Source organism: Paenibacillus kribbensis (assembly GCF_001705305.1).
Classification (GTDB): Bacteria; Bacillota; Bacilli; order Paenibacillales; family Paenibacillaceae; genus Paenibacillus; species Paenibacillus kribbensis_B.
Genome location: NZ_MCBP01000001.1, coordinates 461,371 through 519,041 on the forward strand (window position 1 = coordinate 461,371; position 57,671 = coordinate 519,041).

Here is a 57,671-nt window from a genome sequence, read left to right on the forward strand (position 1 = left end):
TCAATTCCCTTCCGTTTCAGCACATCCACCGCTTGTGCAGCAGTCACATCATTCGCGCACACAAACACCTCTGGCAGCTCGCTCTCGGTCAGCTTGTCCAATTCCTCATCCAGCGCTTGCACTCCCCCGTGAAGAAAGGCCTTGTTCTGCTGTAATTGTACGCCGCTCATTTCCAGTGTGGAGCGAAAAGCTTCCCAACGTTCATAGAAGCTGTGAGCATCGTCAATTTGACCGACAAATTGAAAACGTGTATAGCCCCTGCACAGCAAATCCTTCATTAATTCACTCATGCATGTGCGGTTATCCGTAAACACCGTATCACTTAAAAATGCAGAATCCCAATGATCTACCATGACGACTGGAATCCCCATTCGATAAATATTCAGCAGCATCGGCGTTGAAACCGACCCTACCGTAATAATGCCCTTGATCGCCTCCGGATTCAGCAACGAAAACATATCTTCAGTCGAGGGCTCCGTTAACGTGACCATATCCATTCCCTTGCGCTTCAGACGCTCGGAGATTCCTTCAAACACAGGTCCCCAGTATCTGGATTCCCTGTTCTGGTGTCGTATATTTGGAAATAACACCAGCACAGTGCCCGACCATTCCCTGGCATCTGTATCACGCGGCTCTAACCCGGTCACTTTTGGATGGTTGCGAAAATAGCCCATCTGGGCGGCCAGCTTGACCAGCACCGTCCTTGTCTCTTCACTTACGCCGGGCTTGCCTGACAATGCACGAGAAACAGCGAATTTTGAAACGCCCGCCGCATCCGCAATTTCCTGCAATGTTACTTTTCCACGCATCTTCTCACCCAACCCTATTCGGAATCTAGTTCTGCTTCTGCCTGTTTTCAATACACGGGTGTGCCTGTAAACTGGTACCATCGTAGCATACATTGTTTTAGATCATCAAACGATAGATTTGCACAAATCCACACCATTCACCATAATATGTTTGCATAATAAAAAAACAAACAACATAACAAATCACCATAAATCACTTGACGTAAGGTAGTTTATTTCCTACAATTTACTAATGAAAGCACTTACATTATGTGAATCATACTTAAAAAGGGGGATTGCAAATGTTCAAGAACAGATCGATACGGCAAAGCTCCATCCTGCTCCTGGCTTTGCTGCTGCTCGTGACAACGGGCTGTGCAAGCGGAACAGGCGGTACGGCATTAAAAGAAGATCCCGATGACACCAGTCCCATTACCCTAACTTTTTTTGGCGGTGATTCCAGCTCCAACTGGAACAACATGAAAGACGCGGTCGGACAGGAAATTATCAAAAAAACGGGCGTTACACTCAATGCCGAATATGCCGTCAATGGTCGAGGTGAGGAAAAATTTGCATTGATGGTCGCCAGCGGAGAGTATCCTGACCTCGTGTATCCCAAAGGGGAAGTCGGAAAGATGGTCGATGCCGGAGCACTCATTGACTTGACCGACCTGATTGATAAATACGGTCCTAATATTAAGAAAGTGTACGGAGACTATTTTAACCGTATCAAATATAGCAGTGAAGATCCTGCCATTTATACGATCCCAACCAATTTGGGCGTAGATCACATCGCATTTGATGCACAGGCCGGCTTTGAAATCCAGCATCAGGCACTTAAAAAGCTTGGATACCCCAAAATTCGTACCGTCCAGGATTTTGAAAAAGCACTCAAGGACTATGTCGCCAAATACCCCACCACCAACGGCCAGCCTACCATTCCCCTCTCACTTGATGCCGAAGACTGGAAAATTCAGATTACCGTGACGAATCCCGCCGTGATCGCTACAGGCGGACCGGACGATGGTGAGTATTATATTGATCCAAAAACACACAAAGCCATCCTTCACTACAAGCGCCCGGAAGAACGGGAATATTTCCGTTGGCTGAATCATATGTACAACGAAGGACTGCTGGATAAGGATACTTTTGTGCAAAAAAGTGATCAGTACAAATCCAAGATTGCTGCAGGTCGGGTCATTGGACTCATTGATCAGGAATGGAACTATCAGGATGCCGAAAACGCCCTCAAGGCAGCAGGCAAGGATGAATTTACCTACGCTCATTTTCCAGTCACATTAAATGAAAAATATCAGGATCATTCCCTCCAGCCGGTTGGCTTTGACGCTGCGTACGGCATCGGAATTACGACTTCGTGCAAAAATCCGGTGCGTGCCATCAAGTTTCTGGATTTCCTGGCCTCCGATGAAGGACAAATTTTACGCAACTGGGGCATTGAAGGCCAGCATTACAATGTAGAGAACGGCAAACGAGTCATTCCAGCTGACGTCCAACAGCGCAAAAACACCGATAATGCTTCTTTTACTAGAGAGTCAGGTATCGGTTTGTACTGGATATGGGGGCCTCATTACGGGGACAGCGTCAAGGACCCTTCTGGCAATTACTATACAACCAACTATCCGGAAATGATTACCGAAAATTACAGCCAAGCTGAAAAAGAATCCCTTCAGGCATACAAGGCCCAGACGTGGAAGGACCTGTTCCCGAACGAAAAGGATTTCCCGGCAAAAGAGTGGGGTGCCGCCTACAATATGCCGGTTCCGACCGATACGAACTACAATGTCATTTATCAGAAGTCGCAGGACATTGTGCGCAAACGGATTCCTGAGGCTGTACTAGCCAAGCCGGATCAGTTCGACACCGTCTATGACCGTATGCTGCAAGAGCTGGACCAGGCAGGTGTACCGAAGGCTGAGGAAGTCTACACCGGCCTGATCCAAAACCGGCTGAAGCTATGGTACGGGGAGAAATAATTTATGTTTTTTTCAAGTTCTGCTTTATAGTTCGAGTTACGCTTATAAAATGAAAGATTACACGGCGGACAGTCTGATGCTGTCCGCCTGTTTTAAAATAACTGATGTGACCTCACGCTCAAGATTCCGGCGCTTGCTCTGCAGCTTCATATTCACTTCGTAAAATTCCCATCTGGATAATGTCATAATATTGACCTTCCCTGAATAGCTTTTCCCGTTGCCGACCTTCCTCTTTAAAGTCGCAAGCCAGATAACAACGGTATGCACGTTCATTGTACGCATAGACCTCCAGCTCCAGCCGATGCAGGTTCAGAGCATGAAATGCAAATTTCTGTATTAGCCGAATCGCTTCCCGCCCGTAGCCCTTGCCCAGGTCACCGTCACGGCCGATCACAATTCCAAGTGTGGCGTGCCGATTCACCCAGTTGATTTTAAATAAGTCCAGTTGTCCGATATAGTCCAGTGTGTCTTTATGCGCAATGATAAAACCCTTGATCTCGGAGTTGCCGTCAATCATCATCTGTACAAAGGATTCGCTATTGAATTGTGAATGCGGATAGATAAACACGTCGCTTAAACCATGTGTAATTTGCGGGTCATTGACCCATTTTCGTATATCAGGTATATCCTCCAGACGGTATTCTCTCAATACAATTCGTTCCCCAATAATATGCGGCATCGTCATCTTCCCTCCGGTATGTATTTTTTCAGTCATTCCAACTCTCTACAATATACTTTACGCTTCCATCATTCTCACAAACCCCACAAAACGCGTACCTTTATAATGAAGCTCACCACAGTCCCCGACCACAATCATACCGAAGTCCGTATCCTTCACCTCCAGCTCCATACGTTCACCCCCGTCAAACTCAAAGGTAATATAATAATATGTCGAAGCCGAAAAATCGCCCGACCCTCCGCGCACCCTCGTCCGCTTATCCACAACTTTGCATGAGCGTTGTACCAGTTCGGCCGCTTGATTGGAAAGCCCTGCTCCTATCGTCTTGCCAATACCGATAATCATAAAAAGAGCCATAATGCCAAACACGGTAAAAAAGATCATATTAAACGATTCAGCCTCATTTATATAACTGCTTCCCATCTACTTCATCCTTTCTACATTAATATATAAATTTTCCATTCTATTGCCCATTGACAAATGGTACATCTCCAACCTCAAAAACTCCAATACTTTTTTAACATACTTACGAAAAAAAAGTTCTTTCGCTCTTTTCCGCACCCCGCTTGGACTTATACCCGATCTGGGCCCTGTGATCCCCTTTGGACCGATTGACAAAACTATATATAGATATAAAATAGAAAATGTACTCTAAATATAGTGTAAAAAACGTGTTTTCGCCCAATAGCTTGAACTTACAGGAATGAAAATACATGTACATATAGAGTCCAACATTTTAAATGGCGGTTAATGCCGTTTTCTTTTTTTCGTTAATTGTTAAGGAGGATGCCTACAATGCTGATTGCTTATGATTCCAAGACCGGCAATGTAAAAAGATTTATTGGAAAGCTCAAGCTTCCGGCGGTTCAGATCCAGGAGCAAATGACCATAGATGAACCATACGTACTCATTACATATACGACAGGGTTTGGTCAGATACCTGAGAGGGTATCTTCCTTTTTGCAAAAAAACGCTCAAAACCTCGTTGGTGTAGCTGCAAGCGGCAACCGCAACTGGGGCGAATGCTTTGCAAAAAGCGCGGATTTGATTGCCGATCATTATAATGTCCCTGTGATTAGTAAATTTGAATTATCTGGAACGTTCGGAGATGTAGAGCGTTTTAAACAGGAGGTGAGCCGAGTTGCGGCATATTGAATTGAACAACATGTTGATGAAACGCGATACAGACGGCTTTTTCCAATTGGAAAAGGATCAAGAGGCTGTCGCAGAATTTATGAAGGAAGTTCAGGAACGCAGCCTCAAGTTTGCAGATACAGCGGCTCAAGTGCTGTACATGATTGAGAATGATTATTACGAGAATTTCTATAATAGCTATACAGCAGATGAAGTTAAAGATATTTTCCATATTACACATAGCTATCATTTTAAATTCCCTTCCTATATGGCGGCATCCAAGTTTTATACCGATTATGCACTGAAAAGTAATGACCGTAAGGTCTATCTGGAGCATTATCCTGACCGGGTTGCAGCAGTCGCACTGCATTTGGGACGCGGTAATGTTGATACGGCGCGGCTGTTGGCCCGCTCGATGATGGAGCAGCGCCTCCAGCCAGCCACACCTACCTTCCTGAACGCAGGCAAAAGCCGCCGTGGAGAGCTGGTATCCTGCTTCCTGCTCGAAATGGACGACTCTCTTAACTCGATCAACTACGTGCTCAACACATGCATGCAGCTGTCCAAAATCGGGGGCGGCGTCGCGGTCAACCTGTCGAAGCTGCGGTCACGCGGTGAAGCGATTAAAGGCGTAGAAGGCGCAGCAAAAGGCATTATGCCTGTGCTTAAGCTGATGGAAGACGGATTCTCCTACGCGGATCAAATGGGGCAGCGCAAGGGCTCCGGCGCGGCGTACTACAACATTTTTGGTTGGGATGTTCTGGAATTCCTGGATAGTAAAAAAATCAATGCTGACGAAAGAGTGCGCCTTAAAACCCTTTCCATCGGATTGCTGGTGCCAAACCGCTTTTACAAGCTGGCTCAGGATAATGAACCCTTGCATGTATTTGCTCCATACAGTGTGTACAAGGCCTATGGAACGCATCTGGACGACATGGATCTGGATGTAATGTACGATACGCTGCTTGCCGACGATCGGGTGAAGAAAAAAATAGCGATGAGCGCACGTGACATGCTGACGAAAATTGCCATGATTCAGCTGGAATCCGGCTATCCATACATGATGAATAAAAGTAACGCCAATCAGGCACATGCCCTTAAAAATGTGGGTCAAGTGAAGATGTCGAACCTGTGCACAGAAATATTCCAGTTGCAGGAAACTTCCGAAATTGCAGATTATGGCAAGCAGGATATTATCCGCCGCGATGTGAGCTGCAATCTGGCTTCCCTGAACATTGTCAATGTGATGGAGCATGGCAAAATCCGCGAATCCGTTCATGAGGGCATGATTGCGCTCACCTCGGTCAGCGATATGACACAAGTGGCTAATGCACCGGGTGTTGCCAAAGCGAACCGCGAAATGCATTCCGTTGGTTTGGGTGTCATGAATCTGCACGGCTACCTGGCCAAAAACAAAATTGCGTATGAAAGCAACGAAGCGAAAGATTTTGTCCGCACTTTCTTTATGACGATGAACTATCATTCCATAGAGAAAAGTATGGAAATCGCGAAAGCGGCTGGACAAAGCTTTTATGGATTCGAGGAATCGGATTATGCGACCGGCGTGTATTTTGACCGTTATCTCAATACGGATTACCGTCCGACAACCGCACGTGTGCAAGAGCTGTTCAAAGGGATTGATATTCCGACTCCTGCGGATTGGGACAAGCTGAAAGCCGACGTCATGAAAAATGGTCTGTACCACGCCTATCGTATGGCGATTGCGCCGACTGCCAGCATTTCGTATATTCAAAACGCAACATCCAGCGTTATGCCGATTGTTGAGCAAATTGAAACACGTACTTATGCCAATTCGACGACTTACTATCCAATGCCTTATTTGCAAAAGGATAATGTGTTCTTCTATAAATCCGCTTATCAGATGGATCAGTTCAAAGTGCTTGATTTGATTGCAGAAATTCAACCTCACGTGGATCAAGGGATTTCGACAGTGCTTCATGTGAACAGTGATGTAACCACACGTCAGTTAGCCCGTTGCTATCTGTATGCTGCACATAAAGGACTTAAATCGTTGTACTACACACGTACCAAAAAGCTGTCTGTGGAAGAGTGCCTCACCTGCTCGATCTAAAGCATGATGAATTAGCATGATGATTATAAAATTGATGATATAAAAATGCTTTTCATTAGAAGCTGTATCCAGCGTGACGTCCAGGCCAGTGCAGGTTTGGTCAGATCACGGCCTTGCGGATGCAGCTTCCGTATGTCAAGCATACGATGATTCGCCTGCATCATTTCATTGTAATTATGGGGAATCTCGCAAGCTGAAGGGAGAATGCTAAACAATGACAGGTATACAGGCTGTAAACTGGAATCGCTCGGACGATGATTTTACACTCATGTTCTGGAATCAGAACATTATGCAATTTTGGACGGATGATGAAATTCCGCTGTCTGACGATAAGATGACCTGGGTGACCCTCAGTGATATCGAAAAAGAAGCCTACATGAAGGTGCTGGGCGGCTTGACACTGCTGGATACCATTCAAGGCGGCGTGGGTATGCCGCAAATTATGGAGCATGTGGACGGATTGCAGCGTAAAGCTGTACTAAGCTTTATGGCGATGATGGAGCAAATTCATGCCAAGTCGTACAGCAGCATTTTTACGACACTGGCTTCCACAGAAGAAATTGACGGTGTGTTTCGCTGGGTAGAAGAAAATCCGTATCTCCAGACCAAAGCGGAAACCATTCGGCAATATTATATGAACATCCACACACCGAAAGACCTGTATCTCGCGATGGCCGCTTCGGTGCTGTTGGAAAGCTATTTATTTTACAGCGGCTTCTTCTACCCTCTCTATCTGGCAGGCCAGGGCAAGCTGACATGCAGCGGAGAAATTATCGACCTGATCTTGCGAGACGAAAGTATTCACGGTGTATACGTAGGTGTGCTGGCACAGGAGATTTATGCAGAGCTGGACGAGGAAGAGCAACGCGATCTTTACCAGACGCTGGTCGGATTGCTGCGCTATCTGCACAATAATGAGGAGCAATACACGGAGCAAATTTACGCCCCGATCGGGCTAGTTGATGACGTTAAAGTCTTTTTACGCTACAACGCCAACAAGGCCATGATGAACCTCGGCTTTGATCCGCTATTTGAAGACGAAGAGGTTAATCCAATCGTATTCAATGGCATCAGCACCCACACCAAGCAGCATGACTTCTTTTCCAAAAAAGGAAACGGGTATGTGCGTGCCATGAATGTAGAGCCGCTGACCGATGATGATTTTAATTTTGGTGTATAAGATATCCGTATGTTAATCAATAGATTCAAAAAGCCCATTCCGCTTGTCGGAGGGCTTTTTTTCGTTGAACGATGGCATACACGCAAAAAACGGCCAGACCGCCAAGGTAGCGAAATCTGACCGTTTTCCATTTTTTATGATCGAGCCTCTGTAAAAATTTGAAATGTAACCCCAAACTTGTCCGTTACATTCCCATAGGCCGGACTGAAGTGGGTTTCTTGCAAGGGCATGCCCACCTGTCCTCCTTGCTGTAGGGCATCAAACATTTTTCCGGCTTGCTCCACACTGTCGGTTGTAATACAGATACTCACCTGGTTCCCGCTACTAAACGGCGATCCGGGAAAGGTATCGGAAAACATAAGCTCTGTCTCTCCAACTTTAAGGGTAGCATGTCCAATACGACCTTTGACCTCTGCGGGAATCGGAAAATCCGGGTTTTCCGGCATCTCACCAAAGGTTTGAACAAAAAGCTGTTGCGCATCCAATGCCTTTTCATAAAATTCGATCGCTTCTTTTGCATTTCCATCCATGGTGATGTAGGGAATCAAACGTTTTGACATCTTCAACACAGCTCCTTTATTGTAATTTTACCAGGCACTTCACCTGTATTATATGCAAAACTTGTTAAGAAAAACAGATTTGTTTTTTTGCCTTCCTTCCATCCAGTATTCCAGCCCTAGTGCGGCTTCTCAATCACGATCAGACAGGTACTGTCTGGTAAAGGAACCGGCTGTCCCTGTTCATCCTTTAGCTCAATACGCCCGGACAACGCCTTGGTATACCCCTCCTGCAAATAGTGGCGGTTCACCCGAATAATCGCCTGTGATCCAAGTGTGTTACGGATACACTCCTCGTACTGTGAAGGGGTAAAATAACCAAACTGCTCCTGCACTTCATGCACATAGGCTTCCGGCCCCCAGGTATAGGTGTACAGAAATTCCATCGCATCGTTGACGGGCATAACTGCCTCAGTCTCACTCACACGCTCCATTTCAATATGGCGACCTGCAAAATCTTCGGCAAACCGCAGCAGCCATTCCATCCCGTCTGGCTTCAGAAACCGGATACGTCTGCGCTGTTCTGTCGGTTCGGTCATAATACCGTCACGAATAATGATGCGCCCGCCGGGTGCCAGCACACGATAGGCGCTCTGCAAAGCCGCCTCCACCGTTTGCCGATTGAACCGGGTCCCATCTCGCTCGATGTAAGAATACAGCTCATGGAGAATGGAAGAAAAAATGACCGTGTCCATACTCCCCGTTTCCACAAATTCCTCCAATTGGAGCGCATCCCCTTTGATAACATCCCAACGGTGACCCTCCGATTGTTTTTTCCGTTTTAATGCTTCAATCACATTCACTGAGATATCAAGCCCCAGCGGCTTTGCATCCGGTCTTTCCTGCTCAATCAGATCCAGCAGCACGCCCCCGCCAGGCCCTATATCCAGAATGCGGGTTCCAGTCACGTAATCCAGAATGACCCTTTTGTAATCTACGGTCTGGTTCATATCCGCAAGATACGTCTCCTCATTGTGAAAACGATCATATGCATCACGCCGTAATCCGAACAGATCAAACAGCAGTAATACTGCTTTGTCATACAGCGGCGTTTTTTCTGCCTCAATACAAAAGTCAATCAGCTTCTCTGCCGCAGATGAAAATGCAAAATTAAAAAATACGGTGCTTGGCAGCTCCTCCTTATGCTCCACGATCACACTCAAATGAGGGTTATGTTTCCGCTTTCCTTTTGAAAGATCTTGCCAGGACAGCGCACTTAAATATTTCTCAATCATTCGTTTTTTGTATACGTTAATTTTCTTGACACCACGATAATCATAATACATCGTGTTCATGAGAGATTCAAAGCTGATATGACGTACCGTAGCAGGCTGCTCCTGCCCTGTACCCTCTCTCCCGGTACTCTCTCTCAATGTAAGTAAAAATACCTTCACCAGTTCTTCGAGCGAAAAATCCTGTAAAGCGGACTCTACATACCAAAGCGTACGATTTTCCAGCGGAGCAAGCGCCTTTTCTACATTCAACTCACGCTCCAACTCCGCGTAAGCCTGTTCAAACGGCTCGCCTTCATGAATAGAAACGGACCGCAATCTCTCTAGCCGTTCTTTTACACCCCAAACCACAGGTGCGTTATCCCATGCGATCCAGCCGATCAACTGCTCCACTTCACTGCGTACCTGCTCCCATAGAGCAGGATCTACCCCAGCGATAATACATTCGTTCAGAGCGCGTAAAACAAGCTCCAACTCCTCAGCGCTTAGCCAGCCCTTGCGAGTAATTTCCAGCAACGGCCGATTTTCTGAAAAAGGAATTTCGCCCCGTATATACTGTCCGATTAGTCCATGCGTCTCAATCAAAATCCGGGTCATGCTGTTGCGCGGGTACGCAGGGGATTCCGCTTGGGCCTGTCTGACATATAGCTGGGAAGAGCCAATATTATGCACAAATAAATTAATGCCCTCCTGCTGCCAGCGCAGACGTTCACGCCCTGTCCCCCCTTTAGCCGCCTCAGACCATACCAGCACATCCTCCAGCAGCTCTTTAATCCAGAAAGACAATGGAAGACCGTCCAAAATGAGCAACGTACGCTCCACATAATCCAGGACAGGATTGGAATCCTTTAGTTCTCCTATGGAGCGGATGCGTTCCAGATTGACAATACGCTCCTCAGCCGAAACGAGCAGCTTCAGCCAAGTCGGCATATCCCAGGCCAGATCATTTTCTTTCCGGTAGTTAGCAATGGCTTTTAATGATTGCAGCATTTTTCTCACCTCGTGTGATTCGGATTCGGTATGCACATGAGACTTTGGAAAAAAACTTCTGGATACACTCTTTTATAAACTACACTTTACCATACATTTGCAGCTTCCATCCCGTGGAAAATATTAAACATTTTGATCATGTAAAAAGAAGTCCCCTTGCTTTCACAAATGAAAAAAGATACCCTCTAGCCTTTGGCTTAGAAGATACCTTATTCACCTTGTTATACGCAGCAAAATTATACTTCTTATTTATTCACGGGAACTCCGTCTGGTACTGGAATACCAAAATCAGGCGTTCCATCTTCATTCCAGTTCAACGGCTGTACGCGTGTATGACGATTGGGATCATACAGCGGGTCACCTGTAATTTCCTTGTAATTGCGGGCGTGATATACGATAACATCGCTACCGTCAGGTGCCACTGTAAAGCTGTTGTGACCTGGACCGAATTGACCTGTTTCCTCATTCGTGCAGAATACCGGTACAGGAGACTTCGCCCACGATTGCGGATCGAGCAAATCCGCATTCTCATCTGCCGTCAGCAGACCCATGCAATAATTGTGGTCGGTCGCGCTGGCTGAATAACTGATGAAGATCCTTCCGTTCCGTTTCAGAACCGCCGCTCCCTCATTCACCTTAAAACCGATGACCTCCCAATCATATTCAGGGGTAGAGACCATCACTTGCTCACCGCGCAGCGTCCACGGATTACTCATTTCAGAGATGTACAGATTGGAATTACCGACAATGTCCGGGTCCTTCTGAGCCCACACATAATACAGAACTCCATTATGCTGGAAGGTTGTTGCATCAAGAGCGAAGGATTCCCATCGGGTTTTGACCTGTCCCTTCTCCACCCACTCTCCTTCCAGCGGGTTGGCAGAATCATTTTCCAGCACAAACATCCGGTGGTCGAACAGGCCTTCCTTCGTTTCTGTTGTACGAGCTGCTGCAAAATAAATGTACCATTTGTCATGAATAAAATGAATTTCCGGTGCCCAAATGTTCGCGCTTAATGGACCTGTTTCATATTTGTGCCACACTGCGACAGGCTCTGCCGTATTCAAACCTTGAATGGTCCGGGACCGCCGCACCTCAATGCGGTCATACTCCGGTACAGAGCCGGTAAAATAATAGTATCCATCACTATGCTTGTAAATCCAAGGGTCTGCCCGTTGCTCAATGACCGGATTAATAAAAGATACAGGTTGATTCATGGTTTTTCTCTCCTCTATGTGTAAACTTTAATTGCTGATACGCTTACCCCAAATGGAAATTCCCTTATTGTTCATGCCTGTAAAAACGAGAGTATGACGACCCAGCTCCCAATCCCATGAAGGAAGCAATAACAGTTGCTCCCGGGTTCCTTCAGATGTATCGCTCCAATCCATTGTTAAAGTACGCTTGCCGTCAAAGGTCCACTGGCCTTCAAGAGTTCCGCTGGTTGCCCGTCCTCCGTCTTCCAGACGAAGCGGTTCAGCTTCCACCTGACCATCGACTTCCTGCTTCATTACGATGCGTTCCCAACTGCCGGATAATAATCTTAGAGGTATATCCTGTTCCTTCTCGCCTGCATACCGTTCCGGTGATACGACAGGCCAGCCATCAGCCGTCCACAATATTTTGCGTACATGCAGGTACGGCCAACTCTTGTCCGTTTCTCCCCGCGCATGATGAACCATATAATAATCCTCTCCGTCCTTCAGCACGGAATTATGACCTGGCGCAACCCAGCCTTCTCCTTCGCTGAATCGATAACCGCCCAGTACCTTATTGCCAATCTCGTATTGAGGCAAATAACTGGTGTCTGCCATATCATGTCCGTTTATATCCACGTAAGGCCCTGTGATCGAATCCGAGCGGGCAACGCGCACATTATAGTCCTCAAACAAAGAATCATACGAGACGAACAAGTAATATTTACGGAAGGTTGAATTGTACACAATGTAAGGCCCTTCCACAGCACCGTCCTCGGTTGCCCGGTCTCTGGCAGCGATATTTTTCCCATAACCGGATTCTCTGAACTTCCCTGTTTGGGGATCAAGCCGCGTAATATAAATACCGCCAAAAAAAGAACCGTACACCATCCATGGATTCCCCTCTGCATCCAGCACCGGATTAGCATCAATCGCGTTCAATTTGTCATGCTCATCCGTTTTAACGACCAGTCCCTCGTCCTTCCAAGGGCCTTCCGGGGATTTGGATGTCTGCAACCCGATGGCTGATCGCCTACTGCCAAAGGTGGAGGCGGAGTAATACATCCGATAGGTATCCCCCATCTTGATGACATCCGGCGCCCACAGATTCATTGCGGATGACCATGCCCCCGCTTCCTTGGGTATGCCGGGCAACGCATACTGAACCCAGTTCCAGTGAATCAGGTCGGTCGATTTGCGCACCATAACACCCGGTCTCAGTTCTCCACCTGTCTTTACATCCGTCGAGTAAACATAATAACCTTGATCTGTTTTGATAATCGCCGGGTCATGTGCATTGTTAATGGTCCAGCGGTGTTCATCGTTTATCGTGCTTTGATCATACAAGTGATCAGGAGGCGGAGCTTGCGGATACACAGGGTCCGGGGTGTTATCCCCACAGCCGGATAGGCCCAGCATAAGCAGCATAACCATAACCGTTCTTCTCCTCCTTCCTTTATTCATTACATATTGTGACCATCTTCCATCGACCCTCGGTGCTTTCCATGTACCCACTTTCCATGTATCCACTTATCCTTTGACACCGGAAATGGCAACCGACTCAATAATTTGTTTTTGGAAGATCAGGAATATAATCAATACAGGCAACAACGCTATAATGGAAGCTGCCATAATAAGCGGATAGTCCGTCTGAATGGCATAAGTCGCATTAAAATTCGCGATAACCAGCTGCAATGTCTGCTTTTCTGGTGAGTTCAAGTAGATAATCGGCGCCAAATAATCGTTCCAAATCCCCATGAACCATAAAATAAGCTGGGCCGCAACTGCCGGCTTAATGAGCGGGAACGTAATGGACGAATACAGTCGGAAATAAGAGCTGCCATCAATTTTAGCTGCTTCGATAATGGCATCCGGCACACTGAGCAAATACTGCCGCAGGAAAAAGATCATAACCACATTCCCGAACAAACCGGGAACAATCAGAGGCAACAGCGTATCTACCCAACCTAGCTTGGAAAACATCATAAACTGTGGGATCATAACCGTTGGATATGGAATCATCATAGATGCGATAAGTGCAAGAAACAGTTTATTTTTATGAGGAAATCTCAGCTTTGCAAAGGCAAAGGCAGCCACACTGGATGTAAAGGTACCTACAACGGTAACACTTACGGCCACAATCACGCTGTTCTTGATCCCGCTTAGCAAAGGTCCTGCTTCCCAAATTTCCTTGTACTTGCCAAACTGGAGCACCTCTGGTATCCATACCGGCGGAAGAGCAAAGACATCCTGCTTTTCCTTCACCGAAGTGGACAGCATCCACAGCAGCGGTGCGATCATCGCAATCGCTCCAATTGCCAGTACAATAAAGATAATGGTATTGGTCACTTTTGTTCTTTGACTATGGGACATAATCAGACTCACTCCTTTCCGCGAAAATCAATCCCCATCAAAGGACGATTTTTCATTCATTTTGAATTGAATCAAAGTTACGATAAAAATGAAGATGCCAAGAATCATAGCCATCGCGGAGGCATATCCCATTTGCAGGTTTTTAAATGCCTTATCCCAGATATAGAAGACGATTGAGGCGGATGAATATTCCGGACCACCTGTAGGTGTCATAATGTTCATTTCAGTAAAGATTTGCGAACCACCAATGATATTGGTTACGACCAGGAAAAAGGTTACCGGTTTTACCATTGGCCATGTGATGTTGCGGAACATTTGGAAACCGCTGGCTCCATCCAGTTCTGCTGCTTCATAATAAGAACGAGATACACTTTGCAGAGCGGCCAAATACAGTAGCATCGTGTAGCCAAGCCCCTTCCAGACTGTCATCAGGATCAAGGCCGGCTTAACCGTATCCTTATCCATCAGCCAGTTGGGACCTTTAATGCCGAACAATTCCAGGAATTGGTTCACCAGACCGTAGTCTCCGTTGTATGCCCAGTTCCACATGATGGAAACAGCAGCCAGCGAAGATATAACCGGAATATAGTAGATCACACGAAATGTCGTCGTGCCTGGAATTTTGCGATTCAATCCCAGTGCCAGCAGTAAAGCCAGTACAAGGCCAATTGGAATACCCAGCATTAAGAAAAGAGTATTGTACATCGATTTGTAAAAAAGCTCATCCGTAAATAAATCTCTAAAATTGTCGAGACCGATAAAGTTCATTTGTCCTAATCCGTCCCAGTCTGTAAAAGAGCCGTATAACGAATAGACAAACGGAAACAACGTAAAGATTAGCAAACCGAGAATAGGAGGAAGGATAAATAAATATCCGTATATCTTCTCTTTGCGATAGAGATTAGATTTGGTTATCACAGGACTCACCTCTGTTTCTAATTTGGATAGAGGATGATGCCAGCAGCATGATATCAGCCGCTAACATCATCCTCTATCCGTTTATTTACGTATTATTTCTGTGATTTTTTCTCTTGCTCCACCGCTTTATCCAGCAGTTTCTGCATCTTAGGCTGTTCCTGCTTCACATAATCGGCTGCTGTAACTTTACCGTCCAGCACTGGTTGAATATCCGTGAAGAAAATATCATACCATTCCGCGTTATACGTATAGTTGCCAGGCAATGCGCGGCCATAGTCATTTACGATATCAACAAATTCCTGTTTATTGCTAGGCTTGGTTTTTGAATCCTTCACCCACTCATCCGCCATATCCAGCAGATTCGGAATTTGTACCTTCGCGTCAACGAGTTGCTTCATACCTTCTTTGGAAGTGGTCAAATAGTTAACCAGTTCTACCGCTTCATCCGGGTATTTTGTTTTAGAAGAAACACCGATACCCAAAGAGCCAATCCATGTTGCCGGTTTGCCAGTCGATCCAACTGGGTATGGCATTAAATCATATTCAAAAGACAGCTTTTCAAACGTACTCATATCCCAAGGACCTACAGGGAAAAATGCCATTTCACCCTTCATCCAGCGTTGATACGTGTCCAGCGTTTGTGATTGTTCGATACCAGGCGTAATTTTATATTTGTTTTGCATATCAGCAAAGAACTGAAGCGCTTCCGCAAATTTCGGATCATCAATCGCTACTTTTGTTTTGCTCGCGTCTAGCCAATCCGCACCATTGCTCCATACAAAGGCTTGCAATGCCCACTGAACGTTAAAGCCTGTACCATACTGATCCGGTTTGCCATCACCGTTCGTATCTTTTGTCAGCTGCTGGCTGACCTTGATGAACTCATCCCAGGTATACGGTTTATCTTTGTCAGGTACAGGAATGCCTGCTTTTTCAAACATGGTTTTGTTATAGCCAAGTGCGAATGGACCCACGTCCTTCGGCATACCGTAAATATTACCTTGACCAGCCATTTTACCGTCATATCGATACAAATCCACACCGTATTTCCAAATGTTATCCAGATTTATATCCTTGCTCTTTTCAATGTAAGGTGTAAGATCCTTTAGCACCCCGCTGTTTACATAAGCTTTCAAGTCTCCAGGGGCAAAATAAAAGATATCTGGAAGATTGTTTCCTGTAATCGCGGCTCTAAGCTTTGTAGCATATTGATCTGCTGCCGTCACGACCATTTTAACCTTCACGCCAGGATGCTCCTCCTCAAATTTCTTGATAACATCCTTATAAGCCTTCTGCTCATCCGTACCTCCACGGAACATGAACGTCAATTCCTTGGTTCCATCGCTACTGGAGCTTCCGCCTCCGCAGCCAGCCAATGCAGCAACCATCAACAACAGAACAACCATTGTTATCGCAAAACCTTTTTTCTTTCTCAACGCGACCCCTCCTAAAATTAAATGGAAACGCATACATTTGGTGTTAAAATAATCTTACAACGACTCAGCTTTATCCTTACTTGTGCGGTACATAAACCGTTGTTCATTGCCGCTGTGATTATCATCCCTCTCATGCACCACATGATTAACATTTTAATTTATCAATAATGAATTCGTTTACAAACAAAATATAGCACGCCCTTCTACAGTTCGTCAATGCATTTACAAATCTTTTTAAATAAATATAAAACATTAACAAGAACCGCACAAATAGCATAATTAAAACGTATTTAAGTTTATTATAGTTACAAAAATCAGTAAAATAACTTCAATACGATTCATTTTCGGAAATGAGTTTGTTTTTTGAGCCTGTTTCGCTCCCCTCTTTTTTAGTAAAAATTATTTACGGAAAAGCAGTTTACTTCTTTCTGATTTTATTTTAACATAAATCAAAGTAAAAATATAAACGCTTACATTGTATATTTTATAGGTAAGGAAGGTCTATAGATATGATTTATATTAAGGACTTAATGTCTGGGTTAGATATTTTCAAAGCTCTAGGCTCGGAAATTCGCATTCAAATACTCGAGTTACTTGCCTATCAAGGACAAAGTATGAACGATATCGCTAACAAGTTGCATTTGAGCAACGGCACCATTACGATGCATATTCGCAAACTGGAAGAATGCGGCCTTGTGGAAATTAATACAGTGAGCGGTAAACACGGTACACGAAAAATGTGCTATTTGAATAAGGAAAAGCTAATGGTAGATTTGCGGAGCAGAGAGCAAAAAAATGTGTATGAGGTGGAGATTCGTATCGGTCATTATAGTAACTACCAAGCGTTCCCCACTTGCGGATTGGTGACCCGAGACAGCATTATCGGCGATTTTGATGACCCACGCTATTTCGCAGATCCCGGGCGGCTGGAGTCGGAAATGATCTGGATGGCCGAAGGCTTTTTGGAATACCGTATCCCCAACTATCTGAAAGCGAATCATTCCTTTAAGGAAATTCAATTCTCCGCAGAACTGGGCTCAGAAGCACCGTGCTATTGTGAGGAATATCCTTCCGATATTTGGTTTCACATCAATGGTATCCCTATTGGGCACTGGACCAGCCCCGGAGATTTTGGAGAAGTACCGGGGGTCCTGAATCCCGATTGGTGGCCACCGCATTTGAATCAATATGGCATGCTCAAATTAATTCGCATCAATCAGCATGGCAGCTTCATTGACGGGTGCCGTATATCAGAAGTCACAATAGACGATATTGGCCTTAACTATAAAAGCGATATTACACTCCGTTTATCCGTATCCGATCAATCGGAAAACAAAGGAGGGCTCACCATTTTCGGTAAAAGATTCGGCAACTTTAGTCAGGACCTGCTTGTGCGTGTGCTTTATAATGCACACGGAGAAGCGAACTCCGTCGACTAGCTCGCCACATGTAATAAGACCGAAGACCGTATGCATTACATACGTGTCTTCGGCCTATAGATCCTTCTCCTCGCTTAAAGAGATATACATCATTAGATAAAAAATGACCGTAATCCCAAACACCAGCCAGCTAAAGGCCAGCAAATGCTGTCTTTCCCCTGCCAGGCTCATCCATTTCCAAACATCTGTAAGGATGACCCAGGGCTTTAACACCACATCCCAGCTATTCCAGCGAGCAAATCTGCCGATATATACGCCCACGCTGGCCAACCACAGCAAAACAAAAACGATGGCCCACGCAAGCCAGCCATTGCAAGCCTTTTGCAGCATTCGGTGGATGATCCATGCACAGAGAGATGTAAGAAAAAGACCAAGCCCTGCTGCCGAAAAAGACGTAAATAAGATCAACCAAAATGTGGTGTCCAACCAAAAACGCGAGTCTGGATTCACCTTGTAAATACGAAACGCATGCAATAACTCAGTCAGTAAATATAGAGCATTCGGCAGAAAAAGCAACCATATTCCCCCACTAAGCAACATAAGAACCCGTCTGGCTGTCACATTTCCCATTCTGGATAATGCCATCATTATTAGAGTAATAAAGACCGGAACCCAGGCCAGGAATATATCCCAGTACAAAAATTGAAACATCTTCGTCCCACTTGCAGACTGCAAATACATAATGAGCCCAAAGCAGCCCGACGTAGCTACAAGCAGCACCCCTAACAAAGCGGGCAGCTTATAACCCTTTCCTGTAAACAACAAGCTTTTGTCTCCCCTGTCCCTGTATACGTATATACGTCTTTTCAAATTCACATCAAGTGTTAAAAAATCAGCTCGCAATATTTTACAGCCATACACCTTATTCCACGTTGCGTATGTCCTCTGACACATGGCTTGTGATCGTCAGGGTATCAAATCTAACATCACAGCCCTCTCCCACCGGAGACTGTGCGACAACCCCGACTTTTAGCTGGTTAGGGGCCTTCATACCAAAATATCGCGCCAGCTTCCAATGCTGTCCGTCTGCTGAATAATGAAATGCAAAGCAATTTCCAGCACGCGCCACTCGCAAATACGGGTTAGCAACGTCAATAGCTCCAGAAATACAATCATCGGACGTATCCCTTGTGACCACACTAAGAATGGATGGAGTCTGGTCAAAAAATTCAAAGCACAGCTTAGCCCAATGGAGATCATCTGCCATGATCATCAAGCATCCTGAATCATAAGGCTGCTTCATATCGACACGAACCCTTGTCCATATTGTAAAATCTCCCTGAAGGGTTGTATGCAAAAAAGGAGCAGATGATTTGATGGTTGCGCCGGACGGATCTCTGAAAAAATCAGCCTGTGATGGTGCAGACACCTGTAAAGACTTGGAATCATCGATCTTCCATACAGCTGGCTCATTAATCCAGCTCCATTCCGCAGGCAAAGCTTTACCGCTAAAACGTTCAAATACGTTCATATAGCTACCTTCCTCTCAAGGCAATAGGGTCTGATATCACGCCAAAATCTGAGAGCTAAGCCCTCTCATATCACTATATACGTAATCTTCCAATCGTCAATGATAATCCTGCTGTCGCTGCATTTTATAAGAAAAACGTCTATCGACGTACTTTCACGGAAGCCAGACCGCGCCTAGCGGAAGTTTTTCTTGCGATTATAGAATTGTTCAGCTCCGCTGAAAATTTATAAATTCTATAATCTTAAAAAAAGACTTGCCATCCTGAAATGTTGTGCTTATAATTACACCTAACTTGATACGGCAACAAATTTCAATGACGAGAACGAGTAAGCTATACAGCGGATTTGCAGAGAGTTGGGGCAGGTGAAAGCCAACATTCCGAGGGTAGCCGAACGCCATCTCCGAGAAGCGGGCTGAACCTGAAGTAAGCTCTGCCGCCTTTCCAGCGTTAACCGGAACACGTATTGATGGATACGTGAACAGAGTGTCATTTCGTATGGAATGAAACTAGGGTGGTAACACGGGTATTAACTCGTCCCTTTTACAGGGGCGGGTTTTTTTGTTTTTCAAAAAGGAGGAAATCAACATGACGAACGTATCGACAGTAGCATCTATATCTGATTTTTTGACTCCAGCTGTACGGGAAATGCCGCCTTCTGGCATTCGTAAGTTTTTTGAATATAGTACAGGCAGAAAAGATATCGTTTCGCTTGGGGTCGGTGAACCTGACTTTGTGACCCCGCAGCATGTCATAAAGGCCTGTATCACAGCTCTCGAAAATGGAAGAACCTCATACACACCCAATGCCGGTCTTCCCGAGCTTCGTGAGGAGATTGCCGGATATCTGGAGAACAGCTTTAACACATCCTACAATCCGGCAAATGAAATCATGGTCACCATCGGCAGCAGTGAAGCACTGGATTTGGCACTGCGTGCCCTGATTACAGAGCACGATGAAATACTCATTCCGGCTCCTTGCTACATTTCGTATGCGCCTATTACGTTTCTGGGGGGAGGACATACCGTAACGGTCGAAACCTCTGCTGACCAGCAATTCAAGCTGACAGCAGAGGCGCTCAAGGCCAAGCTGAGCCCACGCTCCAAGGTGCTCATTCTCTGTTATCCGAACAACCCGACCGGCGGGATCATGACCTATGAGGATTGGCTCCCCATTGCCCGCCTGGTTGAGGAGCATAATTTAGTTGTAATATCCGACGAAATTTATGCTGAACTAACCTACGAACAGCGGCATGTAAGCTTCGCTGCACTACCAGGAATGAAAGAACGGACCCTGCTCATCAGCGGTTTTTCCAAAGCATTTGCAATGACTGGCTGGAGGGTCGGTTATGTATGCGGTCCGAGAGAGCTGATTGCTGCTATGCTGAAAATTCATCAATATACCGTCATGTGCGCTCCTATTATCGGGCAAATTGCCGCTATTGAATCCCTGCGCAACGGGCTGGAGGAAAAAGACCGCATGATGGAATCTTACAATCTGCGCAGAAAATGGTTCGTTGAAAGCCTGCGCCAGACAGGACTGCCCTGTCATGAACCGAACGGTGCCTTCTATGCTTTCCCTTCCATTAGGCACACGGGACTCAGCTCAGAGCAGTTTGCCAAGCGACTGTTGGACGAAGAAGGAGTCATTACTGTACCCGGTTCCGCATTCGGACCGGGCGGCGAGGGCTTTATCCGCTGCTCGTACGCATCGTCGCGAGAACAGCTGGAAATGGCTTTGGAGCGTATCGGCGTATTTTTGAAACGTCTGTAATGTGTTTCATATCATGAACACGAATACAGGATGAAAACTACTTCAGCAGCTCCTGAATAAGCTTTTTCTGGTGTGCTGGCAAACCTTCCGGCCATTCTCCTACACGGCAATAACAAATGTCGGAGATTTCGGAGCTTGGTCGGAAAGTACCAGGGATAACCCGCCCCGTGAAAATAAGGTCCACTCGGTTCGGCGTCTGGCCAAATCTGGCTCGCACTAGTGAAGTGATCTCTACATCCAGCCCGGTTTCTTCACGGACTTCACGCCGTAGAGCGGCTTCCGGCTGCTCCAGCTCCATCCAGCCGCCGGGAATTCCCCACGGCTGCTTCCGGTATACGTGCTTTAATAGCAGCACTTGCCCGGCATCATTCGTAAAAATGCCCAACACAGCAACCAGAAACTTGTGTTGCGCCCGATACACCAATGCATTTTTCAATCGAGTGAACGGCGTATGCTTATACATGAATACAAGCCAATCCCTTGGGATTTTATTTATCAGCTTTGCCAGCATCGTACACCTCCTGTTGGGCATTTTTCTCACATGGAATAAAGTCGTTCGATTGAGTTGAACGGGGGCTTAAGTATGTATAATCATAATCAAGCTGTTTTACGATACAGAGGGCTGCGGCTGTTCCACCTTCTATAGTAACAAAGTAAAACCCAGGATGTTCGCCCGTCCTAATCTTTAGGATGGTCCGGCATCCAGAACGTTTTGTACAAAATCCGTCTTGGCCTCCGTGTACGCTTCACGATCATGCTGATTTTCCATCGCCAACTGCCTTTTTAATGCATCATATTGCTGAACCAACTCAGGCCGTTCACGAAGACGGTTCCGAAACAACAGTTGCTGATCCCAATGCTCCTCATGTTCCAACATAAGATGCAGATGTCCCTTTCTTTGATCCTGTTCCACTTTAACCAAAAATCTTCTCCATTCCCGACCGTCCAGTTCAGGCGGAACATAGTTCCAGCCTGCTGGTTGTAAAGCAGACACGATCTGTTCCAGTCGATCCCAAGACTCTAATTTTGCCATAATGTCAATGATGGGCTTAGCGGAGAGATTGGGAATTGCCGTGCTTCCTATATGTTCGATTTCCGTCACCTTAAACGGCAGTAATAACTCCCGCAACTGATGAATGATCTTTATGCCCTGCTCTGACCAGGCAGGATCAGGATTCACTATTTTTACAGGCTCCGTAGCCCACACTGGCCAATGTTCCTGATTTTGCATCTCATGCATTCATTCTCCCCCTAATCTCCATTCATACATTCTCTCATTCAATTGTCTTTTTAATATTCTTTCACAAGTTATTTTCCATCCAGCAACATAAGTGCAGTCGCAACCGCCTGATCTACAAAAGAACGCGCTGGGCGTGATTTCATCATTACGGTAATTCCGATTAACAAAGAGACCATCGTATGGGCCAGAGCTCGTGCGTCCAAAGCAGCCTCCAGCTCCCCGGATTGTATCCCACGTTCGATGGTTTCCTGAAAGACAGCAGATAGGTACATCTGATGCTCTCTGGTCAAAACCTCAAATTTTTCATCGTGAGGGGCTAATTCCACCATCGTATTAATGCAAAAACATCCCCGGTTAGAGTCACCCTCATATTCTTCCGACACAACTTCTGTAAAAAAATGATGAAATGCTTCTTTGACAGATGAACAGCGTTGCAGCTTAGCACGCACACGAGCAGCGTGAGATTGCGTATATTTACGTAGTGCAGCCTCAAATAATTGCTTTTTGTCCCCAAATGCAGCGTAAATGCTGGGGCGCTGAATTCCCATTTTAGAGGTCAAATCGCTTAAGGACGTGGCCTCATATCCTTTTTCCCAAAAAATTTGCATCGCTGCATCCAATGCCTGTTCCTCATCAAATTCCCGTGGTCGAACCATAAGTAATCCCTTCTCTTTCGTATCGTTCAGTATATTAAGATTGTATGATCACCAGCAATAACTGTCAAATATGTACCTAGTAGATTCTTGACATCTCACTGGAATACGAGTTATATTGACCTAAAATCATTATGTACCAATCAGTATATTATACTTATCGATATGTAATAAAGTTAGAAAGTGACGTGATGTATGAAAATGAAGATGTCAGAAACCAGACCTATGCAGGCTGTTCCCGTTCATTCCATGTCCCGCTCAGTAGCACTCCTGTTCGCCATAGCCTGTGGGCTGGCTGTCGCCAACGTTTATTATGCTCAGCCATTGCTGGATGCGATGGCCAACGAATTTGGCATTGCGCCCTCATCGGTAGGTGTGGTCATTACAGTCACGCAAATTTGCTATGCGTTGGGCCTGCTGCTGCTCGTCCCGCTCGGTGATCTTTTGAACCGGCGGCGACTGATCACAGGACAAATGCTGCTATCTGTGCTGGCACTAATCGCGGTCAGTCTGGCTCCCAGCCGCACCCTGCTGCTCATGGGCATGGCAGCAGTCGGATTGCTGGCTGTAGTAACCCAAACGCTTGTTGCGTTCGCTTCAACTTTGGCCGCCCCGGCCGAACGTGGACGTATCGTGGGCTTGGTGACAAGCGGAGTGGTAATCGGTATTTTATTGGCGCGAACGGTGGCTGGTGTGTTGACTGATCTCGCTGGCTGGCGCTCCGTTTACCTCGTTTCTGCTGTATTAACGCTAGTTATGACTGCAGCATTGTTCCGGGTGCTGCCAAAGAACGAACCCCTAGGAGCGGCGCTTTCCTATTCACAGCTGCTTCGCTCGGTTATCCTGCTGTATGTACAAGAAAGAATCCTGCGTATCCGCGCCATATTAGCTCTGCTTATTTTCACCGCGTTCAGTGTATTGTGGACTTCGCTGGTACTGCCTCTCAGTGCGCCGCCCTTGTCTCTTTCCCATACCGCTATCGGAGCGTTTGGTCTGGCCGGAGTCGCTGGAGCTTTGGCAGCAGCAAGAGCAGGTCGTCTTGCCGATCAAGGTTTGGGACAACGGACAACAGGGATTGCACTGTCTTTACTGCTGCTGGCCTGGTTGCCTATCCGCTATACGGAGCATTCCCTGTTTGCTTTGGTGCTTGGCATAATCCTGCTGGATCTGGCCGTCCAGGCCGTACATGTCACCAATCAGAGTATGATTTTCACCGTTCGTCCTGAGGCGCGCAGCCGCCTTACCGCCAGCTATATGATATTTTATTCCATCGGCAGCGCCATCGGGGCTATCGCCTCAACTCATGTCTACGCCTACGCCGGATGGAATGGAGTGTGTCTGTTGGGAGCGGGTGTCAGCGCTTTGGCACTCATTTTCTGGGCGGTGACTTGCCATTCGTCTTGAGTCGCTCATCCTGTCTGGAACAGCTCATGCTATGGGTTGAAGTAGCAAAAAAAGCCGCCCGTGCCACAACCATGGCCGGACGGTTATCTCTGTGACTACAAATTGATCACTTGATCGCAATGTAAATCAAAACAGGCTCGTCTGCACCGCCATATACTTCAAAGTCACCTGTATATGTCCGCTCCGCATGTCCCATGGCAGCCCACTGCCAAATGGTCTGCCATACACGGAATACAGAAGAAGGCTCTTGGGTTGCCTGGAAAACAGCGTAGCGTGCAGCCGGAATTACAAGTTTTTCAAGATCGTCAGGAGTTTGGAAATCCGCAGCCGCTTCCTTCCCGATAAAAAAAGTGTACTCGCCCAAAGCTCCATTTTCATAGTCAGTGTAACAGCCATAGACGGAAGCCTGTCCTTCACGGCCCCTGATCCGACCTGGCACATCCTCAGTCCAAAAGCGTTCCCACATGGCCGGAATGATCCCGTGGGATGTTTGTTCTTTGGGATTACTTGTACGTGCTTTCAGCCCGACTAAATGGATGTCACCCCGGTATTCCTCCCGAACAGGTCCATCCAATTGAAGTCCCGTATGCTCTGAAGAACGCCACCGCTTCAAAATCGGCAGGTAATTGCCCAGCATCGAAGTCGCCTCTTCTGCCTTCATTCCCTCCCCTACCAGGATGGGTACACACTGCTGAATCATGTCCTCCATAGTCAAGTCAGGCTGCACAAATGCACCTTCCTTGTAGCAATACTTGCAATACTCATCTGTTTTAGCATGTTGTGCATCTGTTCCATATTGATCCTCATGCTCCAGCGGCATCCCGCAGCTTTGACAAACTTTATCCATTCCTGTTAAGCTCCTTTCGCTAACTGATATCTGATATGCAACCAGTATAACGAAACAAACTTGACAGCTATCAGTCAGGTTTGTTTTACTTTAGCCCGAAAATTCTTTTAGGATTTCCTCTATGATTCGGTAGCATCTTCATAATTAGACGCAATACGCACCGCCATTTCCCGTATCTTGTCTCGCAAATGGGCCGGTTCTTTGACAACCACATCCGGTCCCAGACTTAGAATAAATCCGTACGCCCACGCATCCTCTGGAAACGGGACCGAAACCGTATAGATTCCTTCCGTCTGTTCGATCAGCGCTTCCACGCCAAACCAGTCTTCCGCCAAATGCCTGGAATTGCGGTTAAATTGCAATGTAAATGGCTGTACAGCTCTGGACGCTGCCATCCGTCCTTCATTCCATGGCAGCACTTCATAGGAAAGATCCCTGCGGGTGAAAGCCGTCTCTGTCACCACAGGTTCACTCATGCGGGAAAGCTTGAACAAACGAAACTGCTCCCTGTCGGGACAGTAAGCATATACAAACCACTGTTGTCCCTTCAGAACGAGCGTATGCGGCTCGACAGTCCGCTCGGTGATCACTCCTTCTGCGTTTCGATAAGTAAAAGCAACAGTGCGCGCTCGGCTCATTGCTTCCTTCACCTTTATCAATTTGCCTTCCTGCGCAGCCTGATTTCCCCATCCGGAATGATCAACGATGAACTGGGTGGCGCGGACACTAAATGGTTCTCTTCCGGACTCTGGTATGATGCTCTCGAATTTGTTAAGCAACCGTGACACATTCGGTCCACCGAGCGACGAGGACAAACTTTGCAGACCCATCACAATGTCCTTTACATCAAGATCCGTTAGCATACTGCGATCCAGACGGTATCCTTCCATCAGGCCGATTCCCCCACCTGCTCCCTGAAAGGTTACCACCGGAATACCGGCCATGCTGATCGCTTCAATATCTCTATAGATCGTCCGTATTGAAACCTCATACAAATCCGCCAGTTCCTTCGCTTGTATTCTATTTCTTTGCAGCAGTAAAATGACGATAGAAAGCAGTCTGTCTATTTTCATTTTTCCAAACCTTTCATTGATAAATCACACTTTTTAATTTTACAGTGATAAGCATTTTTGAGGTAAGTACGTGCATTAAATAAGTATCTGCATCAATGCCCGCTACGCGAACGGATCATTCCTTCGATCGCTGTTGCCTCTGAATTTCCTGAACTATTTTTAAAGGGTGAAATCCAAAGGCAAAGGCGAACGCTTACGCTTCTCCAGAACGATAAGCTTTTATTATTTTATCCCCAACTTTGGTGAATTTCTCTATCGCCAATTGATTAATATTATTAGTTATGATTTGGACAATAGCATATTTTATTATTCCCGTATAGAAATGTTTTCCTTCATCTTACTTTATCTCTTATCTAAAATGAATCTGTTGTTTCTCGAATAAAAAAACCTCAGGGATTCCATCCAACTGGATAGAACGCCTGAGGCTTCAACCACTCATTACGCTTAGGACTCGTAGCGCTTCAGCACAATGACCGCATTATGACCGCCAAAGCCAAAAGAATTGGACAGCCCGATATTTAATGATGCCTTGCGCGCCTGGTGAGGCACATAATCCAGATCGCAGGCCGGGTCCGGGTTGTCCAGGTGCATCGTTGGCGGAATGATGCCTTCCCGCAGACTTTGAACCAGCGCAATCGCTTCGACACCGCCCGCGGCTCCCAGCATATGACCCAGCATGGACTTATTCGCGGTAATCGGAATTTGATAGGCATAGTCGCCAAATAGCTTGTGAATCGCGCGGGTCTCAGCTATATCTCCCACCGATGTACTTGTTGCATGGGCGCTGATCACGTCCACTTCTTCAGGAGTGATACGGGCCGAATGAAGGGCCGCTTTCATCGCCAGATAAGCCCCGGTTCCTTCGGGATGCGGTGCAACCATATGATAGGCATCCGAGCTGGCTCCATAGCCGATGACCTCGCCATAGATTTCCGCCCCACGCTGGATGGCGTGTTCCAGCGACTCCAGCACCAGAATACCTGCGCCTTCACTCATGACAAAACCATCCCGGTCCTGATCAAACGGTCGACTGGCAATCGAAGGCTCCTCATTGCGTGTTGACAAGGCCGTCGCATTAGAGAAGCTGGCCAAGGCTAATCGGGTAACCGCCGCTTCTGCTCCACCGGCAAAAATGACGTCCGCGTCCCCTGTACGGATGGTCCGAAACGCTTCGCCAATCGCCGTATTCCCGATAGAGCAGGCCGTAACAGGCGACAGCGTAGGGCCCATCGTTCCGAATGCGATACTAATTTGAGCAGCAGCCATATTGGAGATCATCATCGGCACCAGTGTCGGACTAACTCTGCCCGGACCACGGTTTAACATCACCTCTACATTGTCTACCAGCGTGTCCAAACCGCCGATTCCTGATCCCACATAGACCCCGACGCGCTCCAGATTGATATGATCCAGATCCAGAGCTGAATCCTTCAGCGCTTGCTCTGCCGCATACAATGCAAACTGAGTAAACCGATCCATTCGTCTGGCATCCTTGCGTCCCCATTGTTTTTCTGCATCAAAATCCTGTACCAGCCCGGCGATTTGTGCTTTCAAATCAGACACTTCGAATGTATCAATTTTACGTATACCTGAATTGCCTTCCAGCAAATTTTTCCACAATGTGTTTACTTCATTGCCCAGTGGCGACACGACACCCATACCTGTTATTACTACTCTTTGCATAGCTATTCATTCCTCCTGCTCGGTAACTTACTTACAATCCTCATTTTACCCTCGGTTTATCCTATTACAAGTGTTTGTTTATCCTGGTATAATAAACACTACTATAGGAAAAATGGAGTGAAAATACCTATGAAAACCGAGGCACGCCTGGAAGCATTATCTGCTTTTCTCAAAACAAAAAGAGCTCGTCTACACCCGCATATGGTTGGCCTGCCCCAAGGATCACGTCGCAGAACACCCGGCTTGCGCAGAGAAGAAGTGGCTCAGCTGGCTGGTGTGAGTACGACCTGGTACACCTGGCTGGAGCAGGGGCGGGATATCAAGGTGTCAGCCTCTGTCCTGGACGCCATTGCAGCCGCCTTGCAGTTAAACACAGATGAGCGTAAATATTTGTATGATTTGGCGCTGGAAGCCGGATTTCATGCCCCTCCTGCTCCTGCAGAGCAAACGGTCATATCCCCCTCACTACAAAAGATTGTGCAGGAACTGCACTACTGCCCTGCTATTATTTCAGATCGGCGCTGCCATATTGTCGGCTGGAATGCGGCTGCAGCGCATGTTTTTATGGATTTTGCCGAGCTGCCACATGAACAACGCAATATGATTGAACTGCTGTTTACCAAAAAGGAGTTTAAGAGTCTCGCCGTCAATTGGGAGCATTTTGTAAAAGGGTTTCTTGCCATTTTTCGCGCCTATTACGGACAATACGTGACAGACCCTTGGTATGCACAATTTATACAAAATATGAGTCAGACCTACGGAGAGTTCAACGAGCTTTGGAATCAGAGCGAGGTAAGCTCCGCGCCGGAGGTGCTCATAGAGTTTCGTCATGCCAAGGCCGGCAAAATGTTGTTTGACCTAACCTCCCTTCAGGTACAGGGGGGCGTCGATCTGCGCTGCAGCATTTACACACCCAACGCGCAATCCTCTACGGAAAGCAAACTCCAAAAGTTAATGGAGGGCAGCTAACGGATTTCATTCCTCTTGTTATGAAGATATCTTTTTCCGTCCATACTACATCTACGATCTGTGCAAAATAGATGCCATAGATGTGACAGAGCCAAGAGCTTCAACTGTGCTACTACCAGGAGGGAGGGAATCATCATGAAAGCCAAATCGACAAGTTCCCCGCACACGCAAAATCAAGCGTCGTTACCTGTTCCGGTGCAATTTGACCGCAGCTGGCAGGACGAGCTGGACCAGCGCCTGCACAAGGGAGGCCCGTGGGGAGATTGGAATCTGTATCAGCTGGCAATCGAGGCGGAAAGAGCCAAGCTGGTACCGAGCTTTGATGAGCTTCAATGTTTGCAGCATTTGCAAGACCTCACTCCACTGCCCCATCAGCTGGATACGGCTCGAAAGGTACTGTTTCAAATGTCCGGACGCGCCATTCTTGCCGATGAAGTCGGCTTGGGCAAAACCATCGAAGCTGGAATGATCCTCAAGGAATATCTGGTTCGCGGGCTTGCTGCTAAAGTACTCATTCTTGTACCCGCTTCCTTAGTCCTGCAATGGGTGCGTGAGCTGAACAGCAAATTTGGCATTTCCGCTGTCGCCCAAAAAAAGACATATTCCTGGTCATCCGAGGTCGTCGTGGCCTCTATGGATACCGCCAAGCGGGAGCCACACAGCAGCATCCTGCTGGATACTGATTATGATCTGCTCATTATCGACGAAGCTCACAAGCTGAAAAATAAAAAGACATCCAACTACCAGTTCATTATGAAGCTGCGTAAAAAATATTGTTTGCTCCTGACGGCAACTCCCATCCAAAATGACTTGTCAGAGCTGTTTAATCTCATTACATTGCTCAAGCCCGGTCAGTTGGGAAGACAAGGCGATTTTTCAGCCAATTTCGTGGTGGATAAGCGTCTGCCCAAAAATGAGGATCAACTCAAGGATGAGCTATCCAAAGTTATGATCCGCAATCGCCGCGGAGAGGGCCCGGTTCAATTCACCAAACGAAATGTTTCCAACATTCATTTGGAGCTTTCACCAGAGGAGCAGGCGCTGTACGATGGAGTGACCTCTTTTGTCAAAGAGCAATATCAGGCGAATGGCGGAAATTTAAGCAGTATGCTGTCTCTCGTTACCCTTCAACGGGAAGTGTGCAGCAGCCGGGATGCCGTATTCGTCACGCTCGTTAATTTGTCCAAAAAGATGGCACCGGACTCTCCTCTGCGCGATCGCGTCTGGGATTTGGTCGCACACATTAAAGCGATCAAGGCCAATTCCAAAGCGGAAAAAGCGCTCGAACTCATCCGTCAGATGAACGAAAAAGTGATTATTTTTACCGAATACCGGGCTACACAGGAATATTTGCTGAATTATTTCCGTGACCGTGGGCTGTCTGCCGTTCCTTACCGGGGCGGCATGAACCGGGGACGCAAGGATTGGATGATGGATCTGTTCCGGGGACGCATTCAGGTCATGATCGCTACCGAAGCGGGCGGTGAAGGCATTAACCTGCAATTTTGCCACCATATGATTAACTTCGATTTACCATGGAACCCCATGCGGGTAGAGCAGCGGATCGGACGGGTGCATCGGCTTGGACAGCAGCATGATGTTCATATCTTCAACTTGTCCACAACCGGAACCATTGAGGAGCATATCCTTCACCTTTTGCATGAAAAGATTAATATGTTCGAAATGGTCATTGGCGGACTGGACGTCATTCTTGAGAAGTTCGAGAAAAAAGAATCGATTGAAAAAAGTCTGTACAAAATCATGCTTGAATCCAGCAATGACGATGAAATTCGCCGAAAAATGCAAGCACTGGGCCACTCGCTGGATTCCATCAAAATGGAAATGGAGCAAGCTCCTACGACCAAAGATCGGCGCAGCGTGAAAGGAGGCCGCTAATGTGAGCATGAGTTCGCAGCAAGTTCAGCGTTTTGTCCTCACCTATCTGGAAGCTACCGGATGCAGCGTAATCGAGAGATCGCCGAGCCATGTAACTGTCAAGCTTTCTATCGAAGCGGATAAAGCCTTAACCAACCGGCCCTACTATTGGGGGTACGTAGAGCGTACTGGCGTTCCAGCACAGACGATGTCCTTCACGTTCATTTTTGATGGAGCAGCCTACCGGACGGAACAGGAACGATTGTCTAATCAGGCATCGCCAGCTCCGGCAGCAGGTAATCCCGCTCAGGATCAGGTAATGGGCCGCTACTTCGGCCATGTTCCAGCATCGCCGCAGCTCGGGCCCGGACGTATTTTGCAAGAGGAGCTTCATTATGGAAGCCGTCGTTTGCACCAAATTTTTGAAGCTGCACGGGACGGGGGAAAATATGTTTATTTGTTTGAGCAGCCTGATGCCCGTCAGCTGACTGCCCGTTCTCCCGTAGTCTACGAAGCCTGGCTCGGCGTCTGCTATAAGGTTGAATTTGCCTGTGATTTGAAGCGAGAGGAGCTTCATTGGCTGGGCATTTCACTCAAGAGCGGCACAATCATGTCCGACTTTGGCGACATGCTCGAAGCCCGTCAACTAAGCCCGCTGTTGGCGGGCAATATGCATGTGCAGTCTGCCAAGCTAACTGTCCCCGAGGCGTCCAATTCGCTTGAAAGCTACCTCACCGACCAGCTCCGACAGCAGGATTATAACTGGGCAGAGCAAGCAAAGGAAAGATTACGGGAGGAATTGGAGGTCATTGACCACTACTACGAGGATCTAACCAAGGAGCAGAAAGATCAGGATAAAGAAGAAGTGGACAAAAAGGAAGCCATAATGGAGCAGCATCAAGCCCGTCGTAAAGAAATGGTATGGCAATATGAGCCCAAGGTACTCGTATCCGCCATTAACTGCGGCATATTTCACCTGCGGTAACCGATATCTCTCGTTCCTTCGCAGGCTAGATGCAGAAGTATCGTCAGCTTGTAACATCGTGCTTCAGACTGGAACGGTTTCCGCTATGAGAACGACAAGCTTTGCTGAGCCTGCCCCTATTTATCGACAGCAAAAAGCGAACATGGTCAGAAGCTTTGCGCCGACAAGGTGCAGCAGTCTTTTCACCGGACAAGCTGTATGCTGGATAAAAAAGAATGCCTCCGCCAGCCAAGCAGGCCGGCAGAAAGGTGGATTTCATTTGAAGAAAAATAATTCCGGGCACTATAGCGTGGGCATGATCGCAGCTGTTCTAATCGGCCTGTCCGCAATCTGTCCGTTCGCTTCTATCCATGCGGCTCCCTCAGCCGCTCAGGGGAACCATGTAAGCTCAGAGTTCCTCTACCAAGCAAACTCTCAGATTTCCCCATTGCAGGAATCTGCAGGTGATGTCTCTGCAAATTCTCCTATTCAAGAGCAAGGTGTGCCTTCCGACGTAAAACGGACAGCGGACGACACGATACAATCTCTATCGTCGCAGCCTCCTTTTGCCCAGTGGAAAGATGCCGAGCTTAGCTACCATCCACTCGGACCTGGAACCCACAGTTGGCTTGTTCAAGTGAACCGTGCGGGAGAATCGATTGGCTACCTGATTATCGGAACAGACACAAATGGCGTTTATCAGCTTAACGAATACGGGAACGGTCCAGGCGGGCCATACAGTATGAATGTGCTTCGCCAATCCCTTAAGTCTCTCGCAGAGACCGAATTTTCATCCAGCGACAAGCTGCAAATCACACCTATGTATGAGGAACCGCTATTAGCCTACTGGCTGGTACGTTCCTCTACAGGCAGCGAATTATGTATTGATGCCGTTACCGGTGATCCGTTGCCGGTAGAAGTAGCAGATGGGAGCTGGAAACATAAGCTCCGCAATCACACACCCCCTTCAACTGTCAACTTTTTGCAAACACAGGCGCAATCTGTTACTTTCTCGGCTGATCCCTTTGACCCCTATGACGATCTTGGCTGGCTTCAATCCAAGCAAAAGCTTTCCATCCATAACGCAAACCAATTGAAAGACACGCTGCGTACATCACCACGTATTATATTTTCTGCCACAAGCATCAACTTTGCTTTTGGCGGTCCCTTATCCATTAACGGGTATCAATCCTGGACATCCCCAGATGATCCGTCACATCCAATTATATATGCGCTAACCCAGCACAGTGGCCTCTCCCGTTTTGTACCCCTAAAACAGTTGCTGTCAGCTGGCGAATTTTATCGTTTGGACTCTTAGCTATTACAATGACGAAGTCATCCGAAATAATCTCTGCAACATAAAAAGAGACCTCAAACGGCATACCCTATGCCCATTGTGGTCTCTTTCGCAGGTTCAATGTCTCTCCCTTCGTCTTCTGCGTGTGGATTTTATCCACATTTTAAGAGCGAGTGGCAGCATGCCAAACCATTTGTTCATCCACGGCTCTCTGGCCTGTTTTTGACTCCGTCGCACATCACGCGGCGTTTCGATATACCGAACAATCCGCTCCGTAATATATGTCACCAACTCGTCACTCTTCGCCATCCTGTACAACCTCCTTCAATCTGCTCCTTAGCATTTCCATTCGAGCTACTTGGAAATATCGGATTTATGCGTTAGGTGCAGATAAACCTAGCTTGCTCATTTTTCAAAAAATCTAATCCCTACGGGAATAACTATGCATGGTTTCCCTTAAATGGAACATACTATCTTCAACATCATCTGTACCCGATAGCTAATGATTTATTTGGAGGCAGCAATGCTGCAATCAATCCGTCTACTGGAGGAATAGAACGTGCAAAATAAGAAATTGAACAAGATATGGCTGACAGGACTTGGGATGAGTTTATGCATCCTTTGCAGTTCTGTATTTACGCCTTTTGTTGATGCAGCTACTCAGCCCAGTGAAAAAAGCACTGAACTGAACAAGACCACAGATGGTCAATCCAGCGCATCTTCACCCTATCATGCGTTTGCCAAGCCTGTTGTCCTGATCGATGTCGGCCATGGCGGTGTGGATGGCGGAACAAGTCACAAAAAACTTTTGGAAAAAGATATCAACCTTGCCATCGGTCAAAAACTGTACCTGATTTTGCGCTCGCAGGGCTATCCTGCTGTCCTGAATCGGGACAAGGATTATGCACTGAGTGACGACAACCGCTGGCTTTCCTCCAAATCGAGACACTTAAAAGACCTTGCCCAGCGCAAAAGTCTCACCGAGCAGCTGCCTACCTCCTTGGTTGTAAGCCTCCATGTGAATTGGGCCAAGCGCTCCGAAAAACGGGGACCGATTGTTTTATATCAGGATGAAGGCGGCAGTTTTCTGTTAGCTGAGCGAATTCAGCATTCATTAAACCGCTTATTCTGCATGAACAGAGAAACCGTTTACGGAAAACCCTTTTATCTTCTGAATACAATCCAGCATCCCGCAGTAATTGTGGAAACGGGATTTATCAGTAATGCACAAGACAGAGCCATGCTTTCAGCGGATCGCGGACAGAAAAACATTGCTGAGGCTATAGCCGAAGGCATTATTGCACATCTGACGGTATGGTAGTGTTGGCCGCAGGATTTCCCTTCCATCCCCATACAGAACGCACCAGATCGCTAATGCCCACAAACTTGGCATGATCTTTTAGCGTAGGAACCGAGGATTGAAGGGCCGAGGACGTGTACTTGCCAGCTACACCAACATGTCCAATCGTTACGCAGGTGTCGTGCTTGTCCAGCCATTCAATCACCTTCGTAATTTGCCGATTCACATGGGCGAGCGTATGAGTATCGTCCAGAAAAATATCATTGCGCACGGGTGGCATTCCCTTTTCAGCGGCAAGTTCAGGTACCACAGACCAATAATTTGTACGGCTATCGACAAAAAATAGCCCATGCTCCTTGCAAACATCAAGAACAATGGACATAATGCGCTTGTCTGAGGTGACTTTGGAACCCATATGGTTGTTCATCCCTATCGCATAAGGGACATCCTTAATGGCTGCTGTCACCTTGGCGCGTACTTCGTCATCCGTCATATTGGCCTTAATCGCTCCCGGTCCAAGCCATTCCGGCTTTCCCTGCTTTGGCTCCATGGGCAGATGAACGATGACGTCATGACCGCGCTTATGCGCTTCTATGGCATCCTGTTGGGTTGTAGGCAGAAAGGGCATCACAGCCACCGTGATTTTAACGGGTAATTGTAAAATCTGCTCTGTCCCTTTCATGTTGTTCCCCATGTCATCGATAATGATGGCAACCATTTTTTTCTCCCGTTCCTGCTTGTCTGTTGCTTTTGCAATATCAGTTCCCATGCTCCAAGCAGTTCCGCACACCATGAACATCAAACAGACCGAAATACAGACCACAGCGGTTCTTCGTATTTTAGAGCTTGGGTGATAAACATGCGCATACGTTCGCTGGTTCCGATCACGAAATGCCTGTATCGCTTTTTTAATGATATTTCTCATGTTCAGCTTCCGTCGTTTACTCATTGCGGGTCAGCCTCCTTCTCTGTCCCTTCATTGTGTGAGTAACCTCGTCTAAATATGTATAAGGCAGACCGAGGAATTCTGACCTGCCTCAGAATCGTAAAAGCGTATATTTAAAATCGTTTACCAATTCTTGTTGATAAATTCATCACGACCTGATTGGGCGCGATCTTCCTTATAGTGCTTTACATTTTTCTTGTGGTAATCCTGATGATACTCCTCAGCTGGATAAAATATCGAAGCCGGAAGGATTTCCGTTACGATTGGCTTATCAAAGCGTCCGCTGTGTGCCAACTGCTCCTTGGACTGTTGCGCAAGCTCCCGCTGCCGCTCCGTATGATAAAAAATAGCCGGCTTATACTGTGTACCCCGATCCTGAAATTGACCTTCCCCATCGGTAGGATCTGTTTGCGGCCAATACAATTCCAGCAGCTTTTCATATGGAAACAGTTCAGGCTCAAACGTAATCTGCACCACTTCATAGTGACCTGTAGTTCCTGTTTTAACTTGTTCGTAGGTCGGATCGGGAACCGTCCCTCCAGTATAGCCTGAGACAATGCCATGAATGCCAGGCAGCTCCTCAAATGGAGTCACCATACACCAGAAGCATCCACCTGCAAAAGTAGCTTTTTCCATCTTTCCTCCAACCTTTCCATAGCTTCATCTGAATTTCGTCTATAATTGCGTAGAATGCTACTTGTCATAACTAATAATATACTATTATTTTTTCTCTATTAGCTACTCATCAAGAATTATTCATAAAACGGCAATTCGATCAGATCCTTTTTCGGAGATCCTGTCAACACCTGGCTCTTCTCTTTTCTGACCAGAACATCATCCTCAATCCGAACTCCCCCAAGGCCTGGTAAGTATAAACCCGGTTCAACCGTCATAATCATATTCTCCACGAATTCTTCTTCGGACCGATAACTGATAAAAGGCGCTTCATGATTATCCAGTCCAATGCTGTGGCCAGCACCATGATTAAATCGATCATTCATATTTTCTCTTACAAATGGACTACGGATAATCGAATCCAACTCTTTGCTTTTCATCCCGTGACAAATAGCGTTCACACCCGCCAACTCCGCCTCCAAAACCAAATCATAAATTTCACTAAGGCGTGAATCAGGCTTGCCAACCGCAACCGTTCTGGTCATGTCTGATGAATATCCTTGGAAGGTGGCACCAAAATCCAGGGTCACCATATCTCCCAGTTCGATGATTTTCTCGCTGGCTACTCCGTGGGGATAAGCAGACCGGATGCCGGATACAACGATGGTTTCGAAGGGGGTTCTCTCGGACCCGATACGCTTCATGAAATACTCCAGTTCCGTTGCCACCTGCTTCTCGGAAATTCCCGGCCGTATAAAATTTAAAATGTGCATAAACGTTTGATCAACTATTTTTACGGCCTCTAAAGTTTTGGAGATTTCATCATCGTCTTTAACCGCTCTGAACTCCTCTATCCAACCATCCGCTATTCTGGTTTTGATTTGGACCAACGACTTGAAAAGCTCTCCATCGCTGTAGCTTAAATGGAATCCTTCAAATCCAATCTCTTGAATATGATGCTTACGGATGATTTCTGCTGTTTCGGCCATCATAGATCGAGTCCAGCACACAATCTGAATCAGATCACTTAACTCTTCGCGGGCCTGTTCCACATAGCGGCTGTCCGTAATGAAAAAAACAGCAGCTTCAGAAAGGATCAAAGATGAATCCTCCCCTGTAAACCCGCACAGATAACGGACATTCTTCGGATTGCTTACGTACATGGCCGGCAGCTTTTCCTCCGCCATTTTCTTCAGTAAACGTTCGATTCGCTTCATCACCCATAGCCTCCGTTTTAACTAGAAAAAAGAGGGGGATTTATTGATTTCTCCCCCCCTTCTGGTCTAATCATTTGGTCTTTATATATAAATGGTAGTGTTCATGGTTCAGTTCAGCTAGTGGCGCAAATTCGAGATTCAAATCCTTGAAGATAAAACGATTTGAATTTGCCACTCGCTCAAATTTTTCCGGGAGATTCCCCTGATTCGCCGACAATTCAAAATAATCTTTTTGGTCCGAGACAGCGGCTAGAATATAGGGGCCAAAGGCCAGAGATGCGATGTCGGCTTTATCCGGTGTATGCTCCAGGCGCAGCCGAGGTGTAAATTTCATGGTCACTTTATCTCCTTTGTTCCACTTTTGCGAAAGAACAAGGTAACCGTTCTCCTCTACAGTATTCACTTTTGTATGATTTACCAAGGCCGTGACTTCTCCTTGGTGCCAGTAGGGAATGCGAACTCTTAAATTCGTTCTCGTCAACGTTTCAATGTGAATTTCGACTTCACCGTTGAAAATTTCCGGTACGGATTGTACAACCTGCAATCCCTTACCTTCATCATTCAATGCCGATGGAACGAACAGGTTGACATATAAGGAATCGGCATCCTCGAAGAAAATCGCTTCGGCATACTTGAAGTGGTTTTCTAATCCCGTACCGTGACAGCAGGAATTTTCCTCATCATATCCTTTTTGTCCGCCTGGACTAGTCGGCATAAAGTACGTACTGGCACCCAGGCATTCATGATCCGTCGAAGAAAGAATATGGTTTATCATTGTTCTTTCGTAATAATCCATGTACTTTACATCCTTCTCATACACATATAGCTGCTTGGTCAGTTTCAGCAAATTGTATGAAGCACAGGTTTCAGCCGTATGTTCCGTAAGATGCGCACCTATTTTGTGCGGCTGCTTAAACATTTCCCCTTCACCGGTTCCTCCGATGGAGTAGATATGCGCGTCCACAACAGATTCCCAGAAAAACTTTGCGATATCATAATATTTTTGTTCCCCGGTAGCCTCGAAAATCTTGAATGCGCCTACGATTTGTGGAATGTGCTGATTGGCATGCATTGCGCCCAAAGCATCCACTTGTTGTTCCATCGGAAAGAACAAACGATCATTATCGAACAGCTTTGCAGCAGCAATATGATGTTCCTTTTGCGTGTAAGTATAGAGTTCGGCCAGCGATTCATTGATGCCGCCAAATTCGCCGGCAATATACAAGCCCCACATTTTTTTCAATTGTTCATGCGGCAGTACACTTAACCGGTTGTAAATCCAGTCCCCCAATTTGTCGGCAATGACCAGCGCCGGTTCTATTCCCGCTATATGATAACTATCCAACAAGCCGGCTAATATTTTGTGCAAGGTATAGTAGGGAGCCCAAATCTCCGGGTATCGTGTATACACTTCCAGCAAATCGAACTGCTCTTCGGAATAGGCGCTAAGAAATCCGGAATGGTAACGATCATCCGCCTCGAAGGCCAGCTGCACTTTGTTTAACTCATCGACCATGTAAGCCAATTTTTGGTGAATCCGTTCATTCCCCGTGGATGCATAGCATAAAGCCAGAGCGGAGAGATAATGGCCGGTGGTATGCCCTTTCAGTAAGCTTTCATCCGAGTCCCACCCGACCATGGCCGGTGCATTTAATGTATCCAAACCGGCGGCCTTCCTAAAATTGTATAGCATTTGATCATCATTGACTGTCAATAAAAATTGCAGTCTCCGATTCTGCGCGGATTTCAACAAAGAGGGGCCTTCCAGATGTACTTTTTGTATCGAAATGTCATGCAGTTGAGGTGCTTTATTGCTCTTGTTTTTAATCCTGCTCTCAATGAAGATAACAGCCTCTACCTCATAATGCGTATCCGTCAAATAGCCAGCAGCTTTTTGCTCACCGACTTCCGAAAAACAACGATTTTCTCCCCCGTGCCATGTTACGGAATGGGCCAGGATATCCCCGCTTACGGTTCGAATGGTGATCGCGGAAGGCAAGTGAAATTCCTTGTTCACTTCCTGCTTTATAACGACGGGAAAGACTTTTTCGACCTGGATTCTATTTTTCTCCTCCAAAATTTTAACTTCAAAAATCTTTTGATGGCTCGCCTCTCCATACTGAAAGGTCGCGGTAATTGGAACCACCCGATCCCCCTTCCCGTACTCGGGCTGGTGTACTTTCCCCGAACCGTCAATCCAACGATCATCTTTCGACACCCAAGTAATTTTAGAACCATTTTTGCCTTCAGACGGTAAATGAATATCGAACTCAACCGTCTTCAAATTTCCTAGGTGCAAAACCTCAATATCCCCTTGAACGATTTCCAGATCACTCCGTTTATTTGACATCGGTTTTCCTCCTAACCCAACTTTTAAAATCGCTTTTACACCATTCATGTTACAAGAAAACATTTTTAAAGTAAGTAGTTGAAAAAAAGATTAGGTGGATTATATTTACTATATGGCAGATTCGAATTGGAGGGTCTTATGATGTACTTCGTTGATAAAGAGTATTTGGAGCAGGCCACCTTCTTGTCCGCTGGCACTTTTATTACAGATCAGCCCTGGATCCACAAAGAAAGAATCATCGATAGTTATGAAATCATCAGCCCCGTGGATTCGACCCTGTACATCGAAAGCAACAATGTTCCCTACGCTATTGAAACGGGTGAGATTCTTGTTGTCCCTCCTAACACGCTTCACCGGGGACTTAAAGTTTACCAAGGCCGTATGAAATTTCACTGGCTTCATTTTTCAGCAGCCTGTTTAAAACTTAAAACAGAAGCGGAGGTCATCCAGGAAATTAGCGAAAACGATCTGGACCGGATGATTATTTTGCCCGTTTACACCAACAAAGTAGACTCCAGGCGCTTCCATATCATGTTTAATCAACTGCTCGATTTATACGAGGAAAAGAAACATAAAAATTACTTGAACGCTTATTTATCCTGCCTCTTATACGAATTGACCTCGGAAATTACGAATTATCTGATACAAAAAAATTTTAACGGAAACCAGTTGCAACCGATTCAGGACTGGATCAGAATTCATGCCTTTGAGAATATCACACTCGAACACATTGCGAATCATTTTAAGTATAACAAAAACTATTTATCCCGAATTTACAAGCAAAACACAGGAATCGGAATTTCGGAACAGATTATTAAATTCAGACTGAAACACGCTAAAGAATTGTTAACCGAGACAGATCTGAGCATTATCGAAATCGCTTCGGAAGTCGGGTATGATGATTCGAAATATTTCATGCGCCTGTTTAAAAAATTTGAGACCGTCACCCCAACGCAGTATCGAAAAACTTTTTATCGCAAGCACTTTAACAAAAAATGATTGATATATCCCGCCGATTCTGAGCGCCTGATAGCTAACTATTACCGATAAACAGCAAGAACCCAGACCTGACGGTTCGGGTTCTTGCTGTTCGTCTGCTATTATTCAGCTTCCAGAATAAACAATCTGGACAGAAAATCTCCCTTTGGAACTTTGGATAGATAGTCTCCGGAAGTGCTGTCGTTCAGCAAGATTCCGATTTCCATCAATTCGTCTCCATAGTAGTAACGTTCGTCGGCATGGGCAACACGATACTTTTTATCCGTATCCAGACCTGCTAGTTTCAACCGCTTATACCCTACATTTACTTCGGTAAGTGTACGATAATACCCCACAATGGCGCGGTTTTTATTCTTTGCCAATATCATCCATGCAGTTACATTTCCTTCAAATGGACTAACCAGTCGATAGAAGATCCCCTGATGTATGAGCTCCCGGTTCTCTTTCATAAAGTCGATCTGTTTCCTTATCGTTGCTTTTTCCGCATCGGATAGCAGGTTTAAATCCAGCTCATATCCGAAGGTTCCGAAATAAGCCACATCTCCTCGTGTGACAAGTGAAGTGCTGCGGTTGGTTTGATGGTTAGGGACCGCCGAAACATGAGACCCCATACTGCTAATTGGATATACGAAAGATGTGCCGTATTGGATTTTCAATCGCTCAATCGCATCCGTATCATCTGAAATCCAGCCTTGCGGACAGAAATACAGCATGCCTGGATCAAACCTGCCTCCTCCACTGGCACAAGATTCAAATAACACTTCCGGAAACTTACGGGTCAGTCGTTCGAATAGTTCATACAATCCTAAAATGTATTGATGATACACTTTTCCTTGAAAATCGCTCTCTCTGCCTGCGGAGAATACTTCCGACATGGAGCGGTTCATATCCCATTTTACGTAAGAGATGTCCGATTCGGTCAGTATTTTACTCATAGCTTCATCCAAAAAATCAATGACTTCGGCCTTCGTCAAGTCCAATACGTATTGGTTGCGACCCGGGCTCATGGAGCGATAAGGAACAGACAACGTCCAATCGCTGTGGTTCCGATAAAGTTCGCTTTCCTTGCTAATCATCTCCGGTTCAAACCAAAGTCCGAATTTCAGGCCTAAATCCGTTATTTTACGGGCAAGACCGGAAATCCCGTCAGGCAATTTATCCTTGTTAGGATACCAGTCCCCCAATGAGGTCGTATCCGTATTTCGCTCACCGAACCATCCATCATCCAGCACAAATAGCTCAATTCCCAACTCGGCGGCCGACCGCGCAATCCCCAATATTTTCTCTTCATTAAATTTCATGTAAGTAGCTTCCCAGTTATTAATTAAAATAGGCCGCGTCCTGTCTCTCCAGGTTCCTCTCACTAATCGTGTTCGATAGAGCTCATGAAAGGCCTGGCTCATTTGATTCAACCCTTTATCCGCATAAACCATCACGACTTCGGGCGTCTGGAAGCTTTCTCCCGGCAGCAAACTCCAACTGAATCCATGCGGGTGAATCCCCATCATAACACGCGTTACATCGTAAGTGTCCACCTCTACTTGAGCCAAAAAGTTGCCGCTATAAATCAGGCTAAATCCGATCACTTCCCCGAAAAATTCTGTTGTCCCTTTCCTTTTTAATCCGATGAACGGATTATAATTATGACTGCTATGTCCTCGCAAACTATAAATACTCTGAATGCCCGGATGAAGCACGTGTGTTTGAATATGCCGCTCCCTTCCCCAAGCTCCGGTTAGTTCGATCATTTCATAATCTTTGTCCGGAAGATCCAGATTCAAGCTCATCGCGGAATCAAGCTGTATTTTTTGCTCTCCTGAATTGCTTATCCTTATGCTTCTAGTCAATACAGGCAAGTCACTGTATATGGTGTACTGCAATTCCACTTGACAACCAAGCCAGTTATCAATCAAAAAAATACAAAGCGTTTGTGCTTCCCCGTCAGTCTCCACATAAGTTGCAGGCAATCCTTCAAGCAAAGGTTTACCGGGGAGAATCTTATGATTCATGTATTCAAAACAAGCGGTACGGCTGCCATCTTCCTGGAGAATATGCAATCCGCAATGTCTCAGATCCCCTGAGCCGAATATGGAAATCTCTTGTTTGACCTGTTCGAGCGAAAACTTGGCATTGCCCTCAAAAACACAAGGGGACATGTCGCGGAAGCCCAGTTCCAGAAGATGCGTAAAGTCCTCACGGTCGCGGATTTTTTTGCCATAATACAAATGCCCCGGCTGATGATTGGACATAATACCGAAAATATAACTGATCTCATTATTGAATAGATGAAACTGCCTAGACTTTTCATGATAGACAATTGGCACACCCATTCGCTCCCTTTCAAAAAAGCGCCGACAAATGGCTCTGTCAGCACTTTGTATTTTATACCATGTCCTTCTCAATATTTTTGGAGAAACCAAAGATGAGTAAGGCCGTAACAAGCAAAAGTCCGGTCATAATTGGAAACAAATTCATTTGCTGATCCGCCGTCTGGTAGAAGTTGAACAAAATCAAGGCGATTCCGTTCCCTATCGTGCCGGCTTGCCCCCAGGCGGTCTGCATCTGGGTATCATAAGCCTCAGGTGACAATTTGGCCACAAAAGAGGAACCGATCGGCCAGACCAAATTATCCGAGAAGGTTAGGAACAGGTAATAAAATACCATCCACCACAAGCTGTACGGAGCCTGGTCCTTAAACAGGACAATCGGAATGGTTAATAAGCCGTAGCCAAAGGCTGAAAAGATGATGCCCAAGCCGTATTTATATGTTGTACGAATATGCGTTGCGCGTGTCTTTGTCCAAAGCCATACAAAGACCGGCGCCAGTATCAGACCTAAGACGGTGTAGATGGTCCCGACCGATCCTGGAGCGACCTCAAATCCCAAAATATTGCGGTTAATTTTCTGGTCTATGAAAATAGCCACCGTCGAGGTCAACATAACTCCGCAGAGCGCCATCACGATTTGTGCCGAGAACAATTTGAGGAAAGGCTTCATTCTTCTTCGATCAAGAGCCGTTAAATCTTTTTTACTCAGCAGATTGGTCAGGAAGACAATCGGAATAATAAAGGTCGCCGAAGTAATAATATTCAGCACTCCCTGGAAAGAAATCACTTTTTCCAGGACCAATGCTACAATGGTGCCGATTAAAACAATCAGGACTAACATAAATCGGACAAATATTTTACCGAACTTCCCTTCCTCAAGAGGCTTGATCGGCTTTTCTCCCAGGGGCCCAAAAAACTTGTGTTGGGTGAAAAAGATAACGGCACCATAGAGAAAAGCAGCCACGGCAGCGATAAGAAAGCCAATATGGTAGTTTTTCATGCCAATTTGACCGACTAACACCGGAGCGATTAGACCGGCAATATTGTTAGCAATGGAATGAATCGTAAAAGCGGCGTCACGTCTTCCATTATCGGTTTTGCGATACAGTTGGCCTGTCAGAGAAGCATTGCTCGCCCCCATAATTGGAAGCGACATTAAAAATAAGGCGATGAATGCAAAAATTCTCCCTTGGGTGAGGGAAAAGGATGGAATGGCCAGAATCCCAAAAGCGATCCCTTTTACGATGTTCCCTATGATCAAGGCTTTGCGCATACCCAAAACCCGGTCCGCCAGCCAGCTCCCCAAAATGCCAAAGATCGAATTACACGCTCCCATCGCCGTTACCATGGATGCGGCCTGACCTTGCGTAAATTCCAATCCCTTCGTAAACGGAGAATAAAGATAAAAGATCAAAATCGCGTACAAGGCTCCCCAAGCGAAAGAATTAAAAAAATTACCAGCCGCTAAAGCTCCCACGCCCTTTGGATGCCCCAAAAATTTCCTGTCGTCAAGAACTTCCTCCAGTCTCGCATTGTTGGAACCTGGCCCATGCTGCAATTCATCGTTCATCGCATTTCCTTCTTTCGTCAGTATTTCTGTTACCGCTTTCTTTTTAAAATATATCAGATAACCCTTTCCAAAACGGTAGCGAATAGTTGGGATAGGTGGACTTTTCTTACCTGGATTGCATTACGGAGATCATCTATGTCGGCTGCCTGTGTCATCGAACGAAGCAAGCCTCGGCCGAAACTCCACAAAAAAAGCTCTCAAATCTCCATTTAGGAAATTCAAGAGCTTGTAAAATCGTAAGTATGGTGACCTTTACACTGCAATGGCCTTCAAATGTGGTGAAACCATCAGCTTAGCCTCTGTTGCCATTTGAACGTCTTCCACCGACAAACCCGGAGCAATTTCCTTCAGCATCAGCCCTCTACCCGGAATAACATCGATGACAGCCTTTTCGGTTACTATGGTCTTTACAACATTTACAGCGGTCAGGGGCAGCTTGCATTGTTTCAGTATTTTCGGCGCCCCATTTTTGTTCACATGCTCCATGGCTACAATCACTCGCTTGGCTCCCACCACCAAATCCATGGCTCCCCCCATGCCCGGCACCTTTTTCCCCGGGATCATCCAGCTTGCAAGGTTGCCTTTCTCATCGACCTCCAGGGCTCCCAAAACGGTGATATCCACATGCCCTCCGCGGATGATGGAAAATGAAAGCGAACTGTCAAAAAAGCAAGCTCCTTCCGTAGTTGTAACGTAGTTTCCGCCTGAATCGATACAATCGAGTTTTTCTTTTCCCTGAGCGGCTTTGGGGCCTACACCGAGGATTCCGTTCTCAGCCTGCAGCATAATATGAATGTTTTCGGGGATATAGTCCACTACCATTGTAGGCATTCCAACACCAAGGTTGACAACTTCGCCATTTTTGAATTCCTGGGCTATTCTCCGAACAATTAATTCTCTGTTATTCATGCGTTTCCACCCACCTTTACAATTGCGTCGACAAATATTCCGGGAACGTTGACATGATTGGGGTCAATTTCTCCCGTCTTTACGTATTCGTCTGTCTGAGCAACTACATACTCTGCCGCTGTAGCCATAACCATATTGAAGTTGCGTGAAGAGCCGTTGATGACAAGATTCCCCGCTTCATCAGCCTTATGGGCTCTGATTAGTGCCACATCCGCTTTGAGCGGGAGTTCGAGCAAATATTCCCTTTCGTCAATTTCTATTTTCTTTTTTCCTTCCTCTACAATGGTGCCTACACCTACAGGGGTTAAAACACCGCCCAAACCGGCTCCTCCTGCCCGTATTTTTTCCGCGAGCGTGCCTTGCGGGAAGAGTTGGACCTCCGCTTCTTTCGTCATAAGGAGCCTTCCCGTTTCCGGATTGGAGCCGATATAGGATGCAAAAATCCGCTTTACTCTGCCGCTTTTTACAAGTTTATAGATCGATAATTCCGGTGTGCCTGTGTCATTGGAAATAACCGTAAGATTGCTGGCGGAATTTGTGTCGACAAGTGCACGCACCAGATCCTCTGGAAAGCCTCCTGCCAGAAAACCTCCGACCATCACCGTGTCTCCGTCTTTGACCTTTTTAACTGCTTCTTCAGTGGAGATTACTTTGTTATTCATGGTTCCTTCTCCTTATATATATATTTTTAGGATAATCAGTTCATAACTCATTAAATCCCAATACTTGAAACTGGATATAGACAAATTGAACCGTTTTGATCTATACCCAGCCCTGATTAAAGCAGCCAGAGGTATTATGAAATTGATTTAGAAAAGCAAACTTTATTGGAGATAATCGTAAAGGACTCTTCCATATGGAAGCGTTAAATCGGCAATAAAATGTTTTCCGCCCGTATAAGCTTTAACCGGCAAATCTGCCACAGGAGCATTGACATGAGGGATTAGGCTTAATCTGGCAGGCCCTGACCAGGCGCCTTTTACAGTAATGTTTTCGAGATTATACGCTACTAACTGAGCAATTTTGGGGGTACCGTCAACATCAGGTATTAATTTTAAATTAACTTGTGTTTTTGCGATGGCTTTAGCCGTTTCCTTTTCATCAAGAATGTTATATTTGAAAGGCATGGTTCCCATGGCCACCAGGACGTTATTATAATGCAGTGTACCCGTCAGCGTCTCCGTCTCCTCAACGGCCAGGCGAGGCTTCGCCCATTTTTTAGGAAATCCCCAGATTTCACGTCCCCCAAGAATAGCAGGTGCATTATCCAAATACATTTGGGCAACAAAATTACAGGGTTCTCCATGAAAAGTACACGGAATGACAATACCACTTTCCTCATAGCTTCCTAAACCAGATGAGTCGGGCATCTTGATCCATTCATAGGAAACCGTATTGCTTCCATCCGGCTGAAGAGGCTCCGGGACCGCCTGTCTAATCGCAGCGGGATCAGATTCATAGGTAATTATAAAAAATTCCCGGTTGATAAAGCGGCATGGCGGACGCCCATAACTGGCGCTGGCGGCAGGCATGGATTGGAGTGAAAGTACATCTTTTTGATTCATAGCGATCTCCCTTCCTTTTAAGAGGTAGTCCAAAAAGTTAGCTTTTTATCACGAAGTGGATTCAATGTCGTACGCGCACTTTAAATGAGCGCATTTTCAACCAGCATCGCTATTCCCATTCCCGTTCCGATGCATAACGAGGCTATGCCGTAACGTGAAGATCTTCGCACCATTTCATGAACCAACGTAACCAATACCCTAGCACCGCTTGCACCGACAGGATGTCCGATCGCGATCGCGCCGCCATTGACATTCACCTTCTCCGGACTGACCCCGAGCTCTTTTAATACCGCTAATGCTTGTGCGGCGAACGCTTCATTAATTTCAAAAAGATCAATGGCATCGATGGATATTCCCTGTTGCTTAAGAAGTGACGAAATGGCTTTCACCGGCCCCATTCCCATATATGCAGGGTCAACGCCAACAAGTGAATAACCCTTGATATATGCCAACGGCTTTAACGCATGTTCCTTACATTTGTCTTCCGACATTACAAGCATAGCCGCCGCGCCATCATTGATTCCCGAAGAATTTCCGGCGGTAACCGTTCCGTTCTCCTTAAACGCAGTTTTTAAATGAGCAAGTTTTTCTTTCGTTGTATTTCCTCTTATGTGTTCGTCCTCTGTGAAAACAATAGTTTCTTTTTTGGTTTTAATCGTGACCGGAACAATCTCTTCTTCAAAAGCCTTCTTGTTTTTTGCTTCTACAGCCTTTATCTGGCTTTCATAGGCAAATTCATCTTGCTCAAGTCTTGAAATTCCATATTTCTCGGCAACATTTTCTGCGGTAATTCCCATGTGATAATTGTTGATCGGGCACGTTAGGCCGTCGGCCACCAGGGAGTCTACCAATTCACCGTTGCCAAGCTTGTAGCCGTTTCTTGCATTCCTTAGCAGATAAGGGGCGTTCGACATGCTCTCCATGCCTCCGGCCAGGACGATGTTTCCTTGTTCCGCCAATATTGAATTGTAGGCTAAAGCGACAGCATGAAGTCCAGAACCGCAAACCGTGTTTATCGTTGTTTCCGGTACATCGATGGGGATACCTGCTTTTAGGGCCGCCTGTCTGGCAGGATTTTGGCCATTGCCTGCTTGAAGAACATTTCCCAAATAAATTTGATCAATCAAAGCAGGCTCTAATTTGCTTTGCTGAAGGCATGCTGTCATCACAGTTGCTCCCAATTCAGGAGCGCTTAGGGGCGCAAGGGTTTTGTTAAAAGAGCCGACCGCTGTTCTCAACGGGCTTACTAAAGCTACTTTTTTCATAAAAATTCACATTCCTTTCGCTGTGTTCAAGACACAATACATCCATGACTGCACTTCAATTCATAATTTCCGCTCTTCACTTACGAAACGTAGCGATTGCAAGATACATTTGCATGCGGGCATATCATGGTGCCTAAGACGGTGAGTGTGACCGATTCGATCGCCTTCTTTCTTTCATTGGAAATAAGAACCAGTTTCATCATAGTTCCAATACGGATTTTGCTCAATGTTCAAAAAAATACATATTTTTCTATAAAGATATGTATAAAGCTATATACTCCAAAATAAACAGGCCATTCTAATGTTTTCTGTTAATTTCTTTATTTTTCTGAAAATCATGATCATAAATTGAATTTACTGTTAAAAATGAAATTTCCAATCAACACGTGAAAAGACGAGGTCAATCGTTGAGTTTGCCTACCTTCCTCTTAATCACAGCCCTCCTTTTCTTCGCAAATGGCATCATCGCTGGGAAATAAAAAAAAAGCCCTCCAGAATTTTCTGAAGACGGCTTTGCCATTCAATATTCATGATCTTCGTCATAATTGTGCCAGCTTGCTTCTTGTTAACGGTGACACCCCAATTACGCAAAAAGATCCTGAATCCTCCCAATGTTCAATAGAGGACTATTACGGCAATATCATCCGTATTTTCAACACGCAAGTTCCCTTGTCCGTCAAGGTAAATGAAGCGAACTTTTATAGTCAAAGTTTACCCAAGCAAGGTCAACCAATAATACCTGGCTTAACGTATTAGGATAGCTGTGGGTATATCGCAGCAACACCGCCGGCTAGACCGCTTTGGACAGTGCGGCTCACGTCGTCGGCGACAATTTCAAAGCTGTCGGACTCTATACCATCAATAGCAATTTTTGCAATATCCGCGGGGTTGGCTTTGGGAGCTTCAACACCTGCCGTCATGTCTGTGTCCATAAATCCCACATGCAAGCTAGCAACTCTCACATTTTGAGGATACAGATTTAAGCGCAGTACGTTTGTCAGTCCCCACTCTGCCGCCTTTGCAGCCGTATACGCGCCTTCACTTCCCATACTAACCCAAGATAATACGGAAAGAATATTCAGAATTGATCCCCCACCATTCTTTGCAAGAATAGGTGCGAAAGCACGAACCATGGATAATGTACCAAAGACGTGTGTATTAAACTCCAGATGTATTTTATCAAGATCTCCGTCAATCAAAGAAGCGCCTGTAGACGTACCTGCATTATTGATCAGAAGCGTAACATCCTTAGCTGCCAGGGCAGCTGCAGCTACCTCTTGAGGGTTGGTAATATCAAGTTTTACAGGTATTACACCGGGAATGTCAACGGAATCCGGATTTCTTGCACCAGCATAAACCTTAGCCCCTCTGGATAGAAGTTCAAGCGCAAGATGGCGACCAAGACCTCGGTTTGCACCGGTGACAAAGGCGACTTGTTCAGTAATATTCATTTTCATGTGCTCCTTTTATTGTTTTTGGTTACAACAGATTATCATAATATAGTTGTAGGGAAAGGTGAAATTCAATTATAAAAGAACGAACATTCTAGTAAAGTGAAAAAAATAAATACTAGTATTGTATCCAATAGCTTCTCGCCATTCCATTTCCCCCTCATCATTAATATAACATATCTAGAACGATCGGTAAAGAATTTTTTTCTTGCATAATTCGTTGTTAAAGCGCCACTGATCTTCGCTATTCAGATCAGCGGCTTTAAGATTCATATTTTTTCCTTTTCAATCTAAAATGCTCAGTGCGGTATTAATAATACCCGATAACTTCTCTTGATTAGTTGCTGTTTTGACCATCGTACGTAATCCTAACCAAACATTCATGAAGTAATGAGAAAGAACTTCAGGGTCAAGATGAGCTTTGATTTCACCTGTTTGTTGACCAAAAAGAATGAGATTATATAGCAACTTCTCCGTTTTTGAATAGCTATCTTCAACGAAGGAGGAAACTTCTGGATCTAATAATCCCAGCTCCACACCCGAATTAACGATGAAACACCCTTGAGGGTCTCCTTTTTTCTCTAGAGTGGACTCGAAAAATTGTCGAATTAATTCCTTAACCGGTTCTTGCTTCTCAACCAATAATCTCATTTTGTTGTTTTGAATAGCCTCGTATCGTTTGAGTGCATTCATAAATAAAGCATGCTTATCCCCAAAAGTATCATAGATGCTTCTTCTGTGAATTCCCATAAAGTCAACTAATTCTTGCATCGAGGTTTTCTCGTACCCTTGCATCCAAAAGAGTTGTATCGCTTTATCTAATACTTCATTAACTTCAAATTCTTTATATCTTGCCATTGTATCACCTCATGCATTCATTATACATTTAAGTGAATTGAAAAACAGTTCAATTGTCAACTTTATGTTGTTGATTCTCCCGCTCGTACAGTCTATTGTTTGCCACTTGGCTGAACGTATAAAAAATCATACGTTTTCCGTTGAAGATGTGGATCAACGCCTGCTACATATGTTTTGATCAATGTCACCCTTAAAAATCAATAATAACCTTCCCTTTTGGACGTCCATTTGCGACTAATTCTAGCGCTTCATTTACGTTGTTTATGGTAAAGCGTGTTGGATGAATTGGTGGAACAATGTTGTTTTTTTCAATGATTTGGGTGATCTCTTTTAGTTGTGCGCCATCAGAACGAACGAAGATAAAGCGGTATTCCACGTCGTGTTTCTTGGCTTTGTTGTCATACTTTGCGCCAACAACAGAAAACAGCTTTTGTTTCCACCATGGAAAGTTATTGTCTTCTGCGAAACGTTTATTGGGTCCTGTACGGAGAGAGAGCAATCTTCCGCCCGGTTTAATGATATTTAATTCATTGTCAAATTCTTTGGCCCCCAGAGTATCGATCACATAATCCACATTCGACAACAAGTCAACATAGTTTTCTTTTGTGTAATCCAAATATTGGTCTGCACCAATTTCCAAAGTGCGTTCGCGCGCTTGTGCGTTGCCACTAACAATGACATTTAGACCCATTGCCTTTGCGATTGGGACAGCCATTTGACCAAAGCTACCCGATCCACCTGGAATGAAAACAGATTTTCCAGACTGTGCTTCAAGTTCTTCATGTAGACCTTGATACGCTGTGAGTCCAGTCAATGCTGCTGCAGCGGCTTCCACGTAGGATAAGTTTTTTGGCATGCGAGCAATAGCGGCAGCATCAATTGCTGCATATTCCGCAAAAGCACCAATTTTTTTCAGTGGGAGACGTGTATAGATACCATCTCCTACGTGAAAGTCTGTCACATTTTTTCCGACTTTTTTGATAACGCCTGCCAATTCATTACCAAGCGTTAATGGGAATTCATAATCTTGAATCAATTTCACGCTACCTGTGATAACTAACATTTCGAGTGGATTGACCGCCGCAGCTTTAACCTTTACCAAAACTTCGTTGTCATTGATTTCTGGAATTGGAATATTATTAACTTCCGCATGGATCTTTTTTGAGTACTTGGTGATCTGAGCTGCTTTCATGAGTGTTTTCATTTTTATTCATCACCCTTTCGTTTATTATTTTCACTTTCTAAATACCATAATCGGATAAATTTATGGCGTACAATTTTTCAGTTGTACGCCATTTTTTAGCATTACTGTCCACTTTATAGTTTCAATTTAAAAACCACTTACTTACCCCTTCTGGGATTCTAATTCTTTCAGCGTAGGATAATCCGTATAGCCCTTGCTTCCGCCACCAAAGAATGTTGCAGGATCTGCTTCATTCAACGGCGCACCTTTTTGAAGTCGTTCCACTAAATCTGGATTAGCCAATGACCATACACCAACGGGTACCAGATCAGCAAGACCACTATCGATATCTACGCTAAGATCTTCCAGTGCCCGTCCAGCCCGATTGACTAACAATGGATTCGTCCATAGGGAACGAATATCTTGAAGCAGTTCTTCGTTTCCAAGGTGCATAATATGAAGGTAAGCTAAATTCAATTTAGCTAATTCTTGCGTCAGGTAACGGTAAAGATCAGGACCTTGTTCACCATCCTGAATCCCACCAAGAGGGGTCCCTGGCGAAATACGGAAGCCTGTTCTCTCTGCTCCAATCTCGTCCACAATGGCTTTTGCTACTTCAATGGCGAAGCGAGCACGATTTTCTATAGAGCCACCATATTCATCCGTCCGCGTATTCGAACTTTCTCCGATAAATTGATTAATCAGATAACCATTTGCTCCATGAATTTCAACACCATCAGCTCCTGCTGCAATAGCTGCCGCCGCTGCTTTACGATAATCTGCAATGGTCGTTTGAATATCTTCTTTACGTAACTCACGTGGTACAGGTATATCCTGCATGCCTGTAGCCGTAAACATTTCTACTCCTGGCGCGATTGCAGAAGGTGCAACGGGTTGACGATGATGGGGTGTATTGTCGGGGTGTGACATACGACCGGCATGCATTAATTGGATATAAATATATCCGCCTGCTTCATGCACTGCATCTGTAACCTTTTTCCACCCTTCAATATGCTTTTCCGTATAGATCCCTGGTGTCCATAAATAACCTTGACCATCATCTGACGGTTGTACACCTTCAGTAATAATAAGTCCCATAGATGCACGCTGGGCATAATAAAGGGAAGCCTGCTCTCCAGATGTACCATCTTCTTGCGCTCTACTACGTGTCATTGGTCCCATCGCTAGTCGATGAGGCAATTCCATGTTACCAATTTTCGTTTTGCTCCATAATTTCTCCACTTTTATTCCTCCTATTCAAATGAGTTGCACGGATGTACAATTGAATTTAAAATTCTGAAATTACGGGATAGATTTGCTCTCTCAAATTGAAATCATAGTTCTGGTCTACAATTCCTACTACTTCGTTGCTATCATAAAGCTCCACCATGAATCCCGCCATTTGCTTGGCAGTATGATACTTAGGCATGTTCGCTTTGTAATCATAATCTTCGACATCAATTGATTTTTTTACAAATTCCGTTTCCGTGATGGCTGGTGCAAGTATTTTTGCCTTTAACTTTGCACCTTTCAGTTCCAGTTCTTTGGCAAGCCCTTCAGTGAAGGCACTAACATAATATTTCGATGCAGAATAAGCAACACTGCCTACAGCGATAGCATATCCAAGTGCTGAAGATACGTTAATTAACTGAGTACCTTCTACATCAGCATAATCTCGCACATATAGTGTAGAAAGGACGGTCAAGGATTCGATGTTAACACGCAGCATAGTCTCCACTTTTTCCAGCTTCTGATCAGCAACAAAGGAGCCTTCTCCAAGCCCTGCATTATTAATCCATGTCTCGATTTGATATTCCTTTAAATCGTTATACAGGGTATAGGCCTGATCAGTAACCGACAGGTCACTTGTAAGAATAACAACGTCCAAATCAGAATTTATTTCCTGAATTTTTGATTTAAGCTCTTCTAATTTGTCCAATCTTCTAGCTACAATAATCAGGTTTTTGCCCCGTGCCGCAAACGCCAATGCTGTCTCATAACCTATTCCTGAACTTGCTCCTGTAATAACTGTATACTTCATATGATTCTCTCCCTTTTAAGAAACATTATTTTGATAATTGAAGAATGATCATTCTATTTTAGTGATAAAAGAACGGTTAGATCTAACTTGGACTAAGCATATCATTTCTAGAACGATCAGTAAAGTATTTTTTATAAATGGTAACAGTTTCTAACTTTTTAAACTTATTCATGTTTTTGTCAGGACGAATTGCATCTTCTCTCAGATAACGCACAATTATTTTTCAAATTTGCATCTTACCTTTTTGCTGACTAATAAGTCAGTGTCCCGTTCTGTTTTGTGTGGATCTAACCATACGAGTCACCAATTTGCGTGGCAGCAGCCGCGGAATGAGCGCCATTAATCTGTTCCGAGCCCCTGGTATGATGATTGTCTTGCCGCGTAAGAAGCCTCGATACCCTTCCTCAGCTACCTGACCTGCCTCCATGATAGCGCCACTCTGGAACAGTTTCGAATCACCCATACCCGAACGATCAACGAAGCCGGTTGACGTAAGTCCCGGACATAGCGCCGTCACAGTCACACCCGTGCCGCTCAGCTCGTTTTCAAGAGCCTCGGTGAATGACAGCACATACGCCTTCGTCGCGTAGTAAATCGACATCATAGGTCCCGGAAAAAAAGCCACCAATGAAGCCACATTCATCACGCCCCCTTGGCCCCGTTTGACCATATCTGGCAAGAACAGCTTCGTCATAATCGTCAGAGCCTTTATATTAACGTCAATCATATTCGTCTCTTGCTCCAACTTCGTCTCCAAAAATGTCCCGTACAAACCGAAGCCGGCATTATTGACAAGATAGTCAACGACGATCCCCTTCTCCTTGAGCTCCGCGGAAATCTCCTCCGGTACGCCGTGTGACGCGACATCCTTGGCGATGACCGTCGCTTGGATACCATATTTTTTCCGATATTCCTTCGCAAGCTCCAAAAGCTTTCCCTCACTACGCGCCACCAGTACTAAATTAAATCCATCCTTGGCGAAACGATCCGCCAACTCTTTACCAATCCCGCCCGATACTCCCGTGATAAGTACAGTTTTTCTCATCTTACAAGCTCACCTCTATTTTTAGTGTAAACGTTAAACTGTTTTGCATCGTTTTCTAACTCGGATTGTTCATTTGAATGTTAGTTATCCGTACAAACCGAATTGTCAGGAAGCTAAATAGACTAAACATACAGGAATGATCATTCTAGTAATGTGAAAAAAATAATAACCTAATCATTTTTCTAAAAGCTTCATTGATATGTTGGCTATACGGTGAAGTTTCTCTCTGGGAATCGAGGTTCTTGCCATACTCCTTAACCCAACCCCTACATTATGCAGATATTCTGACAATTCCCCGGCGTCGTAATCAGAGGTGAATTCACCCTCTCGCTGCCCCCAAAGGATTATTTCCTTGAGCAGTTGCTCTGCTTTTGTGAACGCCTCAGCAGACTTATCACTAACATCGGCATCGCGCGCAGCCAACTCCACCGCCGAATTTACCATTAAGCAGCCTGAAGGCGAGTCCTCTTCCCCACAGATCAGGATGCCAACAACAGATTGGAGTGCTTCCATAGCAGTTTTGGAGCGTTTAACTCCTCTTGCAAGAGAAGCACTGATTTTACTGTCATAACGATCCAGCGCCATCAGAAAAAGCGTATGTTTGTCTCCAAATGTGTCATATAAGCTTCTGCGATGGATTCCCATATGCTTAACCAGATCTGTCATGGAGGTCTTCTCGTAGCCCTGTTCCCAAAAAAGCTGCATCGCCTTATCCAATACCTCGATTTCATCAAACTCCTTGTTTCTTGACAACTCAGTTCCCTCCTGTTAATAATTCAACATATTGAGAACGATCAGTAAAGAAAAAAACATATTACATACGCTTTTGCATCCTCACCATTAGTACAGCATCAGATTTAAAGCTATAGGAACGAAACATTGAGGAGCCAGCATTGAACTGATGCCATAGGCCCAGTATTAGCTCTAATGCTGTACCAGTATGCTCTCATTCCATTAATTCATGCATTGAATTTTTTTCGTAACCTTGAAGCGAAAACAGGTATATCGCTTTATCTAGTACCTCATTAACTCAAGTGAGTGCTAAGCAGCTTGAAAGTAAAACATAAAATCAAGCATTTCCGCTTGATTTTATGTTTTTAGAGTTGCTATCTTAATATGTTTACCCCTTAATTCTTCGCTTGTCTGCTTCTAACCAATCAGGAGTCCATCCCTTTTCCATTGCATCCAGAGTCACACCTGGTGGAACAATCGTATCTATCGCATCAAGTACATCATTGCTTAATCGAATGTCACTACCCTTTAAGGTTTCCCGGAGCTGCTCGATCGTTCTAGCCCCAATAATAGCAGAAGTTATGGAAGGATGGGATTGTGTAAATGCCATGGCAAGATGAGGTAAAGTTAACCCCGCTTCATCTGCTAGTTTTTGAAGTTTTGCTATGACTTCAAACTTGGTCCGGTTTTCTTCCCGATTAGGGTCAACAATTGATTTTAAGCTTCCCGCAAAGGTGGCTGCTCTTGAGTCGGAGGAGTACGATTCCCCAAATCGGTATTTACCAGTTAATAAACCACCCGAAAGTGGGCTCCAAACCAAAACGCCCATTCCGTATTTTGCTGTGGCAGCAAGCAAATCGAATTCAATACTTCGGTTTAAAATGGAATAAGGGGATTGCTCAGAGACAAAACGTGCTACATTTTTGCGTTCGCTAGTCCATTGAGCTTCTGTTACTTGCCATGCTTGAAAGTTTGATGTGCCAATGTAGCGAATCTTCCCTTCTCTAACCAGATCCGTAAGCGCATCAAGAGTTTCTTCAATATCGGTGTTAACATCAGGCAGGTGTAGTTGATACAAATCGATATAATCGGTTTGAAGTCTTCGCAAACTATCCTCTACAGCTTGCTTAATCCAATATTTCGAGCTACCAGATTGATTGGGTCCACTGCCCATGGGAAAACCACCTTTGGTGGCCAGAATGATATCCTCCCTGCGCCCTTTTAGTAGTTCACCTAAAATTTCTTCTGCTTGACCACTTGAGTAGACATCCGCAGTATCGATCAGGTTGACTCCTGCAGCCAAAGCCTCATCCAGAATGGGTTCACACTCTTTCTTCGTGTTGTTTCCCCAAAAACCAAATGTACCAGTACCTAATACAAAACTGCTTACTTTAAGACCTGTTTTACCTAATACACGATATTCCATCTTCAATCATTCCTTTCTGTTCGTTAATATTGTTAGTTTCTTTTATTCACAAAATTAGAACAATCATTCTAGTATGTGGACGGAACTTTCGCTTCCTTTACATACCCAAGAGTTTGCTCCACATGGAATCCCGTACCTTTCTTAACTGTTCATCCTTTTTTGTGCTACTCTCAACATTAAAGAATGATCATTCTAAAAAACGAGCAAGTAACTATTCCTTATGAGGTAGCAACTGCTATCTCAATAAATCCTTCACTTCTCGCCATTACATTCTCCTTTCTCGCGTCATCAGTATAGCATATCAAGAACGATCGGTAAAGAAATGATTTTTATAGTTCTTTGTTCATCGACAATGATTACAACTGACGATTTCCTCTTTCCGATATCGCATTAATTCCCTTGCGTGCATCACCGCAGCTTGAATCTGCAACCTACGTAAAAAAGGTCCGTAATTGCCTCAGCAATTACGAACCATGATTGTTAAGTTGATGCGGTCGAGAGGACTCGAACCTCCACGGGGGGTTAGCCCACACGGACCTGAACCGTGCGCGTCTGCCAATTCCGCCACGACCGCATATATTGTCGATATCTTAGAAAGATAACTTTCTTAGCGACAA

At 45.5% G+C, this 57,671-nt stretch carries 51 protein-coding genes, 1 tRNA gene and 1 other annotated feature (1 of these 53 running past the window's edge); of the genes, 13 read left to right on the forward strand and 39 right to left on the reverse strand.

Translation table 11 applies throughout. The features are described 5' to 3' along the window. Positions 1-809, reverse strand: partial view of a LacI family DNA-binding transcriptional regulator gene (locus tag BAZ21_RS02070; protein WP_068496592.1) — the 5' portion only. Its footprint begins 259 nt before the window's first position; 809 of the gene's 1,068 nt are visible here — the first part of the coding sequence; it begins with the start codon at positions 807-809; the stop codon falls past the left edge of the window. 281 nt (positions 810-1,090) lie between these two features. Here BAZ21_RS02070 and BAZ21_RS02075 point away from each other — a divergent pair, with 281 nt between their 5' ends. Continuing rightward, on the forward strand, positions 1,091-2,782 hold the full coding sequence (locus BAZ21_RS02075; protein ID WP_068496594.1) for an ABC transporter substrate-binding protein: 1,692 nt from the start codon (positions 1,091-1,093) through the stop codon (positions 2,780-2,782). A 118-nt stretch (positions 2,783-2,900) separates the two neighbouring features. On the opposite strand, the gene BAZ21_RS02080 is transcribed toward BAZ21_RS02075, so the two are convergent. Beyond that, positions 2,901-3,461, reverse strand: coding sequence for a GNAT family N-acetyltransferase (locus BAZ21_RS02080; protein WP_068496596.1), 561 nt, complete (start codon positions 3,459-3,461; stop codon positions 2,901-2,903). A 57-nt stretch (positions 3,462-3,518) separates the two neighbouring features. Next, entirely contained in the window at positions 3,519-3,884 is a 366-nt protein-coding gene (locus BAZ21_RS02085) for a DUF2500 domain-containing protein (protein ID WP_068496599.1), read from the reverse strand. Positions 3,885-4,256: 372 nt separating this feature from the next. Here BAZ21_RS02085 and nrdI point away from each other — a divergent pair, with 372 nt between their 5' ends. From nrdI to nrdF, 3 genes are all read left to right on the forward strand, one after another. Continuing rightward, positions 4,257-4,616: a class Ib ribonucleoside-diphosphate reductase assembly flavoprotein NrdI gene (nrdI, locus tag BAZ21_RS02090; protein WP_068496601.1), complete on the forward strand. Its 360-nt coding sequence runs from the start codon at positions 4,257-4,259 to the stop codon at positions 4,614-4,616. Then, entirely contained in the window at positions 4,603-6,687 is a 2,085-nt protein-coding gene (gene nrdE / locus BAZ21_RS02095; RefSeq protein WP_068496603.1) for a class 1b ribonucleoside-diphosphate reductase subunit alpha, read from the forward strand. The genes nrdI and nrdE overlap by 14 nt, the downstream gene beginning before the upstream one ends. Before the next feature lie 214 nt (positions 6,688-6,901). Then, positions 6,902-7,867: a class 1b ribonucleoside-diphosphate reductase subunit beta gene (gene nrdF, locus BAZ21_RS02100; RefSeq protein ID WP_068496605.1), complete on the forward strand. Its 966-nt coding sequence runs from the start codon at positions 6,902-6,904 to the stop codon at positions 7,865-7,867. Positions 7,868-8,001: 134 nt separating this feature from the next. On the opposite strand, the gene BAZ21_RS02105 is transcribed toward nrdF, so the two are convergent. The 7 genes from BAZ21_RS02105 to BAZ21_RS02135 all read right to left on the reverse strand — a co-directional run bounded on the left by BAZ21_RS02105 (position 8,002) and on the right by BAZ21_RS02135 (position 16,569). After that, complete coding sequence (locus BAZ21_RS02105) at positions 8,002-8,427, reverse strand: VOC family protein (protein WP_068496606.1); 426 nt, start codon at positions 8,425-8,427, stop codon at positions 8,002-8,004. A 116-nt stretch (positions 8,428-8,543) separates the two neighbouring features. Continuing rightward, entirely contained in the window at positions 8,544-10,646 is a 2,103-nt protein-coding gene (locus BAZ21_RS02110) for a class I SAM-dependent methyltransferase (RefSeq protein WP_068496608.1), read from the reverse strand. Between the two features lie 245 nt (positions 10,647-10,891). Then, a complete protein-coding gene (locus BAZ21_RS02115; protein WP_068496610.1) occupies positions 10,892-11,863 on the reverse strand; it encodes a glycoside hydrolase family 43 protein in 972 nt (323 codons plus the stop codon). A gap of 27 nt (positions 11,864-11,890) precedes the next feature. After that, positions 11,891-13,276: an arabinan endo-1,5-alpha-L-arabinosidase gene (locus BAZ21_RS02120; protein ID WP_068496613.1), complete on the reverse strand. Its 1,386-nt coding sequence runs from the start codon at positions 13,274-13,276 to the stop codon at positions 11,891-11,893. Positions 13,277-13,372: 96 nt separating this feature from the next. Further along, entirely contained in the window at positions 13,373-14,215 is an 843-nt protein-coding gene (locus BAZ21_RS02125; protein ID WP_068496615.1) for a carbohydrate ABC transporter permease, read from the reverse strand. A gap of 27 nt (positions 14,216-14,242) precedes the next feature. Continuing rightward, positions 14,243-15,133 (reverse strand): carbohydrate ABC transporter permease, encoded by an 891-nt coding sequence (locus BAZ21_RS02130; protein ID WP_068496616.1) that lies wholly within the window; start codon positions 15,131-15,133, stop codon positions 14,243-14,245. A 92-nt stretch (positions 15,134-15,225) separates the two neighbouring features. Then, positions 15,226-16,569: an ABC transporter substrate-binding protein gene (locus tag BAZ21_RS02135; RefSeq protein ID WP_068496618.1), complete on the reverse strand. Its 1,344-nt coding sequence runs from the start codon at positions 16,567-16,569 to the stop codon at positions 15,226-15,228. A 509-nt stretch (positions 16,570-17,078) separates the two neighbouring features. On the opposite strand from BAZ21_RS02135, the gene BAZ21_RS02140 reads away from it, so the two are divergent. Continuing rightward, positions 17,079-18,008 carry an ArsR/SmtB family transcription factor gene (locus BAZ21_RS02140; protein WP_068496620.1) on the forward strand — a complete coding sequence of 310 codons (930 nt, stop codon included), beginning with the start codon at positions 17,079-17,081 and terminating at the stop codon, positions 18,006-18,008. A gap of 54 nt (positions 18,009-18,062) precedes the next feature. Here BAZ21_RS02140 and BAZ21_RS02145 read toward each other — a convergent pair whose 3' ends face one another. Together BAZ21_RS02145 and BAZ21_RS02150 are read right to left on the reverse strand one after the other, a co-directional pair. Continuing rightward, a complete protein-coding gene (locus tag BAZ21_RS02145) occupies positions 18,063-18,773 on the reverse strand; it encodes a DUF1361 domain-containing protein (RefSeq protein ID WP_068496622.1) in 711 nt (236 codons plus the stop codon). Positions 18,774-18,870: 97 nt separating this feature from the next. Further along, entirely contained in the window at positions 18,871-19,479 is a 609-nt protein-coding gene (locus BAZ21_RS02150; RefSeq protein WP_068496624.1) for a DUF1349 domain-containing protein, read from the reverse strand. A gap of 304 nt (positions 19,480-19,783) precedes the next feature. Next, positions 19,784-20,022 (forward strand) — a binding site (T-box leader). Between the two features lie 43 nt (positions 20,023-20,065). On the opposite strand from BAZ21_RS02150, the gene BAZ21_RS02155 reads away from it, so the two are divergent. After that, on the forward strand, positions 20,066-21,250 hold the full coding sequence (locus tag BAZ21_RS02155) for an aminotransferase class I/II-fold pyridoxal phosphate-dependent enzyme (RefSeq protein WP_068496626.1): 1,185 nt from the start codon (positions 20,066-20,068) through the stop codon (positions 21,248-21,250). 37 nt (positions 21,251-21,287) lie between these two features. On the opposite strand, the gene BAZ21_RS02160 is transcribed toward BAZ21_RS02155, so the two are convergent. The 3 genes from BAZ21_RS02160 to BAZ21_RS02170 form a co-directional block, all read right to left on the reverse strand. Then, complete coding sequence (locus BAZ21_RS02160) at positions 21,288-21,761, reverse strand: NUDIX hydrolase (RefSeq protein ID WP_068496629.1); 474 nt, start codon at positions 21,759-21,761, stop codon at positions 21,288-21,290. Between the two features lie 174 nt (positions 21,762-21,935). Next, positions 21,936-22,490 carry a GrpB family protein gene (locus BAZ21_RS02165; protein WP_068496631.1) on the reverse strand — a complete coding sequence of 185 codons (555 nt, stop codon included), beginning with the start codon at positions 22,488-22,490 and terminating at the stop codon, positions 21,936-21,938. A 68-nt stretch (positions 22,491-22,558) separates the two neighbouring features. Beyond that, on the reverse strand, positions 22,559-23,146 hold the full coding sequence (locus BAZ21_RS02170; RefSeq protein WP_068496632.1) for a TetR/AcrR family transcriptional regulator: 588 nt from the start codon (positions 23,144-23,146) through the stop codon (positions 22,559-22,561). 192 nt (positions 23,147-23,338) lie between these two features. On the opposite strand from BAZ21_RS02170, the gene BAZ21_RS02175 reads away from it, so the two are divergent. Continuing rightward, on the forward strand, positions 23,339-24,547 hold the full coding sequence (locus BAZ21_RS02175) for an MFS transporter (protein WP_141694932.1): 1,209 nt from the start codon (positions 23,339-23,341) through the stop codon (positions 24,545-24,547). 106 nt (positions 24,548-24,653) lie between these two features. Here the strand turns inward: BAZ21_RS02175 and BAZ21_RS02180 are convergent, their stop codons facing one another. From BAZ21_RS02180 to fabF, 3 genes are all read right to left on the reverse strand, one after another. After that, positions 24,654-25,394 (reverse strand): zinc ribbon domain-containing protein, encoded by a 741-nt coding sequence (locus BAZ21_RS02180; protein ID WP_068496634.1) that lies wholly within the window; start codon positions 25,392-25,394, stop codon positions 24,654-24,656. Positions 25,395-25,513: 119 nt separating this feature from the next. Beyond that, positions 25,514-26,467: a helix-turn-helix transcriptional regulator gene (locus BAZ21_RS02185; RefSeq protein WP_068496636.1), complete on the reverse strand. Its 954-nt coding sequence runs from the start codon at positions 26,465-26,467 to the stop codon at positions 25,514-25,516. Positions 26,468-26,911: 444 nt separating this feature from the next. Further along, positions 26,912-28,150, reverse strand: a complete 1,239-nt coding sequence (gene fabF, locus BAZ21_RS02190; protein WP_068496637.1) for a beta-ketoacyl-ACP synthase II — start codon at positions 28,148-28,150, stop codon at positions 26,912-26,914. A gap of 129 nt (positions 28,151-28,279) precedes the next feature. Here fabF and BAZ21_RS02195 point away from each other — a divergent pair, with 129 nt between their 5' ends. From BAZ21_RS02195 to BAZ21_RS02205, 3 genes are all read left to right on the forward strand, one after another. Then, entirely contained in the window at positions 28,280-29,119 is an 840-nt protein-coding gene (locus BAZ21_RS02195; RefSeq protein ID WP_068496638.1) for a helix-turn-helix transcriptional regulator, read from the forward strand. 135 nt (positions 29,120-29,254) lie between these two features. Next, positions 29,255-31,015: a DEAD/DEAH box helicase gene (locus tag BAZ21_RS02200; protein ID WP_068496640.1), complete on the forward strand. Its 1,761-nt coding sequence runs from the start codon at positions 29,255-29,257 to the stop codon at positions 31,013-31,015. Position 31,016: 1 nt separating this feature from the next. Further along, positions 31,017-31,979, forward strand: a complete 963-nt coding sequence (locus BAZ21_RS02205; RefSeq protein WP_068496642.1) for a YqhG family protein — start codon at positions 31,017-31,019, stop codon at positions 31,977-31,979. Between the two features lie 43 nt (positions 31,980-32,022). On the opposite strand, the gene BAZ21_RS29350 is transcribed toward BAZ21_RS02205, so the two are convergent. Next, entirely contained in the window at positions 32,023-32,238 is a 216-nt protein-coding gene (locus BAZ21_RS29350; RefSeq protein ID WP_218061412.1) for a hypothetical protein, read from the reverse strand. On the opposite strand from BAZ21_RS29350, the gene BAZ21_RS02210 reads away from it, so the two are divergent. Continuing rightward, positions 32,239-33,276 carry a hypothetical protein gene (locus BAZ21_RS02210; protein WP_068497063.1) on the forward strand — a complete coding sequence of 346 codons (1,038 nt, stop codon included), beginning with the start codon at positions 32,239-32,241 and terminating at the stop codon, positions 33,274-33,276. It abuts the gene before it with no gap. A gap of 96 nt (positions 33,277-33,372) precedes the next feature. On the opposite strand, the gene BAZ21_RS02215 is transcribed toward BAZ21_RS02210, so the two are convergent. Beyond that, complete coding sequence (locus tag BAZ21_RS02215) at positions 33,373-33,564, reverse strand: YqzE family protein (RefSeq protein ID WP_068496644.1); 192 nt, start codon at positions 33,562-33,564, stop codon at positions 33,373-33,375. A gap of 250 nt (positions 33,565-33,814) precedes the next feature. Between BAZ21_RS02215 and BAZ21_RS02220 the strand changes: the two genes are divergently transcribed. Beyond that, entirely contained in the window at positions 33,815-34,576 is a 762-nt protein-coding gene (locus tag BAZ21_RS02220) for an N-acetylmuramoyl-L-alanine amidase (RefSeq protein WP_068496646.1), read from the forward strand. On the opposite strand, the gene BAZ21_RS02225 is transcribed toward BAZ21_RS02220, so the two are convergent. The 4 genes from BAZ21_RS02225 to BAZ21_RS02240 all read right to left on the reverse strand — a co-directional run bounded on the left by BAZ21_RS02225 (position 34,551) and on the right by BAZ21_RS02240 (position 39,683). Continuing rightward, the gene (locus BAZ21_RS02225; RefSeq protein WP_068496648.1) at positions 34,551-35,504 is read right to left on the reverse strand and encodes a divergent polysaccharide deacetylase family protein; all 954 of its coding nucleotides are present in this window, start codon (positions 35,502-35,504) and stop codon (positions 34,551-34,553) included. The two genes, BAZ21_RS02220 and BAZ21_RS02225, sit on opposite strands and share 26 nt — an antisense overlap. A gap of 120 nt (positions 35,505-35,624) precedes the next feature. Continuing rightward, positions 35,625-36,137, reverse strand: coding sequence for a peptide-methionine (S)-S-oxide reductase MsrA (gene msrA, locus BAZ21_RS02230; RefSeq protein ID WP_068496650.1), 513 nt, complete (start codon positions 36,135-36,137; stop codon positions 35,625-35,627). 116 nt (positions 36,138-36,253) lie between these two features. Then, positions 36,254-37,333 carry a M24 family metallopeptidase gene (locus BAZ21_RS02235; RefSeq protein ID WP_068496651.1) on the reverse strand — a complete coding sequence of 360 codons (1,080 nt, stop codon included), beginning with the start codon at positions 37,331-37,333 and terminating at the stop codon, positions 36,254-36,256. Between the two features lie 70 nt (positions 37,334-37,403). After that, complete coding sequence (locus tag BAZ21_RS02240; RefSeq protein ID WP_068496653.1) at positions 37,404-39,683, reverse strand: beta-L-arabinofuranosidase domain-containing protein; 2,280 nt, start codon at positions 39,681-39,683, stop codon at positions 37,404-37,406. 141 nt (positions 39,684-39,824) lie between these two features. On the opposite strand from BAZ21_RS02240, the gene BAZ21_RS02245 reads away from it, so the two are divergent. After that, positions 39,825-40,682 carry a helix-turn-helix transcriptional regulator gene (locus BAZ21_RS02245; RefSeq protein ID WP_068496656.1) on the forward strand — a complete coding sequence of 286 codons (858 nt, stop codon included), beginning with the start codon at positions 39,825-39,827 and terminating at the stop codon, positions 40,680-40,682. Between the two features lie 101 nt (positions 40,683-40,783). On the opposite strand, the gene BAZ21_RS02250 is transcribed toward BAZ21_RS02245, so the two are convergent. The 15 genes from BAZ21_RS02250 to BAZ21_RS02320 form a co-directional block, all read right to left on the reverse strand. Then, a complete protein-coding gene (locus tag BAZ21_RS02250) occupies positions 40,784-43,012 on the reverse strand; it encodes an alpha-galactosidase (protein ID WP_084011490.1) in 2,229 nt (742 codons plus the stop codon). A 52-nt stretch (positions 43,013-43,064) separates the two neighbouring features. Then, positions 43,065-44,579, reverse strand: a complete 1,515-nt coding sequence (locus tag BAZ21_RS02255; RefSeq protein ID WP_068496659.1) for a peptide MFS transporter — start codon at positions 44,577-44,579, stop codon at positions 43,065-43,067. Positions 44,580-44,831: 252 nt separating this feature from the next. After that, positions 44,832-45,488 carry a 3-oxoacid CoA-transferase subunit B gene (locus BAZ21_RS02260; protein ID WP_068496660.1) on the reverse strand — a complete coding sequence of 219 codons (657 nt, stop codon included), beginning with the start codon at positions 45,486-45,488 and terminating at the stop codon, positions 44,832-44,834. Beyond that, positions 45,485-46,150 (reverse strand): CoA transferase subunit A, encoded by a 666-nt coding sequence (locus tag BAZ21_RS02265; RefSeq protein ID WP_068496662.1) that lies wholly within the window; start codon positions 46,148-46,150, stop codon positions 45,485-45,487. Before BAZ21_RS02265 ends, BAZ21_RS02260 begins: the two co-directional genes overlap by 4 nt. Positions 46,151-46,312: 162 nt before the next feature. After that, positions 46,313-47,053 carry an acetoacetate decarboxylase gene (locus tag BAZ21_RS02270; RefSeq protein WP_068496664.1) on the reverse strand — a complete coding sequence of 247 codons (741 nt, stop codon included), beginning with the start codon at positions 47,051-47,053 and terminating at the stop codon, positions 46,313-46,315. An 80-nt stretch (positions 47,054-47,133) separates the two neighbouring features. Further along, positions 47,134-48,318: an acetyl-CoA C-acetyltransferase gene (locus BAZ21_RS02275; RefSeq protein ID WP_068496666.1), complete on the reverse strand. Its 1,185-nt coding sequence runs from the start codon at positions 48,316-48,318 to the stop codon at positions 47,134-47,136. Between the two features lie 752 nt (positions 48,319-49,070). After that, on the reverse strand, positions 49,071-49,769 hold the full coding sequence (locus BAZ21_RS02280; RefSeq protein WP_068496668.1) for an SDR family oxidoreductase: 699 nt from the start codon (positions 49,767-49,769) through the stop codon (positions 49,071-49,073). Positions 49,770-50,054: 285 nt separating this feature from the next. Beyond that, the gene (locus BAZ21_RS02285) at positions 50,055-50,627 is read right to left on the reverse strand and encodes a TetR/AcrR family transcriptional regulator (RefSeq protein ID WP_068496671.1); all 573 of its coding nucleotides are present in this window, start codon (positions 50,625-50,627) and stop codon (positions 50,055-50,057) included. Positions 50,628-50,817: 190 nt separating this feature from the next. Next, positions 50,818-51,831 carry an NADP-dependent oxidoreductase gene (locus BAZ21_RS02290; protein ID WP_068496673.1) on the reverse strand — a complete coding sequence of 338 codons (1,014 nt, stop codon included), beginning with the start codon at positions 51,829-51,831 and terminating at the stop codon, positions 50,818-50,820. A 141-nt stretch (positions 51,832-51,972) separates the two neighbouring features. Further along, positions 51,973-53,052: an alkene reductase gene (locus BAZ21_RS02295; protein WP_084011491.1), complete on the reverse strand. Its 1,080-nt coding sequence runs from the start codon at positions 53,050-53,052 to the stop codon at positions 51,973-51,975. A 46-nt stretch (positions 53,053-53,098) separates the two neighbouring features. Next, on the reverse strand, positions 53,099-53,851 hold the full coding sequence (locus tag BAZ21_RS02300; RefSeq protein WP_068496675.1) for an SDR family NAD(P)-dependent oxidoreductase: 753 nt from the start codon (positions 53,849-53,851) through the stop codon (positions 53,099-53,101). A 259-nt stretch (positions 53,852-54,110) separates the two neighbouring features. Beyond that, positions 54,111-54,896, reverse strand: coding sequence for an SDR family NAD(P)-dependent oxidoreductase (locus BAZ21_RS02305; RefSeq protein ID WP_068496677.1), 786 nt, complete (start codon positions 54,894-54,896; stop codon positions 54,111-54,113). Between the two features lie 174 nt (positions 54,897-55,070). Continuing rightward, positions 55,071-55,649 (reverse strand): TetR/AcrR family transcriptional regulator, encoded by a 579-nt coding sequence (locus BAZ21_RS02310; RefSeq protein ID WP_068496680.1) that lies wholly within the window; start codon positions 55,647-55,649, stop codon positions 55,071-55,073. Positions 55,650-56,016: 367 nt separating this feature from the next. Then, positions 56,017-57,054: an aldo/keto reductase gene (locus tag BAZ21_RS02315; RefSeq protein ID WP_068496681.1), complete on the reverse strand. Its 1,038-nt coding sequence runs from the start codon at positions 57,052-57,054 to the stop codon at positions 56,017-56,019. Between the two features lie 489 nt (positions 57,055-57,543). Beyond that, a tRNA-Leu gene (locus BAZ21_RS02320) sits at positions 57,544-57,628 on the reverse strand. Between the last annotated feature and the right edge of the window lie 43 nt (positions 57,629-57,671).

Excerpts from the sequence above, each read along its gene's own strand:
- BAZ21_RS02140 (WP_068496620.1), top strand. The coding sequence starts at position 17,079 with ATGATTTATATTAAGGACTTAATGTCTGGGTTAGATATTTTCAAAGCT.
- BAZ21_RS02175 (WP_141694932.1), top strand. The coding sequence starts at position 23,339 with ATGAAAATGAAGATGTCAGAAACCAGACCTATGCAGGCTGTTCCCGTT.
- BAZ21_RS02265 (WP_068496662.1), bottom strand. The coding sequence starts at position 46,150 with ATGAATAACAAAGTAATCTCCACTGAAGAAGCAGTTAAAAAGGTCAAA.
- BAZ21_RS02215 (WP_068496644.1), bottom strand. The coding sequence starts at position 33,564 with ATGGCGAAGAGTGACGAGTTGGTGACATATATTACGGAGCGGATTGTT.
- BAZ21_RS02195 (WP_068496638.1), top strand. The coding sequence starts at position 28,280 with ATGAAAACCGAGGCACGCCTGGAAGCATTATCTGCTTTTCTCAAAACA.
- BAZ21_RS02255 (WP_068496659.1), bottom strand. The coding sequence starts at position 44,579 with ATGAACGATGAATTGCAGCATGGGCCAGGTTCCAACAATGCGAGACTG.
- BAZ21_RS02085 (WP_068496599.1), bottom strand. The coding sequence starts at position 3,884 with ATGGGAAGCAGTTATATAAATGAGGCTGAATCGTTTAATATGATCTTT.
- BAZ21_RS02105 (WP_068496606.1), bottom strand. The coding sequence starts at position 8,427 with ATGTCAAAACGTTTGATTCCCTACATCACCATGGATGGAAATGCAAAA.
- BAZ21_RS02170 (WP_068496632.1), bottom strand. The coding sequence starts at position 23,146 with ATGGTTCGACCACGGGAATTTGATGAGGAACAGGCATTGGATGCAGCG.
- BAZ21_RS02300 (WP_068496675.1), bottom strand. The coding sequence starts at position 53,851 with ATGAAGTATACAGTTATTACAGGAGCAAGTTCAGGAATAGGTTATGAG.
- BAZ21_RS02125 (WP_068496615.1), bottom strand. The coding sequence starts at position 14,215 with ATGTCCCATAGTCAAAGAACAAAAGTGACCAATACCATTATCTTTATT.
- BAZ21_RS02285 (WP_068496671.1), bottom strand. The coding sequence starts at position 50,627 with ATGGCAAGATATAAAGAATTTGAAGTTAATGAAGTATTAGATAAAGCG.
- BAZ21_RS02290 (WP_068496673.1), bottom strand. The coding sequence starts at position 51,831 with ATGAAAACACTCATGAAAGCAGCTCAGATCACCAAGTACTCAAAAAAG.
- BAZ21_RS02165 (WP_068496631.1), bottom strand. The coding sequence starts at position 22,490 with ATGCATGAGATGCAAAATCAGGAACATTGGCCAGTGTGGGCTACGGAG.
- BAZ21_RS02235 (WP_068496651.1), bottom strand. The coding sequence starts at position 37,333 with ATGAAGCGAATCGAACGTTTACTGAAGAAAATGGCGGAGGAAAAGCTG.
- BAZ21_RS02260 (WP_068496660.1), bottom strand. The coding sequence starts at position 45,488 with ATGAATAACAGAGAATTAATTGTTCGGAGAATAGCCCAGGAATTCAAA.
- fabF (WP_068496637.1), bottom strand. The coding sequence starts at position 28,150 with ATGCAAAGAGTAGTAATAACAGGTATGGGTGTCGTGTCGCCACTGGGC.
- BAZ21_RS02250 (WP_084011490.1), bottom strand. The coding sequence starts at position 43,012 with ATGGGTGTGCCAATTGTCTATCATGAAAAGTCTAGGCAGTTTCATCTA.
- BAZ21_RS02200 (WP_068496640.1), top strand. The coding sequence starts at position 29,255 with ATGAAAGCCAAATCGACAAGTTCCCCGCACACGCAAAATCAAGCGTCG.
- BAZ21_RS02150 (WP_068496624.1), bottom strand. The coding sequence starts at position 19,479 with ATGAACGTATTTGAACGTTTTAGCGGTAAAGCTTTGCCTGCGGAATGG.
- BAZ21_RS02120 (WP_068496613.1), bottom strand. The coding sequence starts at position 13,276 with ATGGTTATGCTGCTTATGCTGGGCCTATCCGGCTGTGGGGATAACACC.
- BAZ21_RS02155 (WP_068496626.1), top strand. The coding sequence starts at position 20,066 with ATGACGAACGTATCGACAGTAGCATCTATATCTGATTTTTTGACTCCA.
- BAZ21_RS02280 (WP_068496668.1), bottom strand. The coding sequence starts at position 49,769 with ATGAATATTACTGAACAAGTCGCCTTTGTCACCGGTGCAAACCGAGGT.
- BAZ21_RS02305 (WP_068496677.1), bottom strand. The coding sequence starts at position 54,896 with ATGAGAAAAACTGTACTTATCACGGGAGTATCGGGCGGGATTGGTAAA.
- BAZ21_RS02240 (WP_068496653.1), bottom strand. The coding sequence starts at position 39,683 with ATGTCAAATAAACGGAGTGATCTGGAAATCGTTCAAGGGGATATTGAG.
- BAZ21_RS29350 (WP_218061412.1), bottom strand. The coding sequence starts at position 32,238 with ATGAAATCCACCTTTCTGCCGGCCTGCTTGGCTGGCGGAGGCATTCTT.
- msrA (WP_068496650.1), bottom strand. The coding sequence starts at position 36,137 with ATGGAAAAAGCTACTTTTGCAGGTGGATGCTTCTGGTGTATGGTGACT.
- nrdI (WP_068496601.1), top strand. The coding sequence starts at position 4,257 with ATGCTGATTGCTTATGATTCCAAGACCGGCAATGTAAAAAGATTTATT.
- BAZ21_RS02075 (WP_068496594.1), top strand. The coding sequence starts at position 1,091 with ATGTTCAAGAACAGATCGATACGGCAAAGCTCCATCCTGCTCCTGGCT.
- BAZ21_RS02110 (WP_068496608.1), bottom strand. The coding sequence starts at position 10,646 with ATGCTGCAATCATTAAAAGCCATTGCTAACTACCGGAAAGAAAATGAT.
- BAZ21_RS02180 (WP_068496634.1), bottom strand. The coding sequence starts at position 25,394 with ATGGATAAAGTTTGTCAAAGCTGCGGGATGCCGCTGGAGCATGAGGAT.
- BAZ21_RS02115 (WP_068496610.1), bottom strand. The coding sequence starts at position 11,863 with ATGAATCAACCTGTATCTTTTATTAATCCGGTCATTGAGCAACGGGCA.
- nrdF (WP_068496605.1), top strand. The coding sequence starts at position 6,902 with ATGACAGGTATACAGGCTGTAAACTGGAATCGCTCGGACGATGATTTT.
- BAZ21_RS02185 (WP_068496636.1), bottom strand. The coding sequence starts at position 26,467 with ATGAAAATAGACAGACTGCTTTCTATCGTCATTTTACTGCTGCAAAGA.
- BAZ21_RS02160 (WP_068496629.1), bottom strand. The coding sequence starts at position 21,761 with ATGCTGGCAAAGCTGATAAATAAAATCCCAAGGGATTGGCTTGTATTC.
- BAZ21_RS02225 (WP_068496648.1), bottom strand. The coding sequence starts at position 35,504 with ATGAGTAAACGACGGAAGCTGAACATGAGAAATATCATTAAAAAAGCG.
- BAZ21_RS02270 (WP_068496664.1), bottom strand. The coding sequence starts at position 47,053 with ATGAATCAAAAAGATGTACTTTCACTCCAATCCATGCCTGCCGCCAGC.
- BAZ21_RS02315 (WP_068496681.1), bottom strand. The coding sequence starts at position 57,054 with ATGGAATATCGTGTATTAGGTAAAACAGGTCTTAAAGTAAGCAGTTTT.
- BAZ21_RS02245 (WP_068496656.1), top strand. The coding sequence starts at position 39,825 with ATGTACTTCGTTGATAAAGAGTATTTGGAGCAGGCCACCTTCTTGTCC.
- BAZ21_RS02080 (WP_068496596.1), bottom strand. The coding sequence starts at position 3,461 with ATGCCGCATATTATTGGGGAACGAATTGTATTGAGAGAATACCGTCTG.
- BAZ21_RS02275 (WP_068496666.1), bottom strand. The coding sequence starts at position 48,318 with ATGAAAAAAGTAGCTTTAGTAAGCCCGTTGAGAACAGCGGTCGGCTCT.